Origin of the sequence: Enhygromyxa salina (assembly GCF_000737335.2) — a bacterium.
GTDB classification, from domain to species: domain Bacteria; phylum Myxococcota_A; class Polyangia; order Nannocystales; family Nannocystaceae; genus Plesiocystis; species Plesiocystis salina_C.
Genome location: NZ_JMCC02000055.1, coordinates 1 through 57,671, shown reverse-complemented (window position 1 = coordinate 57,671; position 57,671 = coordinate 1). Strand labels below are relative to the sequence as shown.

Annotated in this window: 15 protein-coding genes and 3 pseudogenes (1 of these 18 running past the window's edge); 10 read left to right on the top strand and 8 right to left on the bottom strand. The window is 68.5% G+C overall.

Annotation, left to right across the window (positions count from 1 at the left end; genetic code table 11):
• Nucleotides 1–29: the beginning of a hypothetical protein gene (locus DB30_RS21040; protein WP_052551763.1), read on the bottom strand. It extends 832 nt beyond the left edge of the window; 29 of the gene's 861 nt are visible here — the first part of the coding sequence; its start codon is at nucleotides 27–29; its stop codon lies off the left edge, out of view.
• Between the two features lie 126 nt (nucleotides 30–155).
• Between DB30_RS21040 and DB30_RS21035 the strand changes: the two genes are divergently transcribed.
• Nucleotides 156–1,361 (top strand): MFS transporter, encoded by a 1,206-nt coding sequence (locus tag DB30_RS21035; RefSeq protein WP_165703864.1) that lies wholly within the window; start codon nucleotides 156–158, stop codon nucleotides 1,359–1,361.
• 14 nt (nucleotides 1,362–1,375) lie between these two features.
• On the opposite strand, the gene DB30_RS21030 is transcribed toward DB30_RS21035, so the two are convergent.
• On the bottom strand, nucleotides 1,376–2,398 hold the full coding sequence (locus tag DB30_RS21030; RefSeq protein ID WP_052551765.1) for an AAA family ATPase: 1,023 nt from the start codon (nucleotides 2,396–2,398) through the stop codon (nucleotides 1,376–1,378).
• Nucleotides 2,399–2,786: 388 nt separating this feature from the next.
• On the opposite strand from DB30_RS21030, the gene DB30_RS21025 reads away from it, so the two are divergent.
• The 6 genes from DB30_RS21025 (at nucleotide 2,787) to DB30_RS21000 (ending at nucleotide 6,341) form a co-directional block, all read left to right on the top strand.
• Complete coding sequence (locus DB30_RS21025; protein ID WP_146659900.1) at nucleotides 2,787–3,377, top strand: OmpA family protein; 591 nt, start codon at nucleotides 2,787–2,789, stop codon at nucleotides 3,375–3,377.
• 11 nt (nucleotides 3,378–3,388) lie between these two features.
• The gene (locus tag DB30_RS21020; protein ID WP_146659898.1) at nucleotides 3,389–3,766 is read left to right on the top strand and encodes a hypothetical protein; all 378 of its coding nucleotides are present in this window, start codon (nucleotides 3,389–3,391) and stop codon (nucleotides 3,764–3,766) included.
• Between the two features lie 272 nt (nucleotides 3,767–4,038).
• Nucleotides 4,039–4,416 carry a response regulator gene (locus DB30_RS21015; protein ID WP_146659896.1) on the top strand — a complete coding sequence of 126 codons (378 nt, stop codon included), beginning with the start codon at nucleotides 4,039–4,041 and terminating at the stop codon, nucleotides 4,414–4,416.
• Nucleotides 4,413–4,643: a hypothetical protein gene (locus tag DB30_RS21010; RefSeq protein WP_052551753.1), complete on the top strand. Its 231-nt coding sequence runs from the start codon at nucleotides 4,413–4,415 to the stop codon at nucleotides 4,641–4,643. Before DB30_RS21015 ends, DB30_RS21010 begins: the two co-directional genes overlap by 4 nt.
• A 99-nt stretch (nucleotides 4,644–4,742) precedes the next feature.
• Nucleotides 4,743–5,645, top strand: coding sequence for a DUF6544 family protein (locus DB30_RS21005; protein ID WP_052551751.1), 903 nt, complete (start codon nucleotides 4,743–4,745; stop codon nucleotides 5,643–5,645).
• Between the two features lie 207 nt (nucleotides 5,646–5,852).
• Nucleotides 5,853–6,341 carry a hypothetical protein gene (locus DB30_RS21000; RefSeq protein WP_052551749.1) on the top strand — a complete coding sequence of 163 codons (489 nt, stop codon included), beginning with the start codon at nucleotides 5,853–5,855 and terminating at the stop codon, nucleotides 6,339–6,341.
• A gap of 398 nt (nucleotides 6,342–6,739) precedes the next feature.
• Here DB30_RS21000 and DB30_RS20995 read toward each other — a convergent pair whose 3' ends face one another.
• The 6 genes and pseudogenes from DB30_RS20995 to DB30_RS20975 form a co-directional block, all read right to left on the bottom strand.
• Nucleotides 6,740–13,027: a type I polyketide synthase gene (locus DB30_RS20995; RefSeq protein WP_146659894.1), complete on the bottom strand. Its 6,288-nt coding sequence runs from the start codon at nucleotides 13,025–13,027 to the stop codon at nucleotides 6,740–6,742.
• 2 nt (nucleotides 13,028–13,029) lie between these two features.
• Nucleotides 13,030–23,052 (bottom strand): annotated as a pseudogene (locus DB30_RS20990) (type I polyketide synthase); the annotation flags it as partial.
• 21 nt (nucleotides 23,053–23,073) lie between these two features.
• Nucleotides 23,074–23,154, bottom strand: a pseudogene (locus DB30_RS43135) (polyketide synthase docking domain-containing protein); the annotation flags it as partial.
• Nucleotides 23,155–23,163: 9 nt separating this feature from the next.
• Nucleotides 23,164–34,200: pseudogene (locus tag DB30_RS20985) on the bottom strand (type I polyketide synthase); the annotation flags it as partial.
• Between the two features lie 101 nt (nucleotides 34,201–34,301).
• Nucleotides 34,302–47,171, bottom strand: a complete 12,870-nt coding sequence (locus tag DB30_RS20980) for a type I polyketide synthase (protein ID WP_052551741.1) — start codon at nucleotides 47,169–47,171, stop codon at nucleotides 34,302–34,304.
• A 641-nt stretch (nucleotides 47,172–47,812) separates the two neighbouring features.
• On the bottom strand, nucleotides 47,813–49,372 hold the full coding sequence (locus tag DB30_RS20975; protein ID WP_052551739.1) for a metallophosphoesterase family protein: 1,560 nt from the start codon (nucleotides 49,370–49,372) through the stop codon (nucleotides 47,813–47,815).
• 149 nt (nucleotides 49,373–49,521) lie between these two features.
• Between DB30_RS20975 and DB30_RS20970 the strand changes: the two genes are divergently transcribed.
• The 3 genes from DB30_RS20970 (at nucleotide 49,522) to DB30_RS20960 (ending at nucleotide 57,638) form a co-directional block, all read left to right on the top strand.
• Entirely contained in the window at nucleotides 49,522–51,072 is a 1,551-nt protein-coding gene (locus DB30_RS20970) for a phage tail sheath family protein (RefSeq protein ID WP_052551737.1), read from the top strand.
• Nucleotides 51,073–51,186: 114 nt separating this feature from the next.
• Nucleotides 51,187–56,466: a type I polyketide synthase gene (locus DB30_RS20965; RefSeq protein ID WP_052551735.1), complete on the top strand. Its 5,280-nt coding sequence runs from the start codon at nucleotides 51,187–51,189 to the stop codon at nucleotides 56,464–56,466.
• A gap of 101 nt (nucleotides 56,467–56,567) precedes the next feature.
• On the top strand, nucleotides 56,568–57,638 hold the full coding sequence (locus DB30_RS20960) for a hypothetical protein (protein WP_052551733.1): 1,071 nt from the start codon (nucleotides 56,568–56,570) through the stop codon (nucleotides 57,636–57,638).
• Nucleotides 57,639–57,671 lie beyond the last annotated feature (33 nt).

Below are 57,671 nucleotides of genomic sequence, written 5' to 3'. Positions count from 1 at the left end.
GTGATCGAGATCAGGGCTGGAGTTCGCATGGCCGGCACCTACCATTAATTGAAAATGACTTTCAAATTATAATTTTAGTTGGGCATGAAACCATGATTTCAGTTCATTTTTTTACTTGATCTTGAAAACTGAAATCATGTATGGGTGCCAACCCGATGAAAGACCCGCGCGTCGAGCCCAGCGGTGTACGCCGGGCAGCGAGCGCTCAGCCTGATCAGGAGCCAGCGCTACCGCGTCGCGGCTTCGTGATCTTGTGGGTGAGCGTGTGCCTGAACATGGTCGGCTTCGGCCTGATCCTGCCGGTGTTGCCGTTTCACGCCGAGCGCTTTGGCGCGAGCCCGGCCGTGGTCACGATGCTCGCGGCCAGCTTCTCCGTGGCTCAATTGTTCGCGGCCCCAGTGCTGGGCCGACTCGGTGATCGCATCGGTCGACGCCCGATCCTGTTGATCTCGATCGCGGGCGCGTGCGCATCGATGACGATGCTCGCCCTCGCCGATGGCCTGGGTCTGCTGTTTGCGGCGCGCCTGCTCTCGGGCTCGAGCGCCGCGAACGCTCCGACCGCGCAGGCCTACGTCGCGGCGTGTGTCAGGCCAAGCGAGCGCGCGCGGGCGCTGGGGCGGATCGGCGCGGCGACGGGTGTGGGGTTTGTGCTCGGACCTGCGCTCGGCGGGCTGCTCTCGACACCCGCGTGGCCAAGTCTGCCCTTCGTCGTGGCCGCGATCTTGGCCGGGATCAACTTCATCGTCGCGTTCGTGTGGCTGCCCGAGGCTCCGCGAACCGCCGCGCCCGCGCGCCCGAGCCCCGCTGGCCCGCGCTCGGCCTCGTTGACCGGCTGGGTGCTCATGGTGTTTGGCATCGTCGCTGCGTTCGCGGCCATGGAGTCGACCTTCGCGCTGCTCGTCGAGCAGCGCCACGGCTGGGGTCCTGGCGAGACCGGCATGGTGTTTGCGCTGGTCGGGGTGGTGATCGTGCTGAGCCAAGCCGTGATCGTGGGTCGGGTCGCGGCCTGGCTGGGCGACCTCGCCGCGATGCGGCTTGTCCTCGGGCTGCTCGCGGCTGGGCTGGCGTGCATCGGCTTGGCGCCGGGCTGGTTGGGGGCCACGGTCGGCGCGTGCTTGGTCGCCCTCGGCAACGGCCTGAGCTCGCCCACGCTGCACGCGATGATCAGCCGCCGCTCGACACCCTCGCGTCGGGGCGCGGACTTTGGCCTGGTCAGCTCCGCGGGCAGCCTGGGCCGGATCTTGGGCCCGCTCGCGGCTGGGCTCGTGTTCGAGTCACTGGGCCCGGGGGCGCCGAGCCTGCTCGGCGCCGGGGTCGTGCTGGCGCTGGCGTCGGTGACCTTCGCGATGCGTGACAGCTGAAGCTACAGCTGCAGTTACAGGGGCACAGCTTCGAGCACCCGCGCGAGCAGCTCGTCGGGCCCGACGCCGCGGCTGTGGGCCGCGAAGCTGGGGACCAGTCGGTGGCGCAGCACCGCGGGCGTCAGCGCCCGGACATCCGCGATCGTCACGGCCTCGCGCCCTTGCAGCGCGGCGCGAGCCTTGGCGGCGAGCACCAGCTGTTGCCCCGCCCGCGGACCCGCGCCCCACCGCAGCAGCTCGCGCAGCGCAGGCGGACAGCGAGCTTCTCCCGGACGCGTGGTTCGCAGCAGCGCGACCACATGCTCGATCACCGAAGCCGGGACCGGCACCCGCCGGACCAAGGCCTGCAGCTCCAGCAGCTGCGCAGGGGTCAGCACCGGGTCGAGCTTGGGCCGCTCGTCCAGGCTCATCGCGACGATCTGTCGCTCGGCCTCTTCACCCGGATAGTCGACCAGGATCTCGACCATGAAGCGATCGAGCTGGGCCTCTGGGAGCGGGTAGGTGCCCTCTTGCTCGATCGGGTTTTGGGTCGCGAACACGTGAAAGGGCGGCGGCAGCGGGTGGGTCTTGCCGCCCGCGCTGACCTTGGCTTCTTGCATTGCTTGCAGCAGCGCGGCCTGGGTCTTGGGCGGCGTCCGGTTGATCTCGTCGGCCAGCAACAAGTTGCAGAACACCGGCCCCGGCACGAACCGGAAGCTGCGGCGGCCGCTTGGATCCTGCTCGAGCACCTCGGATCCGGTGATGTCGCTCGGCATCAGATCCGGCGTGAATTGGATGCGCGAGAACTCGAGGTCCATGGCCTCGGCCAGGCTCGACACCAGCAGGGTCTTGGCCAGACCGGGCACCCCCACGAACAGCGCGTGGCCACCCGCGAACAGCGAGACCAACAGCAGCTCGACGACCTCTCGCTGGCCGATGACCCGGCGCTCGATCTGCTCGAGCAGACGGTTGTGGGTGCGCGCGAGCGCTTCGAGGGCTTCGGTGTCCGAGCGGCCCGGCGATCCAGCCTCGGGTTTGGTGGTCGGTACGTCGGGCATGATGGACGCGCTGGCACCCACGGGCGCGCACGGGGCGGGCAGGATATACCCGCCGCGCTTTGTCGTTGCCAGCTTGGACATCGCGACCGCGGGGGTCCGTCGTTCAGCCCAAGTCGCGCGCGCCCTCGATCCAAGCAAACCCACGCGCTGGGACGTCAGCGCCCCATGGAGGGGCACCCACGCGCGGGGGATGGGGTGCGCGAACGATGGGGGACGACGCCCCCGTGAGCTGTCCTACATGGACGAGGATGGTTGGCGGCGAGAGGCGCACGAACACCCAAATTGTTCGCCGGACGCATCGCTGGCCGCCCTGAGCGCCATTTCCACGGGTGCATGACCTAGCAAGCGCGCGGTTGCCAACTCACCGCATGAAGCGCAATTACCGGCCATGCCAGTGAAGCACTGTTCCGCGTCCATAGTGGCGGCGGCCCTGGGGCTCGGCTTGTTGGCGACCGGTTGTGGACCCATCGCGTTCAATGACACGGTCAACTACAAGCTCGCCGCGCCCGAGCCCGAGCCCGAACCCGAGCCGCCGGCTGCGCGCGCGCAGCTCTCGGGCGATCACATCGTGATCGACGGCATGATTCAGTTCGAGTACGACTCGGCCGAGATCAAGTCGGTCTCCAACGAGCTGCTAGACGCCGTCGTGAAGGTGATGCAGGACAACCCTGGCATCGAGCAACTCGACGTCATCGGTCACACCAGCTCCGAAGGCTCGAAGAAGCACAACGACAAGCTGTCGACCGATCGCGCCGCCTCGGTGATGGCCTACTTGAAGTCGCACGGCATCGACGGCAAGCGCTTGGTGTCGCACGGCAAGGGTCCGTCCGAGCCGGTCGCCGACAACGACACCGAAGAGGGCAGGATCGCCAACCGGCGCGTCGAGTTCAAGGTCACCAAGATGGCCGCGGGTGCGCCCGAGGCCGGCGCCGCCGACAGCAAGGGTGGCGCGCGAGGCAAGCCCGGCGCGGGTCACTGAGGAGCATGATGATGAACATCCAACGTGTGATCCAAACTCGTAGCTGGACCCGCCACGCCGCGCGCGCGACGTGCATCGCCCTCGCGCTCGCTTCGGTCGCCTGCATCGCCCGCGGCCCCGACGACTACCGCACCGTCACCCGCAGCCTCGTCGACACCAAGACCGGTGACATCGAGAGCTGTTTCGACGGTCAGAAGGGCAAGGTCGTCGTCAACTTCACCGTCGAGAAGAAGTCCGGACAGATCACCAACGCCGTGGTCGACGAGAAGAGCACCACCGCTCCCGGCGAGATCGGTACCTGCGTCGCGTCGAAGATCGAGGGCCTGACCCTGTCCGAGCCCGACATGCGCGACGGGGCCGCCAGCTTCACCTGGCAAGTCACGCAGTAGCGCGCGCTTGCGCGAAACCGTGGGGGACGACGCCAACCGGCGCTCGTCCTCCAGTTTTTGGTTGACGTCGGCCAAGCTTCAGCGTCGCGTTCGATGGCGTCCCACACTGCAGGCCGCGAGCGGCAAGAAGCCGTGTCGACTGGGCTGAAACGCCGTTGGCTGCCGCCGAGTCCTCTCGTCCGTCGAGCTGTTCGCCAGCGTGCGAGCGGCCGCGCCCGCGCTGACGGCAGTCAGGGATGGACAGTCTGGATATGTCGCGACACCATTGAACCGTGTCAGGTCCCAAGCAACGGGTGCTGGTCGTCGATGACGAGCCTGCAGTCCGCAAGATCGCCGAGCGCGTGCTGCAGCGCATCAGCATCGAGGTCGTCACCGCCAACGACGGCGAGCAAGCGTTGGCGCAGCTGGCCGAGCACCCGGACATTGGGCTGATCTTGCTCGACGCGACCTTGCCCGACATGCACGCCGACCGCCTGCTCGACCTGATGCGGGCCCGGGGCTTCACCACACCCGTGCTGCTCAGCAGCGGGTTTGGCGAGGACTGCCTGCCGGGCTCGGAGGAGTTCCCCAACGTGCGGGGGTTCCTGCCCAAGCCGTACTCGGTGGCCACGCTGAGCGAGCGTGTCCAGAAACTGCTCGAGCCAACGTGAACGCGGACCCGGCCGACCACACCCACCACACCTTCTGCCGGATCTGCGAGGCGCTGTGCGGCCTCGAGGTCACCACCGAAGGGCAGGGCGCGGCGCGGCGGATCACCAAGATCCGGCCCGCCGCGGACGGGGCCGCGCAGCTCGAGCAGGTCTCGGGCATGGCTCACCTGACCGGGTTTGTGGTTGACGTGACGCCGGCGGCGGGGACGTTCGATCCCTCGAGCTGACCCCGCGCGAGCGCCGGCAGCGATGGTCATCGCCCGGTTGGCGTCGCCAGCTTCGTCCGCTGGCAGAGCGCGCACTTGCGGTGTTACTCATGCCCGGCGATGCCGCTGCTGGCCCTGCTCACCTTCACCTTTGCTGCGCTGCTGGCTGGTCTCACCGTTGGCGTGCTGCTCAACCGCACGGCGCTCGAGCGCCGCGTCGACGCCCAGGTCATCGACCTGTTCTCGGAGATCGAGACCCTTCCGACCTACTACAAAGAGGCGGACGTGGCCGCGCTTCCCGAGCCCGCGCGGCGCTTCTTCCAGCGCAACTTGCACGAGGGCATGCCGCACCAGTCGTGCGTGCGCGTGCGCGAGGCCGGCACGACGCGGCAAAAACCCGGGCAGCCGTGGACGGAGTTCGTGGCCGAGGAGTACATGGTCGCGAACCCGCCGGGGATGCTGTGGTACGCGCGCCTGCGGCCGTTTCCGCTGGTGTGGATTGACGTGCTCAGCACCTACCTGCGCGGTCGTGCGCGGGTCCAGACCAAGCTCATGAGCTCAATCAGCTCGATCGACCAGAGCGACGAGTCGACCCGCCGCGCCAGCCTGCTGCGGCACGTGGCCGGGCTCGCGTTGTTTCCCGGGGCGCTGCTGCCTGCGGATGATCGGGAGTGGGGGGAGCACGGGGAGGACTCCGCGAGCTTCACCCTACGCGACGGGGTGATGGAAGTCACGGGTGTGTTCTTCTTCGACGAGCTTGGGAACGTGGTTCGGTTTGAGACGGACGAGCGGCCGTATGACGGCTTGGTCGATCACGCCCCTGGTTCGGCGCGCTGGGTGGTTCGGTATGCCGAGCACCGCGCGTTTGGGTCGAGCGGGGACCTGCAGTTGCCCACGAAGATCGACATCGAGTGGCACGTCGACGGGCAGGTGTTTCACTACGTGGAGAAGACCGTGCAGTCGTTCGAGCTGGACATCCCGCGGCGGTGGGACGGGGCCCCCGAGCGCTCCGGACGGCAATGAGCAAGCTCTTGCGTCGGCTAGTCCAAAGAACGTATGCTCGCTCTGAGCACATTTGTTCTGACATGGGAGACAGTCAAATCGCATGCTGGGAAGTCAGCATCACCGCACACGTGCTCAGCCCAGGACCCCGACGCCCGCCTGCTCTAGGTGAGCGAGTTTTGCGCATCGAGTCCGGGCTCGACCCCACACTTCTGGAATCGGTCGACGATGAGTGACACCGAAGACATCAAAATCTACCGTGACACGGGAGCCGCGCTGGTCGCGGACCTTCGTTACTTCCCCCTCATGATCGTTGCTTGGCACGGTGTCGCCACCATGAAGTTGGTGGACGAGTACTACAAGGTCCGTTGGGCGATGGACGCCCAGGCAAAACAGAAGAACACCAAGGTCATCATCGTGACCGACCTGTCGGAGTTTAAGCCTCCACCCGCCACCATCCGCAAAGAACTCGCGGAGCGAGCGATCGCAACGGATGCATCCGACGCCTTCTATCGATATGTGACCGTCGTGCCGAGTGCGTTGTTGCGAGGAGTGCTCACCGCAATCCAATGGATCGGTGGCGAGCAGCTGCGCGAGAACACCAATGTTCCGACCATTGATCGCGCGATTGCTCTGTCTCTTGCCGAGTATGAAAAGCTTGGGATCCCCCCTCTCAGGATTCAGGCCGATAGCTACAAGGTGCCGCTCCCCGAGTGAGCTTCGCGCCACAGGCGCAGCACAGCGTCCGCGCCAGTGACGGCCGACGAGCAGGCGCGTCGCCGCCGACGACATCCGCGAACGACTGCTCGGCATGAACGCAGCGACGCTCGACCGCGCCTCAGACGGGCGCGGTCTGAGCGAAAACTTGGCCAGACCAAGCGCGGGTCCTCGGCGGCGTCGATCGAGGCGAGCGTGCCCGTGCGGACCTTGGCGACTGTTCGACGCGCTCGCCTTGGCTCGCGCTGACGGGAGCTCCCCTCGTCCACTTGCGCAGTTCGCCAATACCGACGTGCTGATCCTCGACGACTGGGGTCTCCCCCCCGTCGGCGCCGGCGTACGTGGTGTGGGAGGGGACCGCCGGGGAAACCCGGCGCCCCTATCCCGATGATTGCCAGCTAGCCGCCTCCAAGCACCTCGTCGAGCCAGGTCAGCATGGTGTCTGCGCTCTGGGCCGCCTGCTCTGCGATCATCTCGAAGTGATCGTGGGGCACGCTGCGTATAGTCATATCCTTGATGAAGGGGGCCCAATTGAGCTCGGGTTGGGTCCGGGGAATCTCCTCATCCGCTAGCCCATCTTGGAGTGGGATGCCACCTTCGGCGTAAACGTACAGAGTTGGTGTTTCAATTGGTGCTGGCGACCAGACTTTGTATAGCTGAAAGGCACGATTCATCGATGTGATTTGATAGATGAGATCGTCCTCTGAATGCAGCGAGTTGCCACCCAGGAAGTGCTCGATTGTACGAAAGATGAACGGGAGCGGGCTCGGGGCGGTTGCTGGCCCCGGCGAGTCGAGCAAGATCAGCGCGGACGCGGGCCGGCCGAGATCCTCGAGATGACGGGCGAGGTTGGCCGCGACCCAGCCGCCAGCAGAGTAGCCCACGAGCGCGATGGGGAGCTCCCCGTCACAGCGCGCGAGGGTTGCGGTGTGGTGGTCCATGAACACGTCGCGGCTGTCCGCGATCTCTTGGTTGATGTCGTAGCCGGGGTTGCGGACCGACCACACGAGCGCGCGACGGCTCAGCTCGGGGGCGATGCGCATGTACTGAAGCGGCGTGGAGGGGACGGCGATCGACGGGATGCAATAGGTCTGCACAAACGGGGGGGCGCCGCGACCGGAGGTCAAGGAGACGGGACTGGTTGGGGTTGGCGGCGCAAAATCCGACTCGAAGCTTCGCAGCTTGGTGAGCGTCTCTAGCAGCGCGTCCGCCTCGGCGTAGGCCTCTGCCACGACCGCATCCCGGATCAGGCGGAGCAGGCTGTTGCGTGGTCCTCGATCGTGTTGACGGTCCTTCGCCTGCGCAGAGTGAAACGCCTGCAGCATTCGCGTCGCCGAATCTAGGTTCTCGTTGTTCTCGGTGTTCTCGGTGTTCTCGCTGTTCTCTTGCCCGAGCGCGGGGCCAAGCAGCGAGAGCAGGTGCTCCGTCAGAGCGTTTGGAGTCCCGTGCTCGAACAACACCGTCGACGGCAGCTTCAGCTGCGTCGCGTGGGTCAGGCGGTCGCGCAACTCGACGGCCATCAGCGAGTCGAGGCCGAGGCCCTGAAACGCTTGGTCCTCTTGAACAGAGGCGGGATCGTCGAGGCCGAGGATGCTCGCTGCCTCTCGCCGAACGAAGTCGAGCACCGCGCGTTGGCGCCCCGTGTCGTCGAGGCGAGCGAGGGTGTTGAGTAGCGAGCCCGTCGTGACAGCGCGTGTAGGGCGTTCAAACACCCGCACGAGTCCGCGCAAGACGTGGGGGAGCTCGTCAGCGCGCTGGCCGAGCGCACGCAGATCTGTGTCCAGCGCAAGCAACACCGGCTCGGGGCGCGTGAGCGCGAGGTCGAGCAGCTCGAGGGCGTCAACGACCGCGAGCGGTGGGAGCCCGCGACGACGCATTCGCGCGAGATCGGCGTCGGACATCTGCGCGGCCATGCCAACCTCAGCCCACGGGCCCCAAGCCAAGCTCACGCCCGCGAGCCCGAGCGCCCTGCGGTGGATGGCGATGGCGTCGAGGGTGGCGTTGGCTGCGGCGTAGTTGGCTTGGCCCAAGTTGCCAAGTACTCCGCTGACAGACGAGAACAAGACAAACGCGGCGAGCCCGAGGTCGCGCGTGAGTTCGTCGAGATGGATAGCGCCGTCGGCCTTGGGTCCGAACACGCGAGCGAGTCGGTTCGCGTCGAGCGTGGAGACAAGGCCGTCGTCTAGCACGCCCGCGGTGTGGAAGATTGCGGTGAGGGGACGCGTCGCGGGGATGGCCGCAAGCAGCGACACACACGCCTCACGATCAGAGACATCTGCTGCGACGATGTCGACCTCGGCCCCCGCCGCCTCGAGCTCGAGCCGGAGCGCCTTGGCACCCGGGCTGTCCGCACCGCGCCGGGAGCTCAGCAGTAGCCGGCGAACGCCGTGAGCTTGGACGAGGTGCCGAGCCACGCGCGAGCCAAGGCCCCCCGTTCCGCCGGTGATCAGCACCGTGCCTTCGGGGTTCAGTCCGACCGCTGTCGTCGAGGTGGCACGAGCGCGCTGCACACGGGGGACGGAGAGCCTCCCCGCCCGAATAGCGATCTGCGGATGTTCCAGCCCGTCGATGCTCGCCAGGGCGCGTATCGACGCCTCATCGTCGTCGAGATCAACCAGCGTGATGCGGCGATCGGGGTGCTCAGTCTGGACGCTGCGGACGAGGCCCCAGACCGCGGCTCCAGCAACGTCGATATTGCTGGTGTCGCTGGCGTCGACGGCGAACCGGGTGCCGATGACCAGGTGGTCCGCGCGATGCTCAGGCGCCGAGAGCCACGCTTGGACGAACTCGAGCGCCGCGTTGACGAGCGCCCCAGGAGTCTCCGCCATATCCATGAACAGCGCGAAGACCACCCGGGTGTTGTCGCTTGGCCCGATATGGGTGAGCTTGGGGTAGGCCTGCGACGTGGGCGAGAGCACCGCAGCGAGCGTGTTGGCTCCGGTGCCAACGAGGACCCACGGCTTGGGCTCGACAGAGGCTGGTGGGTCGACCGGCGACCATTCGAGCGTGAACAGCTTCAGCTCCACGTTGCTGGGCAGGAAGCGATCGGCCGGGGCCTTTCGGATCTCGAAGCCTTCGATGTGGGCGAGTGGGTCGCCGGCTTCGTCGAAGAAGGTAATGTCCGAGACCAACTCTGACGCGTGAGCCTGCTGGGAGATGAGCCGCGCGTGGCTCGGTGTCTGGTGGTGGCCGTACCAGACTACGCGCGCGCACGCGTAGGGGAGCCGCGGCGTTGTCTCGTCAGTCGAACTCGCGTAGACCGAGGTCCAGGACACGAGCGCGAACGAGTTGTCGATGAGGCCGGCAGCGACTGGGGCGTCGTCGGTAGGAACCTCATCGGGGACGACGAAGCGGCCGTAGATCGTCTTGCCGTCGTCCGTGTGAGTCTCGCGGACCCACCACCAGCGGGGTCCCCAGGCGATCTGGACTTGGGCGAGGCGTTGCTCGAGGGTGGCTTCTGCTTCTGCCCAGGCCACGCGCTCGGTGGGGACGCTGACAAGTTCGGGGAGCGCGGTGGCCGGGGTTGGCCCGACACTTCCGCGCGCATGTACGAGCCAGCCGCCGACGGCGTCGCGGGTCAGGAGTGACGCACACAGCCTCGAGTCGGTGTCCGGGTCCGGGCTCAGATGTATGGTCAGGGTCGTTCGGTCCGTCGGGCTGACAAAGGTCAGCGCGCGGACGAACTCGACATCGCGCAGCTCGATGGCCCCACCCGGCCACAGTGATTCACCCACAGCCAACAGCACCGCGAGGTAGAAGGCGCCAGGGACGACGATGTGGTCGTAGACGATGTGGTCGCCTAGATATCCCTGTAGCGCGGGACCGACCTCGACCTCGTGGATGGCGCTGCCGTCGGGGAGCTCGACGCGGTGGCCGGCGAGTTCGTAGTGGGCGTCACTTTGCAGCCGCCCGGAGCGGCCCTCAGACTTGGCGCTCAACCAGTATCGTTGACGTTGGAACGGGTAGGTCGGCAGCTCGAGGGCGGCCGCTGCGGCCTGGCCAAGAATCGGTTGCCAGTTCATATCGACGCCGCGGCAGTGTAGAGCCGCGAGGGCCGTGTGGAGCGTCTCGAGTTCATCGCGATCGCGGCGCAGCAGCGAACGCAGCAGCACCTGGCCCTGTGCGTCATCGGACAAGCAATCAGCGGCCATCGATGAGAGCACGCCGTGCGGACCTAGCTCGAGCGCGACCTGAACGGCTTGGGTCTCGAGCGTACGCACGCTCTCGACGAAGCGAACGGGCTCGCGCACGTGTTGGACCCAGTACGAAGGTGTCTGCAGTTCGCCGGCACGCGCGAGGCGACCGCTAACGTTCGAGATGATCGGTAGCTCGGGTGCGTGGTAGCGCAGTGTGGCAGCGACCGCGCTGAACTCCGCGAGCATCGGCTCCATGTGGTGCGAGTGAAATGCGTGGCTGACTTGGAGCCTCTGGACCTTGCGTCCGAGCGCTTTGAAGTGCTCTGCGATCTCCATGACGGGTCGCTCGTCGCCTGAGACGACCGTCGACATCGGACCGTTGAGCGCGGCCAGGCTTGCACCGGGGTGTGCGGCGAGCATGGCGGTGACCTCGGCCTCACTCGCCACGACCGAGACCATTGCACCTCCGCCTGGCAGCGCCTGCATGAGGCGTCCGCGTGCGGCGACGAGGGTGATTGCGTCGTCCAGATCGAGGACCCCGGCAACGTGGGCGGCGCTCAGCTCACCGATCGAGTGACCGACGAGGACGTCTGGCTGGATTCCCCAGCTCTCGATGAGCCGATAGAGCGCGACCTCGACGGCGAACAGCGCTGCTTGGGTGAACTCCGTCTGGTCGATGAGCGCTGCGGCGTCCGAGCTTGGCTCGGCGAACACGACCTCGGCGAGCGGGCGGGACAGCTTGGCAGAGAAGCCTGTACAGATCGCGTCAAAGGCAGTCGCGTAGGCGCTGAAACGCCGATATAGCTCACGGCCCATGCCCAACCGCTGGGCGCCCTGACCCGTGAACAAGATGGCCAGCTTGGGCTTGGACTTGGCGTAGCCGAGCGCGACTTTTCGACCTGGCTCCCCGCGCGCGAGCTCATCGAGGGCCGTGATCGCCGCTGTGGCCTGCGCTTCGACGATCGCTGCGCGATGCTCGAAGTGCGAGCACCGCAGCGCGAGCGCGCGGGCCAGGGGCTCGAGCGAAGGTTGCTGACCCATCTCGAGCAGCGACCGAAGCTGAGCCGCGCGAGCCGACAGCGCCGCCTCGCTGCGAGCGGAGAGCAGCAACGGCACGGCCAGCGAATTGGTTGCTGAGGCAGAACCCTGCGGGGCCTCCGAGGGGGAAGGCGGAGGCTCTTCGATGATGACGTGCGCGTTGGTGCCGGATAGGCCAAACGCCGACAGGCCCGCGCGGCGAGGCTCGTGTTCGGATGTCCAAGGCCGTGAGGCCGCGACGACCTCGACCGGGAGCGAGGCCCACTCGATGTGCGGGTTGGGGGGCTGGGTGTGGAGTGACGCTGGGAGCGTGTCGTTGTCGAACGCGACCAGGATCTTGGCGAGGCCGGCGAGGCCGGAGGCAGCTTCGAGGTGACCGATGTTGGTCTTGATCGCCCCGAGTAGTAGCGGCCGGGACGACGCGCGACCTTCGCCGTAGACCGTGGACAGGGCCTGAACTTCGATCGGGTCGCCGAGCGAAGTCCCGGTCCCGTGGCACTCGACATAGTCGATAGCAGCAGGTGCGAGGCGAGCGTCGGCCAAGGCGGCGCGCAAGACCTTCTGTTGGGAGGTGCCGTTCGGAGCTGTGATTCCGCTGCTCGCCCCGTCGTGGTTCACGGCGGTGCCGCGAACCACCGCGAGGATCTGTCGACCCTGGGCCTGAGCGTCGCTGAGGCGCTGCAACGCCAGCACGACCACACCCTCACCGCGGCCGTAGCCGTCGGCGTTGGCCGAGAAGGTCTTCGAGCGGCCATCGGGGGCGAGCGCACGCGTGCGCGACAGCTGGATGAAGGCGTCAGGTGCGGCCATGACCTGGACACCTCCGACGAGCGCGAGACTGCACTCGCGCGAGCGCAAGGACTGAGTAGCGAGGTGCAGCGCGACAAGCGATGACGAGCAGGCGGTATCCATCGAGATCGCGGGCCCCTGGAGGCCGAGGGTGAACGCGACGCGGCCCGCAGCGAACGAGGTATGGGTACCCATGATCGCGTAGGCGTCGGCGTCTCGCGATCGGATGTTGAGGCTGTAGTCGCTTGGGCCAATTCCGACGAACACACCCGTGCGTGAGTTCCGAAGGGTCACCGGTGGGACGCCGGCGCGCTCGAGGGCTTCCCAGGAGGCCTCGAGCAGCAGTCGGTGCTGCGGATCGATGCTCTTGGCTTCGCGCGGTGAGATGTTGAAGAACGCGGGGTCGAATTGATCGACTTGGTCCAGGAACGCCGCCGCGTTCACGTAGGACTTGCCGGCGGCCTCGGGATCGGGGTCATAGTCGCGCGAGGGGTCCCAGCGCTCGCTGGGAAATGGGCGAAGCGTGTCGGTCCCAGCTGCGAGCAAGCGCCATAGATCGGCGAGGTTGGTGATGCCGCCAGGCAGCCGCAGACCGACGCCGATGATGGCCACGGGCTCGTGCTCGCCGAGCTCGAGAGCGCTGATCTTGGCGCGCAGACGCTCGACCTCCTTGAGGGCGCGGATCAAGGTAGGACGAATCGATTCGCTTTGGGACTGCGACATGTTCAAAGGTCTTCGAGCAGGGCGTTGGCGGCGGCGAGGAGGTCATCGTCGCTCAGGTCGTCGAGGGCGTCGTCACCGAGCTCTGGTAGCGCGGCGGACTCTGCTGATCGGGCCTTGTCTGGATCGGTCTGGCGTGCCTCGAGCCCGGGCTCGAGCACCGCTGCGAGCTCTTGCGAGAGCAGCTCGACGACGTGGCGCGGCGTCGGGTAGTCGAAGGCCAAGGTCGCCGGTAGCGACAGCTGGGTCACGCGTTGAAGCCGTTGGCGAAGCTCGACGGCCATGAGCGAATCGAGGCCGAGATCTGCAAAGCCGGTGTCGGGATCGAGACGGCTCGCGTCGGGGAACCCGAGCGCGCCAGCGGTGTGCTCGAGGACCAGGGTCAGCAGTGCTCCAACTCGCGCTCGGGCCGGCAGCGCACGCAAGCTGTCGAGCAACGGCGCCTGTTCAGCTGCAGCGCGTGGGTTCGTGTCGACGCCGAGCGCGGCGCTGGCCTCGGGGATGCGCTGGAGCAGCGGTCGCCGACGTGCGGAGGCGTAGGCAGGCGCGAAACGATCCCAGTGGACGTCAGCGATGACAACGGTGGGCTTGGTGCTGTCGAGCGCCCTGTGCATGGCCTCAACAGCGAGCGTGGGATTGAGCTGTGCGAGCCCGTGGCGCTCGAGCATGGCCCGCGCCTCGCCATCGGCCATCCCCCGGCCGGCCCATGGACCCCAGGCGATCGAGACCGCCGGCTGTAGATGGCGGACACGGTGGGTCGCCAAGCCGTCGAGGTAGGCATTGGCCGCGCTGTAGGCCGCCTGTTGTCCGCTGCCCCACACGCCCGATATCGACGAGAAGCTCACGAAGCCTTGGAGGTTGCCACACAGCTCGTGTAGCAACCTGGCGCCCTCAACCTTCGTAGCGAGGTCGCGCGCGAGCGCGCTCGGTTCGAGGTCGGCGATCGGACTCAGCTGACCCGCGACTCCGGCGGCGTGAACGACCCACTCGACGCGAGCGCCCTTCGCCTCGCGGTCAGTGAGCACAGCGGCGAGCGCGTCGCGATCAGCGACGTCGCAGGCGACGAACTCGACCTCTGCGCCGAGCGCCTCGAGTTCGATCTTCAGCTGGGCGGCGGTCGGCGAGGCGGGTCCCCGACGACCGAGCAAGACCAGCTCGCGAACGCCGGTGCTAGCGAGCCAGCGCGCGGTGTGTGCCCCGAGCGCGCCAGTTCCACCCGTGATCAACACTGGACCGCGCGGTTGAGTCGATGGCTGTTGTGGCGTTCGGGGGACCCGGACGAGGCGGCGGACGTAGCGATGGGGCGCACCCCCACGGAGTCGCAGCGCGACTTGGTCTTCTCCGTCGGCACGCACACCTGCTCGCACGATTGAAGCCAGCAAGTCCGCGAGTCGTGGGTCGAAGCTGGGATCGAGATCAACGAGGCCGCCCCAGCGAGCCGGTGTCTCGAGCGAGATCACCCGTCCGAAGCCCCAGACCATTGACTGGATCGGGTGGTCGAGCGGATCTTGATCAGAGACCGAGACCGCGCCCGAGGTCAGCAGCCACATCGGGATGTCGAGCTCGAGGCGCGCCATGGCCTGAGCCAGCGCGAGGGTCGACGCCAGGCCCGCGCGCAGGCCGGGACCGTGGGCACTCGGGCGCTCGTCAAACCCGAAGCAGGAGATCACGAGCCCGGGCTGGTGGCGTTGCAGCGCCGCGATCAGGTCCACGTCGGCGCGGGCCGGATCGATGACCTCGACGTTTGCGCTGGGGAACGCCGCGGTGATCAGCGCGAGGGCGGGAAGCTCGTCGCTCATCGTCAACACCAGCGCGCTCTTGGCTGGCGGCAGGTCTTCGGCGGTCGATGGGGCGGGCTCCCACAGCTCTTGGTAGAGCCACGACGACATGGACTCGCGCTGGTCGAGGCTGCGCCTGAAGCCCCGCAGCGCCGGGAGCAGCGCCGTCAACGAGCTTCGCTCGGCGGCGCCGAGCGCCAGAGTCTCGCTCAGAGCTTCGAGGTCTCCGCTGTCGATCGCTGACCAGAATGCGGTGCTCGCCTTCGGCTCGTGCGGGCCAGGATCGTCGCGCTTGGGTGGGTCGAGCCACAAACGTTGGCGCTGGAACGGATAGGTGGGTAGCGAGGCCAGCGCGCCCTTCTGGGGGCCGAAGTAGGCTGACCAGTCGACGGCGATGCCGTGACAGTGCAGCCCACCGACGGCGAGCGCGAGCGTCTCTGTCTCGGGCCGATCGCGGCGCAGTGCTGGCAGCAACGTCGTTCGGGTTCGGTGCGCGTCCGACAGGCACGCGGCCGCCATGGCCGTGAGCACGCCGTGCGGGCCCAGCTCGACCAGCGCCGTGGTCTCGAGCGCCTCGAGGGTGCGCACGCCATCGAAAAAGCGGACGGGCTGGCGCACCTGCTCGACCCAGTAGTCAGGCGTCATGAGACGGTCGACATCTGCGAGGGTGCCGGTGATGTTGGAGATCAGCGCTACGGTTGGCGGCGCGTAGCTCAGTGATGCGGCGACCGACCGAAATTCCTCCAGCATCGGGTCCATGCGCTGCGAGTGGAACGCGTGGCTGACCCGCAGGCGCGTGACCTTGTGACCGTGGGCCTCGAGCTGCGCGCCGAGGCGCGTCGTTGGTTCGAGGTCGCCCGACACAACGGTCGCGCGCGGGCCGTTGAGACCGGCGAGCCCGACCCCAGGGTAGTTTGGCAGCAGCTGTAGAATCTCTTGCTCCGAGGCCGAGCTCGCCAGCATCGCGCCCCCGCTGGGCAGCGCCTGCATGAGGCGTCCGCGCGCCGCGACCAATTCACACGCGTCTTCGATCGACCACAAGCCCGCGACATGGGCAGCCGCGAGTTCACCGATCGAGTGACCGAGGACGACCGTGGGCCGTAGACCCCACGTAGCGAGCAGGCGATGGAGCGCGACCTGAACGGTGAACAGCGCGGGCTGAGCGAACTGTGTGTGGTCGAGCAACGCGGCGTCAGGCGAGTCCGGCGACGCGAAGACGACCTCTCGTAGTGGCCGCGGGAGCCAGCGGTCGAAGCACTCGCACAGCTCGTCGAACGCGTCTCGGAAGCCTGGATAGGTCGCATGAAGCTGGCGACCCATGCCGACCCTCTGGGCGCCCTGGCCCGTGAACAGCCAGGCGAGCTTGGGCTCGCGTTCGATGGCGCTGACCGGGATCTCGCCAGTGTTGACGCGCTCGAATTGGGCGGTCGCGCTGCCGGGGTCGGACGCTGTGATGACCGCACGATGCTCGAAGTGCGTGCGCGCGAGCGCGAGCGTTCGGGCCACCTGCTCGAGGTCGGTGTCGAGGTGGGCGAGGCGTCGGGCCTGGGCTCGGACCGCGGCGGCTGTCTTGCCCGACAAGAGCAAGGGCAAGACCGGCGCATGCTCGAGCACGGGGGGCGAGGGCGGGACATCCGCGCTCGTGTCGACGTGCTCCTCGAGGATCACGTGGGCGTTGGTGCCCGAGATCCCAAACGAGGACACGGCCGCGCGACGGGGACGATCGTTGACGCTGGGCCAGTCTCGCGCGTCACCGAGGAGCTGCAACACCTCGTCGGACCAGTCCACGCGCTCGGAGGGGCGGTCAGCGTAGAGCGAGCGGGGCAGGTGCTTGCGCTGCAACGCGAGGACGATCTTCATGACTCCGGCGACGCCGGCGGCCGCCTGGGCGTGACCGATGTTCGACTTGATTGAGCCGAGCCAGAGCGGCCGCTCCGGTTCGCGCTCGAGTCCATAGGTTGCAAGCAGCGCCTGCACTTCGATTGGATCTCCGAGCGGGGTCCCGGTTCCGTGACCCTCGACGGCGTCGATGTCCGCGCCTCCGAGCCCCGCCGCGGCCCAGGCCGCCCGAATGACCCGCTGCTGCGCGGGGCCGTTGGGCGCGGTCAGACCCTGGCTTCGGCCGTCTTGATTGACAGCTGAGCCGCGGACGATCGCCAGCACCGGGTGGTTGTTCGCGCGCGCATCGGACAGCCGCTCGAGCAGCAACATCCCGACGCCCTCGGACCAGCCAGCTCCGTCGGCCGACGCCGAGAACGATTTGCAGCGCCCGTCTGGCGCCATTGCTCGCTGGCGGCTGAAGTCCACGAATAGCGCTGGCGTGGCCATGACAGCGACGCCGCCGGCCAGCGCGAGAGAGCACTCGTGCCGGCGCAGCGACTCGCACGCGAGGTGCAGGGCGACGAGCGAGGAGCTGCAGGCTGTGTCCACGGAGATCGCGGGGCCCTGGAAACCGAAGGTGTACGAGATACGACCGGATGCGACGCTGGCCGAGCTACCGATCCCGATGTGGCCGTCGAGGCTATCGAGATCGGCGAACATCCGGCCGCCGTAATCTCCGTACATGACGCCAACGAATACCCCGGTCGCGCTGTCTCGAAGCGCGTTGGGGATGATGTTGGCGCGCTCGAGCACCTCCCAGGAGACCTCGAGCAGCAGGCGTTGCTGGGGGTCGACAGCGACCGCCTCGCGCGGGCTGATGCCAAACAGCTCAGGGTCGAAGTCCGCGGCGTCGTAGAGGAATCCGCCCTCGCGCGCGACCGAGCGACCGGGCACGTCTGGGTCTGGATCATAGAGATCCTCGGCCCAGCCGCGGTCGACTGGGAATTCACCGATCGCGTCAATTCCGTGTTCGAGCACGCGCCACAGCTGCTCTGGCGTCGTCGCGCCGCCAGGGTACCGGCACGCCATGGACACGATCACGATCGGGTCGTCGTCGAACTTGGCTGGGCTCGGCGTGGTCTGTGAGGGTCCAGGCGCCCGGGCGAGGCCAATCTCGTCGACGAGCATCTCGACGAGAGCCGAGGGGGTCGGGTAGTCGAACAGCAGCGTCGAGGGGAGTCGCAGGCCCGTGAGCGCCTGCAGGTGGTTGCGGAGCTCGACCGCCATGAGCGAGTCGAGCCCAAGTTCGCTCAGCGGTCGATTGGGATCGAGGCTCCGCACGCGGAGGACCGCGCCGACCTCCGTGCTCACGAGCCTCGACAGCTCCGCGCGTTGACCGTCGCGGTCGAGCCCAGCGAGGCGCGCCGCGAGGTCGTCGGACCTGCCTTCGGCCGCGAGGTCCGCCCGTCGAAGCCCGCGAGGTACCAGCGCACGAAGCAGCGGCGCGACGCCGGTGGCGCGACGCAGCACCCCTCGGTCGAGCTTGACTGGGACCAACAGGGGCGACCCTCGCCTGATTGCCACGTCGAGAAGTTGCATGCCCTCGGCGACATCGAGCGGTCGCACGCCAAGCCGTCGGAGCCGGGCGATGTCACCGTCGTCGAGGTGGGCGATCATCGAGCCGCGCGCCCACAGCCCCCAGGCGAGGCTCATGCCCGCCAACCCTTCAGCTCGGCGCGCAGCGGCGAGGGCGTCGAGGTAGGTGCTGGCGGCCGCGTAGTTGGCCTGGCCCGCGCTACCCATGACCCCCGAGGTCGAGGAGAACAACACGAAGGCCCTGAGCGCGAGCGAACGGGTCTGAACGTGGAGGTTCCAGGCGCCATCGATCTTGGGCCGGAGCACACGGTCGAGCTGCGCGGGCTCGAGGTCGTGGATGAGCCCATCATCTAGGACTCCAGCCACGTGAAACACGGCCTCGAGCGGGTGCTCGGCCGGGATCGAAGCGAGCAGATCGGAGAGCGCGTCGGCATCCGCGACGTCGCAAGCGCGGACCTCGACGGTCTCGGCCCCGAGCGCAAGTAGCTCATCACGCAACGCAGCGACGCCGGGTGCTGTGGGTCCGCGACGCGAGGTCGAGACCAGGTGGCGGACATTGTGGACCACGACCAGATGCCGGGCGAGGTCAGCGCCCAGTCCAGCCGTGCCACCGCTGATCAAGACCGTGCCATTTCCGGTCGAGACGCGGGGGTCGGTCGTTGGGGGGCGGTCGTCAGTGTCGACGGCGGCAGCTGTCGCGGGCTCGGGTCGCAGGCGTGGAACCAGCCAGCCCGACGCTCGCAACGCGAACTCGAACTCGTCGACGCTCGCCAAGACCGCGCGAATGTCCCCGAGGGCGACGTGATCGTCGTCAATGTCGATACTCCACAGCGCGCGATCGGGGTGCTCACGACGAAGGGTCCGGGCGAGGCCGATCAGCGGCGCGAGGCCGAGTGAGATGCGGTCGTCGGCAGCGACCGCGTTCGCGTGGCGCGTGACGAGCACCAGTCGCGAGCCGGCCAGTCGTGGATCGACCAGCCACTCGCGTAGCTCACTGACGACCGTGTGGATGAGCCCACGGATAGCGCTGGGGTCCGCGGGGTCCGGTGCGTGCAGGAACCGGATCAGCGTTGCAGGCTGTGGTCCTTGGTCTGTGGAGTCGAGCGCATCGCCAAGCTGTGCCCAAGTCGGACAGATTCGCGGTGCAACGGCTTGATCGGTGAGCTCGGCGGCGAGGCGGTCGCTGAGTGGACCGCCTCCGATCAGCGCCCACGGACTGGGGTCGGTGACGCTGGTGTCGCGCGCGAGCGTGGCGGGCTCCCAGCTCACTCGATACAGATGGCGGACCTGCTGGGACGCGACGAGCTGAGCGGCCGTCGCTGGCCGAGCTTCGAGCGCGGCGAGGCTGGCGACGAGCTGGCCGGTCCGATCCCAAGCGTTGAACTGGACCTCGAAGGATCCGGCGCGTTCGCGGACCTCGACGCACACGCGCAGCGTCGTCGCTGCAGCCACGCGTAGCTGCAGCTCACGAAACTCGAATGGGAGAGCGACGCGCGGCGGCTCGCCGGAGACCGCTACGCTCAGCGCAGCATGCAAGATCGCGTCGAGCAGCGCGGGGTGAATGGCGAAGCGGTCGGCCGCAGTCGCGGCCTCGGGCAGCTCGAGGTCGGCGTAGACAGCCCCGTGATCGCCCCGCCATGCGCGAGACAGGCCGCGGAACGCTGGACCGTAGTCGAGGCCATGGGCCGCGAGTTGTTGGTAGAGCGCGTCGAGATCGATCGCCGTGACTCGACCGGGCGGCCAGCTCGATGGCGCTGGCGCGGCTCGTTGAGGATCTCGAACGACGCCAACTCGGCCATGGGCGTTGTCTGTCCACGGCGCATCGATGGCGCCGGCCGGGCGCGTGCGGATCAGCAGCGACCGGGTGTCGGGGTCGGGATCGGGCGCGAGCACGAGCTGCACGTGGACCGCCTCGTCGAGCAGCAGCGGAAGCTCGATCGTCAGGTCGCGGAGCTCACAGACCGGCGCGTCGGGCCAGACCACGGCCGCGGCCGTGAGTCCGAACTCGACAAAGCCTGCGCCCGGAAACACGGGCCGCGAGAACACCTGGTGATCCCCGAGCCATGCGAGTGACTCGGGGGCGACCGCGCCCATGAGCAGCTCGGTGTCGTCGGGGAGCGAGGTGCGCGAGCACAGGATCGGGTGTTCGAGGGCGATGAGTCCGGCGGCGCCCAGGTCGCTGGACCCCCGCTCGCTCGCTGCGGGCCAGTGCCGCCGGCGGTCGAATGGGTAGGTCGGAAGTGAGAGAGTGTGTGGTCGGCACGCGGCATAGCGCGCGACCCAGTCGAGCGAGAAGCCGCGCGTGTGCAGGTGAGCCAGGCACAGTGACACTCGCCCGAGGTCGCCCTCGTCACGCCGCAGAGTTGGGATCACCGCGGCGTTGATCTTGTTGGCCTCGATCAACGCGCTGATCGCGACGGGCATCACCGGGTGCGGGCTGACTTCGATGAAAAACCGGTGTCCGCTTGCGAACAAGTTCGCCATCGCGTCGGCGAAGCGAACCTCCTGGCGGAGGTTGCGGTACCAGTAGGTGCCCCCGAGGCTGGTGCCATCAACCGGCTCGGCTGTGACGGTTGATATCATTGGCACGCTGGTCTGACGCGGGCGGACGTCAGCTAGCGCAGCGAGCAGGGTCGCCTCGATTGGTTCGACCTCGGCGCAGTGCGACGCATAGTCAACCTGAACTCGGCGTGCAAAGATGCCTTCCGCGCTCAACGCAGCAACGAACTCGTCGACGGCTGCGGGCTGGCCGGACACGACGGTCGATCCTGGGCCGTTGTCGACCGCCAGAGCGAGGTGCTCTCCATAGGGCTCGAGCCGCGTACGCAGCTCGTCGGCCGCGAGTGAGACCGCCGCCATCGCGCCGGTTCCAGACAGGCTTCGGATGACTTGACTGCGCAGCGCGACGATCTTGGCGGCGTCTTCGAGGCTCAGCGCTCCGGCGACGCAGGCCGCTGCGATCTCGCCTTGGGAGTGTCCAACCACCGCGTCTGGTGTGACCCCGAGTGACTGCCACAGCCGCGCGAGCGCGACCATCATCGCCCACAGCACCGGTTGCACGACGTCGACCCGTTCGAGCGAGGGCGCACCGGGCTCGCGGCCGAGGACCGCGAGCAAGGACCAGTCGGTGTAGGGGGCGAGCGCTCGCTCGCAGGCCTGGAGCTCGGCCCGAAACAGCTCCGATTCGGCGAGCAGCATCGTGGCCATGTCCAGCCACTGCGAGCCTTGGCCAGGAAACACGAACACGACCCGGCCTTCAACGTCGGCGAGGCCAGTGACGATGTCGGGGTCGGGGCGATCGCCGGCGAGGTTGTCTAGCGCCTCACATGCGCGCTCGCGCGACCGCGCAAGAACTCCTGCGCGGACCTTGAACTGGGTCCGCGTGGTTGCCAGGCTGTTGGCCACCGCGAGCATCGAGTGTGAGGGGTTGTCTCGGATGTAGTCGCGCAGCCGCGCGGCTTGAGCCCTCAGCGTGGCCTGGCTCTTGCCCGAGACCAGCAACAATGGGGCGTCTGCGTGATCGAGCTCCGTGGGCTCGGGCGCGGGCTGGGGGGGCTCCTCGACGATGACGTGGGCGTTGGTCCCCGATACACCGAACGCCGAGATGCCCGCACGGCGTGGCTGTTGCCCGCGGGGCCATGGTTGGGCGCGATCGAGGGTGCGGACCGTGCCGGCGGACCAATCGATGTGGCTCGATGGGACCTCGGCGTGCAAGGTTCGAGGCAGTCGCTCGTGGTTGAGCGCAAAGATCATCTTGAGGAGCCCTGCGATGCCGGCTCCCGCTTGAGTGTGACCGATGTTGGACTTGATCGTGCCGAGCCACAGGGGGCGCTCGGGGGAGTGTTCGCGGCCGTAGGTTGCCTGCAGCGCCTGAGCCTCGATCGGGTCCCCGAGCGGGGTCCCGGTCCCGTGGGCCTCCACGACGTCGACGTCGGCGGCTGTCAGCCGGGCGGACGCGAGCGCAGCCCGAATCACGCGCTGTTGTGACGGCCCGTTGGGCGCGGTGAGACCCTGCGAACGACCATCTTGGTTGATAGCCGATCCGCGTACGACAGCGAGGATTGTGCGGCCGTTGGACACGGCGTCGCTGAGGCGCTCGAGCAGGACCATGCCGCCGCCCTCCGCCCAACCAGCGCCGTTGGCCTGATCTGAGAACGCGCGGCAGCGGCCGTCGGGGGACACTGCCCGCAGGCGACTAAACACGAGGATCGGCTCGAGCGTTGCGTACAATGTGGCGCCGCCAGCCAGCGCGAGGTCACACTCGCGGTTGCGCAGCGCTTGGCAGGCAAGGTGAACGGCGACGAGCGAGGTGCTGCACGCCGTATCGAGCGTCATCGCGGGCCCTTGCAGGCCGAGGGTGTAGGACAGACGCCCGGAGACGACGCTCTGCGCAGTCCCGAGCGCCGCATAGCCATCCTCGGCGCGGAAGCCATCTGGGACCACCCGATCAAAGTCGTGGTAGCAGGTGCCAACGAACACACCGGTCGCGCTGCCGCGAAGCGAGGCCGGGATGATCCGCCCGCGCTCGAGGGTCTCCCACGCCAACTCGAGCAGCAGACGTTGTTGGGGATCGATAGTGTCAGCCTCGCGCGGGCTGATGCCGAAGAACTCCGCGTCGAAGCCGTCAATCTGGGCGAGGAAGCCACCGCCGCGAGTGTAGGTCGTTCCGGCTTGCTTCGGGTCTGGATCAAAATGTTCGCCGATGTTCCAGCCGCGGTCGCTTGGGAGATCGGAGATTGCGTCGCGTTCGTCCTCGACCAGGCGCCAGAGCGCGGCAGGTTCGTCGACACCGCCAGGATAGCGACACGCCGCGGACACGATGGCGATGGGCTCACTCGCATCGGCTTGCAGCTGGCGATTTTGCTTACGCAAGCGTTCGACCTCTTTTACAGAGGCGCGTAGGGCGTTGAGGAGTTTGTCAGATGCGGTGTCCACGAGGGCGCTTCACGAAGTGGGGTCAGTGAGAGCGAGGCTAATGAGGTCGTCCACCGACAACTGGTCGATGTCGGCCTCGTCGCTCGCGGGGCTTGGCGCCATCGAGTGGGTCTCTCGCTCATCCGCGAGCGCGAGCAGCTGCGAGAGCAGACCTGCGCGGCGGAGCTGCTCGACGGGGATCGATGCAATCCGCCGCTGAAGCTCGGGTTCGTCGGGTTCGGAGCCGGCAGGGACATCGCCGACCTCGTCGAGGTCGAAGGCCTCGATGAGGTAGGCGACCAGGACCCTGGGGGTTGGGCAGTCGAACAGCAAGGTCGCCGGCAAGCGCAGCTGTGTCGCGCTCTGCAGCCGATTGCGTAGCTCAACGGCCATGAGTGAGTCGAGGCCCAAGTCCTGAATGGGCTGCTCGGCGTCAATGCGCTCGGGGTTGCTCAGGCCAAGGACCGTAGCGATCTCCGAGCGGATCAGGGTGAGCAGGGTGAAGTCGCGCTCCGCCGACGCGCGCGGCCGCAGCTGCTCGCGCAGCGAAGTCGCCGACTCCGTCGTCGCAGCGCGCCGCATCGCCGGGCGGATCAGCGGGCGAAGCAGCGGGGAGATGTTGTCACGCTCGGCCAGGGCCTCGATGTCGAAGCGAACCGGGACGACGAGCGGAAGCGGCTGCGCCAGGGCTGCGTCGAACATCTCTAGCGCGTCTTGTGTTTGCAGCATTGGGATCCCGCTGCGTTTCATGCGGGCCTTGTCGGAGGCTGACATCCGCGCGGCCATTCCCCCGTCCGCCCACGGGCCCCAAGCGAGGCTCGTGGCGGGCAGCCCCAGCGCCCGGCGGTGGGCACACAGCGCGTCGAGAAACACGTTCGCGGCTGCGTAATTGGCCTGGCCGGCGTTGCCCAGCACCCCAGCCAAGGAGGAGAACACCACGAAGGCCGCGAGCGGGTGCCCAGCGCTGAGCTCGTGGAGGTTGATCATCGCGTCGACCTTGGGCGCAAACACCGAGGCCAGCTGCGCGCGATCCAAGGAGGTCAAGAGCGCATCCTCGGTGAGCCCCGCTGCGTGGACGATCGCGGTGAGTGGGTGGGCGGCCGGGACCTCGGCGAGGGCGCGAGCAAGCGCATCGCGGTCGGCGACGTCACACGCCAACAGCTGAACCTTGGCGCCGGCACGCTCGAGCCGTGCGACCAGCTCGGCGGCTCCTGGGGTCTCGATGCCGCGACGCGACAGCAACAGCAAGTGGCGGACGTCGTGGGCTTCAACGAGGTGAGTAGCGAGCACACGGCCGAGAGCTCCGGTCGCTCCGGTCAGCAGCACGGTGCCTGCCTCAGCGAGCTGGGGCGGCGCCGTCAACACGACTTTCCCGATGTGCTTGGCCTGACCGACAAAGCGAAACGCGCGAGGCGCCTCGCGGACGTCCCAGCTGGTGATCGGCAGCGGCTCGAGCACGCCTTGCTCGAACAGCGAGACGAGCTCGATGAGCATGGCTTGGATGCGGTCGGGGCCGGCGTCCATCAGATCGAAGTCGCGGTAGACCACACCGGGATGGTTGCTGCGTACGCCCTCGGAGTCGCGGACGTCGGTCTTGCCCATTTCGAGGAAGCGTCCGCCGCGTGGAAGGAGTCGCAGGGACGCGTCGACAAAGTCGTGGGCGAGGGCGTTGAGCACCACGTCGACACCTTCACCTCCGGTCGCCTCGAGGAAGCCTTGCTCGAATTCCAAGGTCCTCGAGTTGGCGATGTGCGCATCGTCGAAGCCGAGCGCGCGCAACGTCGACCACTTGGGAGGCGACGCGGTCCCGAATACATCCGCCCCGAGGTGTCGGGCCAGCTGGGTCGCGGCCATTCCCACGCCTCCGGTCGCCGCGTGGATCAGTACGCGCTCCCCAGCAGCGAGCTCAGATAGATCGACGAAGGCGTAGTAGGCAGTCAGGAACACCAACGGCACCGAGGCCGCTTTGACGAATGACCACCCTTGGGGCACCCGTGCGACGAGGCGATGATCGATCACGACCTCCGTCGAGAATCCCGCTCGCAGCAGGCCAAAGACCGCGTCTCCGACCGCGAGAGACTCGACGGCGTCGCCAACCTCGATCACCACGCCAGCGCCCTCGTATCCGAGCGGGCCCGGATCTCCCGGGTACATCCCCAAGGCGTTGAGTACGTCGCGGAAATTGAGGCCTGTCGCGCGGACCTCGATGCGGACCTGCTCGGGCCCGAGCGCGGACAGGTGGCCCGATGCGTCGCGGAGGGTGAGGTTCTCGAGCGTTCCACGTGGGTGTGTGTCGAGGAACCAGGGGAGCTCACCACGGGGCGGCTCGAGCACGTCTTTCGAGCGCGTCTGAGTCAGGCGGGGGACCTGCATGTTGCCCGCGCGCACCACTAGCTGGGGTTCACCGGACGCCAGCGCTTGCGGCAGCGACTCCAACGACGTCGGCGTGTCATCGATGTCGATCAGTCGCACACTGCGAGCGGGGTGTTCAGTCTGCGCGGTGCGGACGAGGCCCCAAGCCGGAGCATGGGTGAGATCGAAGCGGACGTCTTCGCCACCGTCGACAGCGTGACGAGTCACGACGACCAGGTCCATGCCTGCGAGGCCGGGGTCGTCCAAGCACTGCTTGAGGCGCCCGAGCAGCGAGACGGAGGCGTCGAGCACGAGCCCGGCGTCGAGTCCAGACGTGAGGTCACCGAGCGCGGGCAACACGAGCACCGACGCCGCCCGATCAACCGCGCTGAGCTCGTTGACGACGCTGCAAGAGAGCGCCGCGCCAAGCTCAACGTCGCCGAGCACGACGACTGAGCCTGCGACCTCCTCCGCTGTGCTCGACGTGCGCGGCTGCCAGTCGATCCGGTAGAGCGAGGCGCCACTTTGCCGCGACAGGGCGCCGCGGATATCAGCGGGTGACACGCGCCTCGTCGTGAGTGCGTGGACAGTCGCGATGGGCTGGCCCTTGCCGTCCGCGACATCGAGCCGGTAGGAGCTCGCGCTGGCGTTGGGCCGCAGTCGCACGCGCAACGTCGTCGCGCCGATCGCGTTGACCTCGACGCCCGACCACGAGAACGGCAGCTCAATCACGTCGTTCACCTCGAAGGCGAGCACGTGGAGCGCCGCGTCGAGCAACGCGGGGTGCAGTGTGTGGCCAGATACAATGAGTTGCTCGGGCGCCTCCACTTGCGCGTAGAGATCGTCGCCCTGCCGCCAAGCCCTGCGGAGCCCACGAAAGCTCGGGCCATAGTCGAGTCCGAGCTCGGCGAGCTTGGCGTGCACGCCGCTCGTGTCGAGCTCGTCGACGCCCGGCGGCGGCCACGAGTCGAAGACGGCTGGATCGGACACGGGCACGGTCACGGCTACGGCCCCGGTCGCGTGCAGCGTCCAGCTTTGCTCGTCGAGCGCCTCGCTTGGGCGCGTGTGTATCTCGACGACGCGGCGCCCGTGTTCGTCCCGAGCGCCGAGCTTGATCTGGGCAGTGCAGTCGTGACCAGCATGGAGAACCAGCGGCGCCTCGAGCGTGAGCTCGTCGACTTGGGGCGCGCCTACGGAGGCGCCCGCGCTCATGGCGAGGTCGAGCAGCGCGGTTCCGGGCAGGATCACGTGACCAAAAACGACGTGGTCTGCGATCCACGTGGCCTCACTGGGCCCCAGTCGAGCCGTGAACAGCCACTCGTCGGTACCCGCGAGCTGCACCCGCGCACCAAGCAGCGCGTGGTCGATGAGATTGAGGCCCGCGTCGCGGAGGTCTCCGGCGTTGCGCTTGATGCTATCGAACCAAAACCGCTCGCGTTGAAACCGGTAGGTAGGCGTACGCGAGAAGCGAGGCTGCAGCGGCGCGTAGTAGCGCTCCCAGTCGAGCGCCACGCCGAGGCAATGTAGCTGAGCGAGCGCCCGCATGATCGTGTCGAGCTCCGGCCGATCACGATGGGCGGTAGCGACGATGTTGGTGTCCTCTCGCTGTGTGCAGCCCGCAGCCATGGCCGAGAGCACGGCGTGTGGCCCGATCTCGAGCAGGACCGATGCACCGCGGGTCTCGAGCGCCTGGACCCCGTCCAGAAACCGGACCGCTGAGCGCAGTTGCTCGACCCAATACTGTGGTGTGGTCAGCTCTTCGGCTCGGGCCAGAGCCCCGGTCACATTCGAGATGATTGGGATCGTGGGTGGGCTGAAGCGAACGGACTTGGCGACCTGCTCGAACGCGTCGAGGATCGGCGCCATGAGCTGCGAGTGAAACGCGTGGCTGACCTCCAGCCGGCTGACCTTGCGGCCTTCGGCTTCGAACCGAGTCGCGACCGCGAGGACTGCAGCTTCGTCGCCCGAGATGACCGTCGACATCGGGCCGTTGAGCGCAGCGATGGCCACGGACGGAGAGTCCGTGAGAGCGACCTCGACCTCTGCCTCGCTGGCTTGCAGCGAGACCATCGCCCCGCCCGGTGGCAGCGATTGCATCAAGCGGCCGCGGGCAGCCACGAGACGACAGGCGTCGTCGAGATCGAACACCCCAGCGACGTGCGCCGCGACCAGCTCGCCGATCGAGTGACCAAGCAACACGCTCGGCCGCAAACCCCAGTCCTCGTATTGCCGATAGAGCGCGAGCTCGAACGCAAACAACGCGGGCTGTGTGTACTCGGTGCGAGCCAGGCGAGCGGTGTCGGCGTCTAGCGAGCCCGAGCCGAACACGAGTTCGCGTAGGGGCACTTCGAGGTAGGCGTCGAAGCGCGCGCAGATCGAATCGAACAGCTCTCGAAAGCTTGGGAGCGCAAGCCAAGCCGCGTGACCCATGCCGACGCGCTGGGATCCTTGGCCCGTGAACAGGACCCCGACACGAGGGCGGTTGCTGGCCGTGTGCTCGACGCAGTTCGGTGAGGGACGCCCGTTGACGAAGGCGTCGAGCTCGTCGCACAGCTGGGTGACGCTAGCTGCGACGAAGCTCGCTCGGTGCTCGCTAAATTGTGTGCGGGCGAGCGCCAAGGTGTAGCCGAGGTCGCGCAGCTCGAGCTCTGGGTGGTGCACGAGGTGGGTGGCGAGAGCGCGCACATTGTCGGTCAGCGCCTCGCGTGTACGGGCCGACAACGAGACCACCAGTGGTGCCGAAGCACGAGCCGCGTCACCTGTGTTGTCGGTGGTGGACCGCACGGTCTGCGGGCGCGCGGTTGCCTGCTCGAGGATCACGTGGGCATTGGTGCCCGAGAGCCCAAACGCAGAGACACCAGCCCGCCACGGCCGCTCCCCAAGGCTGGGGAGCTCGAGCGGCGTGTCGACGATCTCGACGTCGAGCTCTGACCACTCGATGTGTGCGTTGCGCGGTGTCGTGTGGATCGACGGCGAGATCACGCCATGACGCATTGCAGCGAGGACCTTGGCGATGCCAGCGATGCCCGCGGCGGACTCGAGGTGCCCGATGTTGGTCTTGACCGCGCCAAGCAGCAACGGGCGATTGGCGGGACGATTCTGCCCGTAGACAGCCGCGAGCGCCTGGATCTCGATGGGGTCTCCGAGCGGTGTTCCCGTGCCATGACACTCGACGAAGTCGATGTCGTTGGGCTCGAGGTCAGCTTCGGCCAACGCGGCGCGCAGGACCTTTTGCTGGGAGATGCCGTTTGGCGCGGTGATTCCGCTGCTGGCCCCGTCGTGGTTCACAGCGGTCCCACGAATGACTCCGTGGATCAGCCGGCCTTTGGCCTCGGCCACCGACAGCGGCTCGAGCACGAGCACGACAACGCCCTCGCCGCGGCCGTAGCCGTCAGCAAGATCCGAGAAGGTCTTTGAACGACCGTCGGCTGCGAGCGCTCGCGTCCGTGAGAGTTGGATGAAGTTGTTGGGCGAAGTCAGGACCTGAACGCCGGCGGCGAGGGCGAGGTCGCAGTCGCCGTGGCGCAGCGACTTGCACGCGAGGTCGAGGGCCACCAGCGAGGACGAGCAGGCGCTGTCGATCGAGATTGCTGGGCCCTGAAGCCCCAGCGTGAACGCGACCCGGCCGGCCGAGAACGAGGTGTGGGTGCCGAGGATCGTGTAGGCGTCCGGCTTCGCGTGGGCCTGGATCTGTTCGTTGTAGTCGCTTGGCCCGATGCCGACGAAGACCCCGGTCTTCGAGTCGACCAGCGACGCGGGCACGATGCCCGCGTCCTCGAGCGCCACCCAAGCACGCTCGACCAGCAGGCGGTGCTGCGGATCGATGCTCTTGGCCTCGCGGGGACTGATCCCAAAGAAGCCGGGATCGAAGAGATCCACCCGATCGAGCAGCGCGGCGTTGCGGACGTAGGTTGTGCCCTCAGTCTGCTGGTCGGGGTCGTAGATGCGCTCGACATCGAAGCGGTCGCGGGAGATCGGACCCACCGCGTCGCGACCTTCGAGCAGGGCCAAGTGCAGGCCATCGAGGTCTTCGATCGTCGTCGGTAGTCGCAGGCCAATACCGACGATCGCAATGGGCTCGTTGGTGTGAGCAGAGCGCTCGACGGCCGGCGCGCGCTCGGGCTGGGTGAATTCGACGGAGGCCAGCAGGTGCAGCGCGAGCCGCTCTGGCGTGGGGTAGTCGAACGCCAGCGTCGCAGGTAGCTTGAGGCCGGTCTCGGCTTGCAGGCGCCGCCGCAGCTCAACCGACATCAGCGAGTCGAGGCCGAGATCTCCAAACCCGGTGGTCGGCTTGATGGCTTCGACGTTGGAGAAGCCAAGGATCGAGGCAGTCTGCTGCATCACGAGCCCGATCAGCTCGCGGGTGCGTTCGTCTTCGCCGAGTCGTTCGAGGCGCTTGGTGAGCGTGAGCGCTTGCTGTGGCTCGGCTTGTTCACCTGTGAGCGCGTCCGCGGCCTCGGGGATCGTCGCCAACAGCGGACGAGGACGCGCAGCCGCGTAGGTCTCTGCGAACACGGACCACTTGATGTCGACGACCACGGTCGCGGTCGTGGAGCCGGAGATGGCCTCGGTCAGGGCCTCGACCGCCAGCTCCGGCTCCATGGCCGCGAGCCCGAACTGGGCGAGGCGGGCTTGGGTGCGTGCGTCGGCCATGCCGCCGCCACCCCACGGGCCCCACGCGATCGAAGTTGCGGGCAAGCCGAGCGCCGCGCGTTCGCAACACAGCGCGTCCAAGAACGCATTGGAGGCCGCATAGGCGGCTTGCAGACCCGCGCCCCAGATTCCAGCGATCGAGGCGTAGCCGACGAACGCGTCGAGCTCGAGGGGGCGGGTGAGTTCATCGAGATGGCGGGCCCCAGCGATCTTGCCGGCCACGACGTCCTCGAACGCGTCGAGCGTGAGCTCGCGCAGCGGCTTCATGTCGCCAAGGATGCCTGCGGCGTGGAACACCGAGCGCAGCTGCGGCCCGTCGCGCGCGATGTCGTTGAACATGGCCGCGACCGCCGCCCGATCGGCGATGTCGCAAGCAACAATCGTGACCCGGGCGCCGAGGGCTTCTAGGTCCTTCGTGAGCTCCGCGGCCCCGGGAGAGTCGGTCCCACGCCGGCTCGTCAGCACGAGGTGTTCGACACCCTGACGCGCCAGCCATCGCGCGGTGTGGGAGCCGAGCGCGCCTAGCCCTCCGGTCACGAGCGCCGTCTGACGCGGCACGAATGGCTCTGGCGCTGGCGCTTCACTGACCACCCTGATCAAGCGGCGTGCGAGCACCCTAGATCCGCGCAGCGCGAGCTGGTCTTCGTCATCGCCGCGGTCGACGGCGTCGAGCAACGCGGACGCAGCGTTTGGCATGGTCGCGCCGACATCGATGAGGCCGCCCCAGCGTTCGGGGTGCTCGAGGGAGGCGACAAATCCCAGCCCCCAGCACAGCGCCTGCGTGGAACTGACTCGATCGTCGGGAGTGGCAGCGACCGCCCCGCGCGTGACGAGCCACAGCGAGCTGGTGAGGCTGAGATCGTCGAGCGCCTGGAGAAGCGTGACGTTGCCAGCCAGGCCGCAGGACATGTGGGGATGCTGCGGGTGCGCGCGCTCGTCGAGCGCGAGCAACGAGATGACGACGTCGACGGTCAGACCTGCGAGCGCGGCTTCTAGTTGCTCGCGCACAGATGTGCGGCCTCCCGCGGGGTCGATCGCTACTGCCGTGAACTTGCTGTTTGCGCGGGCGCCGACCTGCGACTCGAGCTCTGCGAGCAGCGGCTCGCCAGCGTTGCTGTGCACCACCAACCAGCTGTGGTTTGAACCACCTGCGCGCCCACCGACGGGCTGCCAGTCGATCTTGTAGCGCCAGCTCGACAAACGTGAGCGTGACCGCGTGCGCTCGTGCCAGCCACGCAAGGCCGGCGCGACCCGCTCGAGCGCGGCGCGGCCATCTGGGTCGAGCGCAAGGGTCTCGCTGAGGCGCTCGACGTCGGTCTCGATCTGCGACCAAAAAGCATCGTCCGCGGGCAAGCCCTTGGGTGCGGCTTGTGCCGCGGCGGGTGTGGAGATCCAATAGTGGTTGCGCGCGAATGGATAGGTTGGGAGGTCGACGAGTGCTGGGTTCTCGAGGCCATGATCCGCAAACCACTGGGTCCAGTCGACGTCGAGACCGGTGCAGTACAGCGCTGCGGCTGTCGCTGTCAGAGCTTCGACGTCGTCGCGGTCACTGCGGAGGCTTGGGATCAGCGTGATCGACTCGTGCTCCGAGTCGGACAGACACGCTGCCGCCATGGCCACGAGGACTCCCCGTGGCCCGAGTTCCAAGGCGACGTCGATCTTGGCCTCCTCTAGCGCCTTGACGCCATCGAGAAACCGGACGGGGCTCCGAACGTGGCGAACCCAATAGTCAGGTGAGCTCAGTTCGGTCTGGGTGACGAGGCGACCGCTGAGGTTCGATATCAGCGAGATATTGGCGGTGTTGTAGGTCAGCGAGGCAGCGACCGCCGCAAACTCGGCGAGCATGGGCTCCATGCGCGGTGAGTGAAACGCGTGGCTGACGTCGAGCTCGCGGACCTTGCGACCGCGCCGCTCGAATTCGACGGCGACGGCGTGGGCGCGCTCGCGCGTCCCGGAGATGACCGTCGCGGAAGGACCGTTGATACCAGCGATGTCGACTTCGCTGCGGTCACCCGCGAGCACCTCGATGACCTCTTGCTCGCTCGCGGCGATTGAGAACATCGCACCACCATCTGGGAGCGCCTGCATCAGGCGCCCGCGCGCGCACACGATCTTGCAGGCGTCTGCGAGACTCCATAGCCCCGCCGCGCAAGCTGCCGTGAGCTCGCCAATCGAGTGGCCCATCACGATCTCGGGCGTGAGGCCCCAGCGGACGAGGACGCGAAAGAGCGCCAGCTCAATGGCGAACAGGCTTGGCTGAGTATACGCCGTTTGAGCGAGGCGCGCGGCGTCCTCGGAGCCCTCGGCCGCGAACACGACGGCCGCCAGCGGGCGCTCGAGGTGTGTGTCGAGCTGCTCGCATATCTCGTCGAAGGCGGCGCGAAACGCCGGGATCTGCTCGTAGAGTCCGCGCCCCATCCCAAGCCGCTGGCTGCCCTGTCCGGTGAACATGACAGCGACGCGAGGATGCTGGCTGCGCTGCCGGGCTTCGAACCCGGGGGCTGTTCCTCCGGGCGGGGCTGAGTCGGTGAACTGGGCGAGTTGTGCGAGCGCCTGGGCGCGCGAGCAGGCGACGATCGCCTTCCGGCTGGGGAATTGCTCGCGCGTGGTCAGCAGTGACCAGGACACATCGGCGAGCCGAAGATCGGGGTGGCGCTCGAGGTGGGTCCGCAGCAGCTCACCCTGACGCTGGGTCGCGGCGTCGTCCTTGCCACTGAAGATCAGCGGAACCGCAAGCTTGTCTCGCTGTGGCGTCACTGCTGGCGCCGAGTGTTCGGCCGGCGCCTCTTCGACGATCAAGTGGGCGTTGGTGCCCGAGATCCCAAACGACGACACGGCCCCGCGGCGTGGCACATCGCCTTTTGGCCACGCTCGCGCCGACGCCAAGAGCTCGATACCGGGCACGTCCCAGTTGACCTGTGAGCTCGGCGCCTCGGCGTAGAGCGAGCGCGGCATCGTCTCGTGCTCGAGCGCGAGGATCAGCTTGATGATCCCACCGACCCCAGCGGCGGCTTGGGTGTGGCCGATGTTGGACTTGAGTGAGCCTAGCCACGCCGGGCTACCGGGTGGTCGAGACCTGCCGTAGACCGCCTGGAGGGCGTTGGCCTCGATCGGATCCCCGAGCCGCGTGCCAGTACCGTGGGCCTCGAGCAGGTCGACGTCGCTCGCTTCGAGCTTGGCGTTGGCCAGCGCGGCCTTGATTACGCGTTGTTGCGCCGGGCCATTGGGCGCGGTCAGGCCTTGGCTGCGTCCGTCTTGATTGATCGCGCTGCCGCGGATCAACCCCAGGATAGGGTGGCCGTTTTTCTGGGCGTCGGACAGACGCTCGAGCACGACCATGCCAGCTCCCTCTCCCCAGCCAACGCCGTTGGCTTGCTCGGAGAAGGCCTTGCAGCGACCGTCTGGCGCGAGCCCGCGCTGGCGCGAGAACTCGATGAAGATTGTGGGGGTGGCCATGACCGTCGCCCCCCCAGCGAGCGCGAGCTGACACTCGCCGCGGCGTAGCGACTGGCAGGCCAGGTGAACGGCAACGAGCGAAGAGCTGCACGCTGTATCCAAGGTCACGGCCGGACCTTGGAAACCGAAATTATATGAGATCCGGCCGGAGCTGACGCTCCCGGCGCTGCCGATCCAAGTGTAGCCGGCGAGGGCCTGTGCATCGGCCATCAGGCGCGCGCCGTAGTCGTAGTACATGACTCCGACGAACACGCCTGTGTCGCTTCCATGCAGCGAGGTCGGGCGCAGGTGTGCCCGCTCGAGGGCCTCCCAAGAGGTTGTGAGCAGCAGACGCTGCTGCGGGCTCATCGTCTCGGCTTCGCGTGGGCTGATCTCGAACAAGCGTTCGTCGAACAACGCCGCGTCGTGCAAAAACCCGCCTTCGCGAGAAATCGTGGTGCCGGGGTGATCAGGGTCGGGGTGATAGAGGGCGTCGGCGTCCCAGCCACGGTCGCTTGGAAACCCGGAGATGGCATCGGTGGCCTGAGACAGCAGCTCCCACAGCTGCTCCGGGCTCTCGACACCGCCAGGGTAGCGACACGCGGTCGAGACGATGGCGATCGGCTCATGCTGCTCGGACTGCAGGTCTTGCAGCCGCTGCTTCGTGTGCCGAAGCGCTGTGGTCGCCCGTTCGAGATAGGCGCGAAGCTTTTTGTCGTCGGAGTTAGTCACGATCCCATCCCATCAATCTCGGTGTCGATCATGGCAAACAGTGCTTCGTCGCTGAGTTCATCAAAGGTCTCTGGAGCGTCCGCTACCTCTGGGTTCCTGAGGCTGACTTTCCCCACAAACGACTCGAGCAGTCCTTGTAGGCGGTCCGCGATTGCGCCGCGTTGAGTCGACTCCGTCGCCATCGCCCGGAGGATGGTCTCGAGCCGGTCGAGCTCGGTGCTGACCGCCGGGTTGATCGTGGCCCCGACGTCCGCGAGCGAGAGCTCGCCGCGGATCATCGTTGCGAGCGCCCCGGGGGTTGGATAGTCGAACAGCAGCGTCGACGGCAGCCGCAGGCCAGTGACCGTCTGCAGCCGATTGCGCAGCTCGACCGCGACCAGCGAGTCGAGCCCGAGATCCTTGAGCGGACGATCGGGGCCAAGGCTCTCTGGACGACCGAGATCCAGCACCGAGGCGATCTCCGAGCGGACCAGATCGAGCAGCGCCCGGTCGCGCTCCGGCTCGGTCATGATCGCAAGGCGCTGTTGCAGGCTCGTCGACGACGATGTTGCAGCCACCGACGCGGTCGCGCGTGGACGCGGCGCCGCGCGGACCATCCCGCGCAACATCGTGGGCGGCGCCTCGCCGTGGGTGCTGACCGAGCTGGTGTCGAGGTGAACGGGAACCAGCAAGGCGTCGGGTCGGGCGAGGCCAGTGTCGAGCAGCGCGAGGCCGTCGAGCGGCGCGAGCGGGACCATGCCGCGCCGACGCATGCGAGCCCGGTCGGCGTCCGAGAGCCGCGCGGCCATACCCTCACCACCCCACGGGCCCCAAGCCAGGCTGGTGGCGGGCAGGTCCGCGGCGTGGCGGCGTGCCGAGAGCGCGTCGAGGAACGTGTTGGCGGCCGCGTAGCTGGCTTGCCCTGCGTTGCCCATGATCCCAACGATTGACGAGAACAGCACGAACGCGGCCAGCTCCAGGCCAAGCTCGACCGTCAGCTCGTGCAGCGCGAGCGCGGCCGAGACCTTGGGGTGGAACACGCGATCGATCCGATCGGCGGTCAGCGAGGTGAGCACGCCGTCATCGAGGACGCCTGCGACATGGAACACCGCAGTGAGGGGGTGCTTCGGCGAAATGCCGACCAGCAGCTCGCGCAGCGCGTCGCGGTCGGCGACGTCGCAGGCGGCGAGCGTGACGGTGGCGCCGAGCAGCTCGAGCTCGACGGCGAGGTGCTTGGCGTCGGGTGAGTCGCCGCCGCGCCGCGAGACCAGCAGCAGGTGGCGCGCACCGTGGCGCGCGATCACGTGCCTGGCGACCAGCGAGCCGAGCGCCCCGGTGCCGCCCGTGATCAGCACGGTCCCGTCGGGATCAAACCCACGCGGCATCTCGAGCACGTACTTCCCGACGTGCGCGCCGTTGCTGAGCGAGCGGAACGCCTCGCCCGCGTTGCGCAGGTCCCAGGCCGAGGTCGTGAGCGGGAACAGGGCGCCGACCTCGAACAGCGCGAGGAGCTTCGTCAACATCGCTTGGATCAGCGCTGGATCGAGCCGCGTGATGTCGACCGCGTGGTAGCTGACGCCGCGGTACTCGGAGGCCACGCGCGCGGGATCCCGGGTCTCGCGGACGCCGAGCTCGGCGAACAGACCACCCTCTGGCAGCAGCCGCAGCGAGGCGTCGACGAACTCGGCGTCGAGGTTGTCGAGCACGACGTGGACGCCACGGCCGCCCGTGGCTGACAGGAACTTCTGCTCGAAGCCCAGCGTCTCGGAGCTGGCGATGTGTTCTTCGTTGAGGCCAAGCTGGCGCAGCGCGGCGAGCTTGCGCTCGGGCGCGGTGGCGAACACGTCCGCGCCAAGGTGCTGGGCGAGGGCGACCGCGGCGAGGCCAATGTCACCCGTCGCCGCGTGGATCAGCACCCGCTGCCCCCGCTCGAGCTTGGCGAGCTCGACGAGCGCGTAGTAGGCGGTCAGAAACACCATGGGCACGGCCGCGGCCTGCTCGAAGCTCCACCGCTCGGGCACCTTGACCAGCATCCGGCCATCCGCGATCGCGACCGGCCCAAACGCGGCGGGCATCATGCCCATCACGCGATCGCCAACCGCGAGGTGCTCGACCCGCGAGCCGACCCCCGTGATCACGCCCGCGCCCTCGATCCCCAACTCCGAGCCCAACCCTGACGCCGACCCTGACGCCGACCCTGACGCCGACCCTGACGCCAACCCTGACGCCAGCTCGCCGGCCTCACCGGGGTACATGCCCAGCGCGTTGAGCACGTCGCGGAAGTTCAAGCCGGCAGCGCGCACGGCCACGCGGACCTCGTCCGGGGCGAGCGGCCCGGTCTCGAGCGGACGCTCGGCGAGGATCAAGTTGTCGAGCGCGCCCTTGGTCGAGACCGAGAGGTGCCAGTTCGCCGAGCCCGCTGGCGGCGTGAGCCGGTCCACGGCCGGCGGACGGGCGAGCCGCGGGGCCAACATCATTCCTTCGCGCAGGGCCAGCTGCGGTTCGTCGCAGGCGAGCGCGGCGGGCAGCGCCCACAGCGAGACCTCTTCGGTGTCGAGATCCACGATCGTGATCGCCCGGTCGGCGTTCTCGACCTGGGCGGTCCGCACCAGCCCCCACAGCGGCGCGGCGGCGAGATCCAGCGCGTCCTCGCGGGTCTCTGTCGAGATCGCGCGGCGGGTCAAGAAGATCAACCGGCTGTCTTGAAAGCGAGCGTCGCCAAGCCAGGTCTGCAGGTCCGCGAGCGCGCGGTGGGTGGCTTCGTGGGGGCTGGCGGCCTGGTCGCCGACGGCGTGGATCCAGGGGATCAGCACGACCTCGGGCGCTGGCCGGTCGTCGTCGAGCTCGGCTTGGATCGCGGCGAGGTTCGGGTGCTCGCGCACGCTGACGCTCGCCCGCGCGAGGGTGCTGGCGAGGTCGAGGCCGCCGTCGGAGCCGACGACGCTCCACTCGCCGCTGGAGTCCACGGCGCCGGTGTCCAGGGGGATCGTCCACTCGACCGCGTACAGCCCGTCGAAGCGCTGGGCGACCAACGCCTCGCGGACGTGCTCGGCGGTCGCCGGGCGGGTGACCAGGGTCTCGATGAACGCGACCGGTTCACCGTTGGCGTCGGCGACCGCGACGCTGACCGAACCCTCGCTGAGCTTGGGCGTGAACCGGACCCGCAGCGCGGTGGTGCTGGTCGCGTAGAGCTCGACGCCCTCCCAGGTGACCGGCAGCTGGATCGTCACGCTGTCTTGTCCAAGGAACTGCAAGACCAGCGGATGCAAGGCCGCGTCGAGCAGCGCCGGGTGCAGGCCAAAGCGATCCGCGTTGCGGGCCGGCCCCTCTGGCAGGCTGACCTCGGCCAGCAATTCACTCCCGTGGGTCCACGCGCGCACCAGCCCACGAAACGCCGGCCCATACGCGAGCCCGGCCTCTTCGAGGGCGGCGTAGCCGTCGCGCAGCCCCGGTCCAAAGTTGATCTCTTCGGCCCCAGGCGGCGGCCACGAGTGCAGATCAAAGTCTGCGATCCGCGGACCTTGACCGATGAAGCCGGCGGCGTGGCGACGCCACGGGGTGTCGCCCTCGGCGTCGGGCCGGGCGAAGAACACCAGCGACCGACGCCCGGTCTCATCGGGCACGCCAACCGAGAGCTGCAGCAGCACGCCGCCCTTGCTTGGCAGCGCGAGCGGGCGCTCGATCGTGAGCTCGTCGACCCGATCGAGGCCGACCCGCAGCGCGGCGACCTGGGCCAGCTCCAAGAACGCGGTGGCCGGCAGCAAGGTCGCGTCAAACACGACGTGATCGGCGAGCCAGGCGTGCTCGGACAGCGACAGCCGACTGCTGAACAACATCGCGTCGGAGTCCGCCAGCCGGATCGCCGCGCCCAGCAAGGGGTGCTCGGCGTCGGTCAGACCGACCGAGGTCACGTTGGACGAGCGGCCCTCGCTGCGATCGATCCAGAACCGCTGGCGCTGGAACGCGTAGGTCGGCAGCTCGACGCGCTTGGGCCCGTAGGGGGCATAGAACGCCTGCCAGTCGAAGTTGTAGCCGTGCACGTGAAGCCCAGCGACGACCATGTTGAGGGTCTCGACCTCGGGCTTGCGCTTGTGCAGGGTGGGCAGCACGACCGCGCGGCGCAAGACCTTGTCGGACAGACACGGCGGGGTCATGCCCGAGAGCACGGCGTGCGGGCCAAGCTCGATGAAGGTGGTCACGCCCTCGGCCTCGAGGGTGTGCACGCCGTCGAGGTAACGGACCGCTTGGCGGATGTGACGGACCCAGTAGTCGGGCGAGGTCAGCTCCTCTGCGGTGGCCCGCTCGCCGGTCACGTTGGACACGATCGGGATCTTGGGCGGCTTGAAGTCGAGCCGGCTCGCGATGCGCCGGAACTCGTCCATCATGGGCTCCATGCGCGGCGAGTGAAACGCGTGGCTGACCGCGAGTCGCAGCACGTTGCGGCCCATCGCCTCGAAGTGGGCGGCGATGTCACCGGCGGCCTGCTCGTCACCCGAGATCACGATTGACATCGGACCATTGATGCCGGCGATGCCGATCCGTGCGTCGAGCAGCGGGCGGACCTCGTCCTCGGCGGCCTGCAGCGAGACCATGGCGCCGCCGCGCGGCAGCGCCTGCATCAAGCGACCGCGCGCGGTGACCAAGGTCGCGGCGTCTTCGATCGACAACACCCCAGCGACGTGGGCCGCCGCGAGCTCGCCGATCGAGTGGCCGATCAGAATGTCCGGGGTCACGCCCCAGGCGCTCCACAGCCGATACAGCGCGACCTCGAGCGCGAACAGGGCCGGCTGGGTGTAGCCGGTCTCGTCGAGCAGCGCGGCCTCGGGCGTGTCGGGCTCCGAGAACATCAGCTCGAACAGCGGGCGATCGAGGTGGAAGTCCAGGTGCGCGCACACGGTGTCGAGCGCGTCGCGGAACGTGGGGTAGCGGTTGTACAGGTCGCGGCCCATGCCCGGGCGCTGGGCGCCCTGACCGGTGAACATGAACGCGAGCTTGCCCTTGCGGTGCTCGCGAGGGGTCATCGCGCCGTTGCGCGGCTCGGCGCCGATCTTGGCGAAGCCGTCGAGCATGTCGAGCAACAGATCGGCCGGGGCGTCGCTGTCGATCGTGAGCGCGAGCCGGATCGGGAAGTGCGAGCGCGTGGTCGCCAGCGAGAAGCCAAGGTCGAGCACCGAGATCGCCCAGTCGTTGTCGGGCCCAAGCTCGCGCACGTGGGCCGCGAGGGCCTTGGCCTGGGCGACCAGATCGACGCTGGTCCGACCCGAGAGCACCAGCGGCAGCTCCGGGGGCACGGCCATCTCGGGGGCGACGACGTGGGTGTCTTCGAGCGGGGCCTCTTCGAGGATCGCGTGGGCGTTGGTGCCCGACATTCCGAACGAGGACACGCCCGCGCGGCGCGGCGAGCCACCCTCGCGGCGCGGCCAACTTCGGTAGGTGTCGGTGACCTCGACCGCGAGGCTCTGCCAGTCGATGTGGGTGTTGCGAGGCTTGGTGTGGAGCGACGCGGGGATCGCCTCGCGCTGCAGACACGCGACCAGCTTGGCGACGCCCGCGAGCCCAGCCGCGGCCTCGAGGTGGCCGATGTTGGTCTTGACGGCGCCGAGCTGCAGCGGGTTGTCGGGGGTCCGATCCTCACAGTAGACAGCCGCGATCGCCTGGACCTCGATCGGATCGCCAAGCGAGGTGCCGGTGCCGTGGCACTCGACGAAGTCGATGTCGGTCGGGGACAGCTTGGCGTCTTCGAGCGCCTGGCGGAGCAGCTTTTGCTGCGAGGTCCCGTTGGGCGCCGTGATCCCGCTGCTGGCCCCGTCGTGGTTGACCGCGGTGCCGCGGACCAGCGCGAGTATTTCGTGGCCGTTCTTGCGCGCGTCTGACAGGCGCTCGAGCGTGAACACGATCACCCCCTCGCCGCGGCCGTAGCCGTTGGCGTTGGCCGAGAAGGTCTTGCAGCGGCCGTCGGGGGCGAGCGCGCGGGTCCGTGACAGCTGCACGAACACGTCGGGCGCGGCCATGATCTGGACGCCGCCGGCCAGCGCGAGCTCGCACTCGCGGTTGCGCAGCGCGTTGCAAGCCAGGTGAAACGCGACCAGCGAAGACGAGCACGCCGTGTCGACCGCCAGCGCCGGACCTTGCAAGCCAAGCGTGAACGCCAAGCGCCCGGCGGCGAACGAGGTCTGGGTGCCCGTGAAGGTGTAGGCCTCGCCAAGCCCCTGGCGCAGCTGGTCGTAGTCGCTGGGCCCAAGCCCAACGAACACGCCGGTCTTCGAGTCGCGCAGCGAGCTGGGCACCACGCCCGCGCTCTCGAGCGCCTGCCACGACGCCTCGAGCAAGCTGCGATGCTGAGGATCGATGTTCTTGGCTTCGCGCGGGCTGATGCCGAAGAACGCGGGATCGAACTGGTCGATGTCGGTGAGGAACGAGCCGTCCCGCACGTAGCTGTGGCCCTTGCTCTCGGGATCGGGATCGTAGAACTCGTCGACGTTCCAGCGAGTTGGCGGCAGCGGGCCAACGGCCTCGTGACCGGCGGCCAGAAACTTCCACAGCGAGCGAAGATCCACGATCTGGCCGGGCATCCGCAGGCCGACGCCGATGATCGCAACGGGCTCGTGGGTTGGCGGAGCCTCGGCGCGATCGCGTTGATCCTCGTCGAGCTCGGCGGCCATGCCCAGGGCCGCGGCCAGACCTTCGAGCAGGAAGTTGGCGACGTGCTGCGGCGAAGGGTGATCGAAGGCCAGCGTCGCCGGCAAATTCAGCCCGGTCTCGCGCTGCAGCCGACGGCGGACCTCGACGGCCATCAGCGAGTCGAGGCCGAGATCCACGAAGCCGGTGTTGGGGTCGAGGCGCGAGGCGTCGTGGTAGCCAAGCACGGCCGCGGTCTCGCCAAGCACCAAGTTGACAAGCGCGCGCAGGCGCTCGGTCTCGGACAGGCCACGCAGGCGGGCGAGCAGCCGGGCTTCGTCGGGCTCGGACGACGAGCTCGAGGTGTCGAGGGCGGCCCGGGCCTCGCTGATGTCGTCGAGCAGCGGTCGCGGGCGCGCGGCGGCGAAGCTCGGGGTGAACCGGGCCCAGTCGACGTCGGCGATCGTCAGGTTCACGTCGCCGTGCTCGAGGCCCTGCTGCAGGGCCTGGAACGCCAGCTGCGGATCCAAGGGCTCGAGCCCGCGTCGGCGCAGCTCGTGCTGCGAGGCGTCGTCGGCGTTGCCGGTTGCCCACGCGCTCCAGGCGACGGACATCGCGGGCAGACTCAGGCTCGCGCGCTGCTCGACGAACGCGTCGAGGTAGGCGTTGGCGGCCGCGTAGCCCGACTGCCGGGCGCTGCCCCACACGCCGACGATCGACGAGAAGGTGATGAACGCGTCGAGCTCGTGCTCTTTGAGCAGCTCGTGAAGGTAGCGCGCGCCCGCGACCTTGGCCCCGGCCACGCGCGCGAGCTCGTCAACGGTGGTGTCGTTGATCGAGCTGTTCTGGCTGGCCCCGTCGGCGTGGATGACCGCGCTGAGCTGCTCGCCGTCGGCGTCGAGCTGATCGAGCAAGGTTGCGATCGCGTCGCGGTCGGTGGTGTCGCAGGCGACCAACGAGACCCGCGTGCCAAGCTCCATCAGCTCGGCGTCGGGGCCCTGGCCGCTGGTCAGCACCAAGTGCTCGGCCCCGGCGGCGGCCAGCCAGCGGGTGACCCTTGCACCCAGCGCCCCGGTCCCGCCCGTGACCAGGATCGTCCCGCGTGGTTTCCACGGCTTGCCCTCGGCCAGCTCGGTCAGCGGCGCGCGCTCGAGCCGACGCACGAACACGCCGGTGTTGCGGATCGCCAGCTGATCTTCGCGCTCTTCTTGGCTCAGGATCGCCAGCAGCCTGCGCGTGGCCTTGGGGTCGAGGGTCAGCGGCAGATCGATCAGGCCGCCCCAGCGATCAGGGTGCTCGAGCGCGATCACCCGACCCAGGCCCCAGGCCATGGCTTGCAGCGGGTTGGACAGCGCGTCGGCCCGACCGATCGAGACCGCGCCGCGGGTCAGCAACCACAGCGGCGCCTCGATCGAGGCGTCACCCAACGACTGCGTGAGCACCAGGTTGAGCGGGAGCCCGGCCGGCAAGGTTGGCTGCTCGGGGAGCGGATCCTCGACCAGGCCGAGCAGCGAGATCACCCCGCGCGGCGGCGAGTGCTCGAGGCCGGCGCGCAGCAGCCGGTTGGTCATGTCTTCGCGGTCGGGCTCGTCCTCGTCAACCGGCACGCGAATCACGGTCCCGCCGGCGCCGGTGATCCCCACGCTGACGAGGTTGACGAGCTCGGGGTCCTCGGGCTCGGACGCGGTGACCAGCAGCCACACGCCGGTCAGGCTGCCCAGCGCCGGCGCCGTCTGCATGGGCTTCCAGCCGACGCGGTAGCGCCACGCGTTGAGCGTGGTCCGCTCTTGATGGTTGCGCCGCCACGAGGTCAGGGCCGGCAGCAGCGACGCGAGCGAATTGCGGTGCAGCTCGTCGTCGACGTTCAGGGCGTTCGCGAGCGTGTCGAGGTCACCGGTCTCGACCGCGTTCCAAAACCCAACGTCGGCCGCCGGCAGCTCGACCGTGGTCGCGTCGGCGGTTGGCCGGCGCTGCTGCTTGGCGTCGACCCAAAACCGGTTGCGCTGGAACGCGTAGGTGGGCAGCGTGATCCGGCGCCCGGCCGAGATCTTGGTCCAGTCGATCTCGAGCCCGCGGGTGTGGAGCTCACCGAGCGAGCGCATCAGCCGAGCCGGGCCGCCCTCACCGCGCATCAAAGAGCCAACCGCGACGCCGGTGACCTCGGCCTTGAGGAAGCAGGCGTCGAGCGCCTCGCGCAGCATCGTGTCGGGGCTGACCTCGATGAAGAAGCGGTAGCCGTCGGCCAGCATCTTGGCGATCGTGTCGGCGAACCGGGTCTGCATCCGCACGTTGCGGTACCAGTACTCGGCGTCGAGCTCGCGACCCACGAGCTTCTCGGCGCGAACGGTCGAGTACAGCGGCGTGACCACGGCGCGCGGCTTGATGCCCTCGAGCGCGGTCAGGATCTCGTCGCGCACGCCCTCGATCTGGGTTGTGGCGAGGGCATAGTTGATCGGCAGGCGCGTGGCGGACTCGAGCTCGCCAAGCAGCGACTCGATGACCTCTGTGTCGCCAGCGATCAGCGTGGCGTTGGGCCCGTCGTAGGCCGCGATCGCGACCCGCTCGGCGTGGGGCTTGAGGTGGAGCTCGAGCTCGGCGGCCGACAGCGGGACCGATGCCACGGCGCCGCGGCCGGTCAGCCGCGCCAGCGCGCGGCTGCGCAGCGCGACGATCTTGGCGGCGTCTTCGAGGCTCAGGGCGCCGGCCACGAACGCGGCCGTGACCTCGCCGATGCTGTGGCCAACGATGCCGTCGGGATCGACACCGACCCGAAGCCGCCACAGGGTGGTCAACGCCGCGCTCACGGCGAACAGGACCGGGTGCACGACGTCCGTGCGATCCAGGCTGGGCGCGCCCTCGACCGCGTTGAGCACGTCGAGCACCGACCAGTCGAGGTGCTCGGACAGCGCCCGATCGCAGGCCTCGAGCTGCTCGCGGAACCGATCCGAGATCTGCGCGAGCGCGCGGGTCATGTTGGGCCACTCCGAGCCCTGGCCCGAGTACACGTACGCGACCTTGCCGCTGACGCGGGCCTCACCCTCGACCGTGCGCGCGTCCGAGGCCCCGCGCGCGAGCATGTCGAGGGCGTCGAGCGCGTCGGCGATGTCGGTCACGGTCACCGACGCGCGGCGCTCGAAGTGGGCGCGCGTGGTCGCCAACGAGTGCGAGAGATCCGCGAGCGTGACGTCTGGGTGCGCGAGCAAGAACGCGTGGAGCCGCTCGGCCTGGGCTCGCAGCGCGAGCTCACCCTTGGCCGAGATCAACAGCGGCACGCGGTAGCGGCTCTCGACCTCCCAGATCTCGACCTCGTGATCGCCGACCGCATCGTGCATGCGCTCTTCGATCTCGGGCCGCAGCATCTTGAGCTGCGGCGCGTGGCTCCAGACCGCGGGCCACTCGGGCTCGAACCCGAGCGCGAACAGCTCGGACAGGCTCTTGAGCATGCTCCCGCGCTCGTCTTCGTTGCGCCAGCACGAGGGCAGCGCCCAGTATTGGGTGGGGCTGCCGTCGTAGACCTGCTCGATCGACTTGAGCAGGGTCGGGTGCGAGCTGAGCTCGACGAACACGGTTGGGCCGGCGTCGGCGAGCTGCTCGACGACCTGGCGAAACCGGACCGGGCTGCGCAAATTTCGGCCCCAGTACGAGGGCGTGCACTCGGGCCCGGACAGCGTCTGGGCCAGGACCGTGGACACCATCGGGATCCGGGCTGGGCGCGGGCTGATCCCGTCGAGCGCGGTCTCGAGCGGACCGACGAGCGGCAGCATCTCTGGGCTGTGCGAGGCGAAGTCGATCTCGACCCGGTGGATCCGAACGCCGCGCTGGGCGAGCAGCGACTCTGCGTCTTCGATCGCCTGGCGCGGGCCCGAGAGCACCGTTGACCGCGGGCTGTTGAACGCGCCGATCACCAGATCCTTGGCGGTGTCGCCAAGCCGCTCGAGCAGCATGGACTCTGGCAGCGCGACGGCCAGCATCGCACCGCGTCCGGCGGCGAGGTGCGCGACGACGCGACCGCGCTCGACCACGACCCGCGTGGCGTCCGGCAGCGACAAGATCCCAGCGAGGTGCGCGGCCGCGACCTCGCCCACGCTGTGCCCGACGATCGCGTCGGGCTCGACGCCCCACGACTTCCACAGCGCACCAAGCGAGACCTGCACGGCGAACAGCACGACCTGCACGACCGCGGCCTCGTCGAGACGCGAGCGGATGCTGTCGGCGAGCAGCTCGTCGATCACCGACCACCCGGAGATGGCCTCGACCTCGCGATCGACGGCCTCGAGCGCGCCACGAAAGACGGGCTCGCCAAGCAACAGCGTGCGCGACATCCCCAACCACTGCGAGCCGTGGCCGGAGCACACGAACACCAAGCGGGGCTTGTCCGGGGCGGCCTCGAGGTTGCGCAGGCCGCCGGCCAGCAGCGCCGAGAGCCCGTCGACGAGCTGCTCGGGCGCGTTGAGCATCAAGCTGACGCGATGCTGGCCCGGGCCGGTTCGCTCCGAGAGCGCGCGACACAGCGCCGCCGTCTCGTTCCAGGTCGTGAGCTCGAACGCAAAGTCGAGGGCGGCGAGCACCTGCCGACGCAGACCGGCAGCGGTGACCGAGCCAAGCGGCAGCAGCAGCGCCTCGGACTTGGGCGCCGCCTCGAGCACCGTGTGGCAGTTTGATCCGCCGTAGCCAAACGAGCTGACGCCAGCGCGCGGGACTTCATTGCCCGACGGCCAGCCCTCGAGCTCGGTCTGGACCGCGAGGTGCAATTGCTCGAAGGGGATGTGCGGGTTGGGCTGCTCGAAGTGCAGGTTGGGCACGAGCATCCGATGGAACAGCGAGAGCGCCGTCTTCATCAGGCCCGCGATCCCGGCCGCCGCCTCGAGGTGACCGAGGTTGGTCTTGACCGAGCCCAGCCGCAGCGGGCTCTCGGCCGGGTGGGCCGAGCCGATCACGGCCCCGAGCGCGCTGGCCTCGAGTGGATCGCCGAGGATCGTGCCAGGCCCGTGGGTCTCTACGTAGTGAACGCTGGCCGGGTTGACCCGCGCGTTGGCCAACGCCGCGCGCAGCACCGACTCTTGGGCCTTGGGGTTGGGCGCGGTCAGGCCGTTGGAGAAGCCGTCGTTGTTGGCCGCGCTGCCGCGGATCAAGCAGTAAATTCGGTCACCGTCGGCGATCGCCCGACTCAGGGGCTTGAGGATCACCAGGCCGCCACCCTCGGCGCGGACGTAGCCGTTGGCGGCCGCGTCGAACGCCCGACACTGGCCGGCAGGGTTCTGGGTCCCGAGCTTGGTCATCACCACCGTGCCGTGCGGCGTGAGGATCAAGTTGATGCCGCCCGCGATCGCCATGGTCGTCTCGCCGGCGCGCAGGCTCTGGCACGCGAGGTGGACGGCGACCAGCGAGCTCGAGCTGGCGGTGTTGACCGTGAGGCTGTTGCCCTCGAGGCCAAGCGTGTACGAGATGCGACCGGAGATGATCGAGGTGTCGGCGCCGGTGCCCGTGTGCTGATCGATGTCCGTGATCTCGTCGGCGGTGAGCCGGGCGTAGTCACACCACATCGCCCCCACGAACACGCCGACGTTGCCGCCGCGCAGCGAGAGCGGATCGACGCCAGCGTCCTCGAGCGCCTCCCACGACAGCTCGAGGCCCATGCGCTGCTGCGGGTCCATCAGCTGGGCCTCGCGCGGCGAGATCCCAAAGAAGGTCGCGTCGAATTGATCGACCTGATCCAAGAACCCACCCCAGCGGGTGGTCATCTTGCCGGGCGCCGCTCGATCGACGTCGAGGTACTCCTTGACGTCGAAGCGATCGCTGGGGACTTGCTTGACGCCCGTGCCCTTGGTGCACAGCAGCTCCCACAGCTGCTCGGGGTTGTAGACGCCGCCCGGCAGCCGACAACCAATTCCGACGATCGCGATTGGCTCGGTGCTCATCGACGCGCCGAGGCCACCGGCGAGCGCGCTCGTGCGCCCGCCAACGATTGCGCCGGGCGAGGGCGAGACCGAGGTTTGGATCGCGACGGCGTGCCGAGCCAGCGCGAGCGGGGTTGGGTGCTCCCACGGCGCGACCGGTGACAGCGGGTGGCCGATGTGACTGGCGAGCCGGGCGACGAGCCCGGTGATCTGTTCGGAGTCGAGGCCGAACTCGCGGAATCGTGTGTTGGGATCGACGCGGGAAGGCTCGATCCCAAGGGTTCGACTCATGGCCTCCAAGAGCCAGTTCAACACCGGCTCGTGGTCTTCGTCGGAACCCTTGGATCGGGGATCTCGTGGACCTTGAATCATCGCGGTCTCTCAGGAGCGAATTGTCTGCGTGTGATCCCGTCGTGCCCGACCACTCGGGAGAGCTCGGACAAACCGGAGGTCTCGGAGCACGGAGGCGGAGATCGAAGAATGGGGAGTGTCGTGGAGGCCGGGCATGCCACCTTGGATCGGTGAGAATAGCGAAGGGACCGAGCGACCAGCGGTCGAGCCGCACGAGCGGCTGAGGGGGTACACCATACCGCCGCCAGGCCTGGCGTTGCACCACGATTTGGGCGCTGCCGATCTCATTTACGGGCGCGGGTCGGCATCGAAAAATTCACGCGTTGGCCAACCGCCCCCCACCCGCGCGCCGGGTGACGTGCGCGGTGTCGAGTCGGATGTGCCGGATCGCGCCTGCTTGGAGAACGCGGACAAAAGATCACGATTCATCGCGAACACCCGTGAACACGTTCTTACCGAGTCTTCAATCTCGATCGCGGATCACGCGAATGCACGTCGTCGCCGACCCGGTCGCGCGGAAACAAAACAGATGCGCAGCATCGAGCCTGGCTCGCGCGGGTGACCATCGCGGCCTCTGTTCGACTTGACACCCAGACAAATACCCCGATCGAGTTCCAAGCGCGGCGCTGCAACCGTGCGGTGCAGCGGTCATGAGCGACGCGTCAGTCGCTTGTTGGCTCCGGGCACATACAGGCGCCGAACTCGGTCGTGGTCATGGTCCCGGTCGCGCACCAGTAGGTGCGCCAGTTGTCGGCGTTGATCTGGTTGGCGTCTGGGTTGTCGACCGGGTTGAACGCGATGTACTTGGCTCGGACCGCCGGGTCGGTGGAGATGCGCGCGCGCGTGCGAGCCAGCGCGACGAGGTCGTAGTCGCTGTCCGTGTCCGCTGCAGTCGCGTAGGCGGCGTTGAACGAGTACGCGGCTTGCCAGCTCGGAGCCGCCGCCCCAAGCGGGAGCGCGTAGGTGGTGAAGTCGCGCAGCGCCCCGCTGCTGGGATCGTAGTCGAACACCTGAAAGCCCGGGTTGTTGCCAAACAGCGGGCTGATCGCAGGGGTGACGTGGATGAAGCCGGTGGGCGTGTCTGGCTTGGCGGCCGGGTAGGTCAGGCGAAAGTCGTCGGTGTGGATGTGCCCGGCGAACGAGGCGAGGATGATTGCGTGATACTGATCGACGAGGGCCAGGAACGCCGTCGAGGGCTCGTCGCGCCAAAACAGCTCGGATGTCTGGGGGCAGCCTGGGGTCTTCGCATGCACCGCGGAGTAGACGTTGACGCCCGGCGGGATGTGGTAGATGAGCGAGACTTTGTGGCCGGCCGCCTCGGCCGCCGCGAGGCGCTGGGCGAGCCACTCGAGCTGGACTGTAGTGGGATCGGTCGTGGGATCGGGGGCGTTTGGAGTTGGGCTCGCGGCGCAGGAGTTCGCGTACTTGGTCGAGAAGAACACGGTGTTGAGCACGATCAGGCGGTGATCTTCCAGCTTGGGGTGCGGGACCTCGTACCAGCCACCGGCCGTGAAGGTCTGGCTGAACTCCGGGCCGCCGCGGGCCAGGGGCGCCCACAGCCACGCCAACATTTGCAAGAACGTGCCGCCGGGTTCGAGCAGATAGTCACCACAATACGAGTCATTGTTTCCAAGCGCGGGGATGATCGGAATTCCCGGAAAGCTGGTGTTGATCTCCACAGTCAGAAATTGCAGGGTCTTGTCGACAAACCCACGATACCCCGCGTCGCTGTCGTCGCCGGTCAATTCCTGATAGCGGGACCGAAACGAGTGGGCCAAGAAGTCGCCCGAGATGATGACATAGTCGGGCGGCCACCCGCTCGCGTGCTGGGGCGCGGCGAGGGCGGATCGCAACAAGGGGTAGGGGGTGTCGCCGCCGTAGCTGCCGAGCTGCGTGGCCGGGCCAGCGGTGCCGCTGGCGGCACCGGGTGACGGATATCGCGCCTCGAACAGCGGACCCCACTCGATCGCCTCGGCGGCCGCGAGCTTGGGGACCAGCGCTGGATCGAGGAAGGGATCGAAGTGAAGATCGGACAGGCTCACGAACCGCGCGGTCGCGGGGCCCGTCGCGAGCTCGACCGGCGGGGCAGGCGGCGGAGCAAGGGTTGGCTGGGGCGCGGGCTCGGTCTGTTGGGCCGCCTTGGTTGCAGCCGGCGCTTCGCCCGAGCGGCAACCGAGCGAGAGCGTGAGCAGGCACAGCGAGACGGCGACGCGCGAGGTCATCGGTGGCGATGGTATGTCGGTGCCACAAGCCGCGCAATTCGAGCGCATGCGCGTCCGCTGGTTTTGCGTCATTTGGGGTATTGGCGTAGCGCCGAACAGACTTTGTGTAGACTGCAATTATGCGCTGACGAAGCGCAGGGAGAGACCACATGCCGGTCGTGATCACCTTTCCAAGCGTCCGCCTCGAGATGCCGCCATGCGACGCGCGGGCGATCACTGGCGTGCCCACGTCGATCACCGCGTTCGTCGGCCGCACCGAGCGGGGCGACGTGTTCGCGCCCATTCGCTGCTTTAGCTACGCGGACTTCGAGCACCGCTGCGGCGGCGTCTGGGCGCAGAGCGAGCTTGGCTACGCCGTCTGGCAGTTCTTCCAAAACGGGGGGTCGCACGCGTTGATCTCGCGCGTGACGACGGGCGCGAGCAGCTCGACCGTCGAATTGGCCGCGGAACCGGCTGGGGATTCGGCTGGGGACTCGGCCGGGGATTCTGACACGCAGTCGGCGGTGGCATTGCAGCTCGAGGCCGCCAACCCCGGCGCCTGGGGGGACACCCTGCGCGCGAGCGTGTCCTACGACCCGCCCGGAGCCACGAATGCTGTCACTTCGGGCGGCTTTCACCTGATGATCGAGGCGCTCGATCCAAGCGCGAGCGGCCCGTTGGACCCGGTGATCGCAACAGAGATCTTCGAAGATCTATCGCTTGTCCCCGAGCACCCCCGCTATGTCGAAGAAGTCCTGGCGCGCGGCTCCGAGCTCGTGCGCGTGGCTCAGATCAGCGATCAGAGGCCGGTGTCGGTCACGCGGGCCAGGTTCACGGGGGGCGACGACGGACGCAACGGCGACGTGCGCGACTACGAGGGCGCGATCAGCCGGCTCGAGCAGGTCGACATGATCAACCTGCTGGTGATCCCGCCCAAGAGCCGCACGCTGGACACCGACCCCCGCGTGCTGGCGACCGCCGCTAGCTATTGCAGGAACCATCGCGCGATGTTGCTGGTCGATCCGCCGCTCGCATGGTCGAGAGTTGACGACGCGGTCAACCTGACCGGGCTGACGTTCCTGCGCACGCCCAACACAGCATTCTACTACCCCCGCGTGATCTGTCCTGATCCGATCCACGGCCCGCGCTCGTTTGCACCGAGCGGCACCGTCGCCGGGGTGATCGCGCGGACCGACGCCGAGCGGGGGGTCTGGGCCTCACCTGCGGGGCTCGAGGCCACGATGTTTGGAGTCAGCGGGCTCGACGTGACCCTTGCCCCGGACCAGCTCGATACCCTGGAAGCCGCGGGCGTCAACGCGTTGGTGGTGCGCGCGGCGGCGGGTCCGGTGATCTGGGGCGCGCGGACGGGTCGTGGCGCCGACGTGTTGGTCTCGCAGTGGAAGCTGCTGGGCGTCCGCCGACTGTCGCTGTTCATCCAAGAGAGCCTGTATTGGGGCACACGCTGGGCGGTGTTCGAGCACAACGACGAGGCCCTGTGGGCGCTGCTGCGCGAGCGAATCGAGGCCTTCCTCGGCCGCCTGTTTCGCCAGGGCGCGCTGCAAGGCGCGTCGAACGAAGAGGCGTTCTTCGTCAGGTGTGACGCGCAGACAACCTCGCCAACGGAGATCGAGTATGGTGTGGTCAACGTCGTCGTTGGGTTTGCGCCGATCGAACCCGCGCAGTTCGTGATCCTGCACTTTCAACAATTGGCTGGGCTCTGAGGCTAGGGCGAGGGCTTCTCGCCCGTTTGCGGACACCTTCGTGGACTGGTTCTCCGGGGCCAGCGAACACCTTGTGCTGGCGGGCCGCGCTCGGTTACCGTGGCGCAGCGGCGGATGAGTGACGATCCCTTCACCGACGGCCTCGTTGCGGTCATTGGCCTCGCTTGTCGGTTCCCCGGCGCCCCCAACTCGCGCGCGCTGTGGCAATTGTTGGTCGCGGGGCAGGACGCCATGTCCAAGGTTCCGCGCGAGCGCTGGCGCGCCGCGGATTACGTCGATCCAGATCGGCGCGCGCCGGGCAAGATGGTCACGGCCGTCGGCGGGTTCTTGCCGGCCGTCGACGGCTTCGATCCCGAGTTCTTTGGGATCAGCCCGCGCGAGGCCGTGCAGATCGATCCTCAGCAGCGGCTCGCGCTCGAGCTGTGCTGGGAGGCGCTCGAGCACGCGGGCGTCGCCCCCCATGGCCTGCGCGACTCGGACGCGGGCGTGTTCATGGGCGCGATGTGGAACGACTACGAGAAGCTGCACGGGATCGAGGACATCGAGCAGCACTCGGGCACGGGCTGGCATCTGGGGGTCGTGCCGGGGCGGGTGTCTCACGCGCTGCACCTGCGCGGCCCGAGCATGGCCATCGACACCGCGTGCTCGTCGTCGCTGGTCGCCGTTCACCTCGCGTGCAAGGCCCTGCTCGATCGCGAGACCTCGCTGGCGCTCGCGGGCGGGGTGAGCCTGATGTTGACCCCGCACGTGGGCGTGGCGATGTCGAAATTTGGCGGGACCTCGGTCAGCGGGCGCTGCTTTGCGTACGACGCTCGGGCCAACGGCTACGTGCGCGGTGAAGGGGGCGGCGTGGTCGCGCTGCGGCGCTACCAAGACGCGGTGGCCAACGGGGATCCGATCCTCGCGGTGATCCGCGCGAGCGCCGTCAACAATGACGGATACAGCGAAGGGCTGACGGTGCCAAGCGAGACGGCCCAGCGCAGCTTGCTGCGTGATGTCTACGCCCGCGCTGGGGTCGACCCGCGCACTGTTTCATTTGTCGAGGGCCACGGGACCGGCACGGCTATTGGTGATCCAATCGAGGCGCGGGCGATCGGCCTCGAGCTTGGCCGCGGCCGCCGTGACCCGCTGTGGCTTGGCTCGATCAAGCCAAACATTGGTCACACCGAGGCCGCGTCGGGGGTGGCTTCGCTGATCAAGGTGGTGCTGTCGCTGCAAGCGGGGGTGATCCCGCCGAACTTGAATTTCGAGCAGCCCAACCCCGCGATCGATTTTGACGGGCTGCAGCTGCGGGTGCCGACCCGGCCGCAGCCATGGCCTGGGGTCCCGGTCGCGGGGGTCAACTCGTTTGGGTTTGGCGGCACGAACTGTCACTTGGTGGTCGCTGGGGTCGAGTCTGGCGGCCACCCCCAGCACCCGGCGAGCTCGCTGCCCGGGCTGAACCAGCCTACGAAGGTGTCTGCAAGCGGGCGAGAAGCCCTCGCCCGAGCTGCGAGTCCCGGTCGGCATCACCTGATCGCGGTCTCGGCTCGATCGGCCGCGGCGCTCGACGCCCGGCTCGAGCAGCTGCGTGATTGCGTGCAAGCCGGGGGCGTCGCCCTCGAGGATCTTGCCCACACGCTGTGGCATCGGCGGACCCACCTCGAGCATCGGGCGGTGGTGGTCGCGGGCACGCTCGCCCAGCTCGCCGAGCGGTTGCAAGCGCCGCAGCGCGCCCCGCTCGGCGCCGCGCAGGCGCGACCCCAATTGGCGTTTGTGTTCTCTGGGCAGGGCTCGCAGTGGGTCGGCATGGGGCGCGAGCTGGTCCGCTTGCAGCCGGTGTTTCGCGCGGCGCTGGCCGAGTGCTCGGCGCTCATGCAGCCGCTGCTTGGGTGGTCGCTGATCGACCTCGTCGAGCGCGAGGGCGATCCAGATCCCCTGGAGGTCCACCTGCGTCACGTAGATGGCATCCAGCCGGCGATCTACGCGATGCAGGTCGCGCTCGCGCAGACCTGGCGGGCGCTCGGGGTCATCCCCAACGCGGTCGCGGGTCACAGCATGGGGGAGGTCGCCGCGGCCGTCGCCGCGGGGGCGATCAGCGTCCACGACGGCGCGCGGATCACTTGCTCGCGCGCGGCCTTGCTGCGGCGAATCTCGGGGCAGGGGGGCATGGTCTCGGTTGCCCTCGATGTCGCCGCGACCGAGCGGGCGCTGGCCACCTCGCCAGATCGCTACGCCGGCTTGGGCGTGGCCGTGGATGCTGGCGCCGGGTCAACGGTCGTCTCGGGTGGGCTCGACGCGCTCGCGCGGCTGCAAGCGGACCTCGAGGCGCAGGGGATCGAGTGTCGCTCGGTCGCCGTCGACGTCGCCGCCCACAGCCCGCAGATCGACGCGCTCGCCGACGAGCTGCTCGCCGCGATCCAAGACATTCGCCCGCGGGCAAGCTCGGTGCGAATGATCTCTTCGGTGACCGGCGCCGAGGTGGACTACCGCGAATTGCAGCCGGCCTATTGGGTCCGCAACCTTCGCGACCCCGTGCGCTTCGCCGATGCCGCGCAGCAGCTGTTCGCGACGGGCCACTCGGTGTTTGTCGAGGTCAGCCCGCACCCGCTGCTGACCTGGCCGCTGCGCCAGATCGCCAAGGCGCGGGGTCAGCAAGCGTGCACGGCCGTCGGCAGCATGCGCCGCGCTCGACCGGATCACGAGGTGCTGCTCGAGGCCGTGGGGGTCCTGCACAATCATGGGTTTGCGGTCGCGCTCGAGCAGCCCGGGGTGCTGGCCGAGCTCCCGGCCTACCCGTGGCAGCGGCGGCGGTTTTGGCCGCGGGCGCGACCGCTGCAGCGGCAGCCAAGTCCACGCGACGCCGAGCCGGACCTCGTCGCTAGCTTCGAGCCGGCCCGGGTCGACGTCCTGGGCGCTCACGCCGTGGGTGGCCGGCCGATCGTCGCGGCGGGCGTGGTCCTGGAGTTGGTGCTGCGCGCGTGGGCGATGCTCGAGGCCGGCGCGGGTGCGGCGGTGAAGATCGAGCAGCTCGAGTTCGCCGCCCCGGTGCCCGGCGACCAGCGGGTGCGGCTCGAGCTGCGTGGCCCGGGCTTCTCGCTGGGCCCGAGCGACGCCGCCGCGAGCGTGTTCGGTCGCGTCGCAGGGTGCTCACCGGATCTCAGCCAGGACACGCCACCCGCACCCGCACCGTACACCAAGCACGACGCCGAGCAGCACTACCGCGCGCTGGCCGAGCGTGGGGTCGCGTACCTGCCCAGCTTGCGCGCGGTCGCGTCCGCGCAGGTCGGGCCTTTGTCGGCGCGGGTTCGGGTGGCGCCTGGGCAAGCTCGGGCCGCGCTGCTCGACGCGGCGTTTCAGGCCGTGCTCGCGGCGGTTGGCGAAGACGGAAGCTTCGTGACGGCGGCGCTCGCCGTCGCGCAGCTAGACCCCACAAAGCTGGCCACCACCGCTGAGATCCACGCCGAGGTCAGCCAAGTCGGTCGTGGGGCAGGGGAGCTCGAGGGTCGCGCGTGGCTGCTCGATCCCCACGGTGCCGTCGTGGCGGCGCTCAGCGGGATCCGGCTCGCGCGTGTGCGCCGTGACGAGAGCAGCGTGCTCCGCCGTCGTCGCTGGCGTCCGCTCGGGCCGGTTGCTGTTGCGCCGCGTGGGGTTGCGCCGCGTGAGGGCGCGGGGCCGACCTGGTTGGTGGTTTGTCCTGATCAGCGCCCGCGCGCGGCGGTGCTCGAGGCGCTCGCCACTCACGGTGTCCCGGCTCGCGGCGCTGCAGCGCACACGCTCGACAGCATCGGTCGGGTCGCCCACGGCGCTGAAGCGGAGCCGCCCGAAGATGTACGTGGGATCCTCGTGGTGTTCGGGGCCGACGGCGCCCAGCCTGATGGCCCTCACGCGGCAACGGTCACCGCGTGTGAGAAGGTGATCGCGGCGGCGCGAGCCTGCGTCGAGCTCCAGCGCACGCGCGGCGACGCGGTCCAGCTGGTCATCGTCACCGAGCGCGCGCACGCGACCGCGGACACCGAGGGCGTGACGATCGGTGGATCCGCGCTGTTGGGTCTGGCCCGCGTGGCGGTGACCGAGCACCCCGGCCTTCGCCTGCGGACGATCGACCTCGGGGACCTCGATGACCCGGTCCAGCGTGCCGGGCTCGCCGCCGAGCTTCACAACCAACCCGAGGCGTCGCCGGCCTCGGTGTCGCTGCGCGCGGGCCCGGATGGTCTGGCCCGACTGGTGCCCACGCTCGAGCCAGAGCCGGTGACGCACCTCGACTGGGAGCCGCGCGCGGGCACGGTCATCGTCACGGGGGGGCTCGGCGGCATCGGTCGCGCGGTGGTGGCCTGGCTGGTCGAGCGCGGCGTCGATCGAGTCGTGATCCTGGGTCGGCGATCACTCGACCCCGCGGCCGCGGCGTTCGTGGACGGGCTCGCGGCAAGCGGTCGCTCGCAGCTGCACTACCTGGCCGTCGACATCGCCGATCATGCCGCGCTGCGCGACGCGCTGGCCCCCGAGCTCGTCCACGTGATCGGTGTGATCCACAGCGCCGCCGTGCTCACCGATGCGCCGCTGCTCGAGCACACCGCCGCGCAGCTGCAAGCCGCGCTGCGACCCAAGCTGCTCGGCGCCTGGAACCTGCACGAGCTCACCCGTGGGCGCGAGCTCGAGTTCTTCGTGTTGTTTGGCTCGCTCGGCGGCTGGATCGGGCTACCTGGGCAGGCGAGCTACGCAGCCGCAAACGCGGCGCTCGACGGCCTGGCCGAGCATCGTTGGGCGCGCGGGCTGCCGGCCGTGAGCGTTGGGTGGTGCGGCTGGGAGGGCCTCGGGTTCGCACGCAGCGCTGGCGGGGCGGCTTCACTGGATCGCTTGGCCGCCGATGGCATCGGCTCGCTCGCGCCCGCGCAGGCGCTGGAGTTGTTGGGGCACCTGCTCACGGGTGAGGGCGCGCCGGTGATCGCCGTGATGCCACCAGCGGCGCGGGCCGAGGTCGCGTCAATCGACTCTGCCGCGCAGCTGGCCGAGCTGGCCAAGCTGGTGCCAGCGCGGCGGCGGGTCGTCGTTGGCGAGCGCGTGCTCACCGAGGTCGCCGCCGTGCTGCGCGAGGAGCCCGCTCGCGTCGATCTGGCCCGGCCGCTCAAAGATCTGGGGCTCGACTCGCTGATGTCCGTCGAGCTCGCCGAGCGGCTCGCGCGGGCCCTGGGGATTCAGACCGAGCCCACGCTGATCTGGCGGCACCCCAGCGTCGACGCGTTGGTCGCGTTCTTCATGGGGCAGCTGGTGCCGGATCAGGCGGATGTCGTCGAGGTGAGTGGAACCGACGATGCGCTCGACGCTCTGGTCGCCCAGCTCGACGAGCTCAGCGATGAAGACGCGCAGGCGATGGCGCAGGCGATCGCCCGAACGCCCACGGGGACTGACGCGTGATGTCATGTCGCGGATCGCTGGCCAGGATAACGGGCGGAGAGCCTCCAAAGTGCAGATTCTTGGTCCGGCCAGCGGCCGGCTGAGCTCGCGGTGACCACAGCATGGACGGCGCACTCGAGCTCGAATTCCTCGATCCCGGCAGCGAGGCGTGGGCCGTCCATGCCGATGTGTTGTTGGGCCGCGGCGATCCCCGGGGCGAGCTGATCGCAATCGAACAGCGAATTGAAGCGATAGCGAACGGACCCGAACGGACCGAGCTCGAGGCCGCGCGCGACCGCCTCTACGACCGACATGGCCGAGCATGGGCCGGCGAGCTGGCTTCGGCGGGGGTCCGCAGGGCCGTGACCGTCGAGTGGCGCTACGGCTATTGTCGCTCGGTCGTGCTCGAGATCGCCGAGCAACTTCGGCCCCACGACCTGTTGCGGAAGGTGCTCAATTGCGAGGCGACGAGCTTCCTGCCGACGCTGCACCTGCGTTCCCACGCGTTGCAGGGGGCGTCGATCGCCGAGGTCGTGTCCGAGTCATTGTGGCCCGTTCGCACGCTGACCCTCGAGCTGCAGCCCAGCGCCGTCGACTTCCCCACGATCGTGGAATCAGATGCCTGCCGGGCAATGATGGATGCGCTGCCGTACTTGCGAGAGCTGGACATCCGCGGACGCAGGCTGCTGGCGGACTGCAGCCACGCAGACCTCGAGGTGATTCGCGTCAGCGGCTACGACGCGATCGTCGGCCTTGGTGACTCGAGCGAGCTGCCGAGTCTCCGGTGCTTGGATCTCGCCTTGCTAGCGGGCGCGCGAGATGACCGGCCGCAGGAGGACGCTCCTGCACACGGGTGGTTGGCAGCCCTGGTGAGCGGTGAGGGCATGCCATCGCTGCGGGTGCTCGACCTCTCGCGCAACGGCGTTGGCGACGGGCAACAGCCCCGGCGTCGTGGCGGCCGGGTGCCACATTGGTTGTGGGCGCCGCTCGGCGAGTCACGGGTCCTGCTTCAACTCGATGAACTGCGTCTTCCCCCACTCGATGCAACCGGCATCAACGCCGTGTTAGCGGTGGCCGCCGCGCTGCGTCGCGTCCCCAGGATCGTGATGCCGTATGCGGTCGCGCGAGAGCAAGGGATCGACGGTGAGCGGTTGCAGGCAGCGATCCCCCAGCTAGAGCGACGACCAGTTTGAATTCGGTGAGCTACGCCGCAATTGCGACCTCCG

What these genes read in the sequence shown, in the direction of transcription:
- DB30_RS20995 (WP_146659894.1), bottom strand. Translation starts at nt 13,027, where the DNA reads ATGTCGCAGTCCCAAAGCGAATCGATTCGTCCTACCTTGATCCGCGCC.
- DB30_RS20975 (WP_052551739.1), bottom strand. Translation starts at nt 49,372, where the DNA reads ATGACCTCGCGCGTCGCCGTCTCGCTGTGCCTGCTCACGCTCTCGCTC.
- DB30_RS21005 (WP_052551751.1), top strand. Translation starts at nt 4,743, where the DNA reads ATGCCGCTGCTGGCCCTGCTCACCTTCACCTTTGCTGCGCTGCTGGCT.
- DB30_RS20970 (WP_052551737.1), top strand. Translation starts at nt 49,522, where the DNA reads ATGCCGGTCGTGATCACCTTTCCAAGCGTCCGCCTCGAGATGCCGCCA.
- DB30_RS20965 (WP_052551735.1), top strand. Translation starts at nt 51,187, where the DNA reads ATGAGTGACGATCCCTTCACCGACGGCCTCGTTGCGGTCATTGGCCTC.
- DB30_RS21035 (WP_165703864.1), top strand. Translation starts at nt 156, where the DNA reads ATGAAAGACCCGCGCGTCGAGCCCAGCGGTGTACGCCGGGCAGCGAGC.
- DB30_RS21020 (WP_146659898.1), top strand. Translation starts at nt 3,389, where the DNA reads ATGAACATCCAACGTGTGATCCAAACTCGTAGCTGGACCCGCCACGCC.
- DB30_RS21000 (WP_052551749.1), top strand. Translation starts at nt 5,853, where the DNA reads ATGAGTGACACCGAAGACATCAAAATCTACCGTGACACGGGAGCCGCG.
- DB30_RS21025 (WP_146659900.1), top strand. Translation starts at nt 2,787, where the DNA reads ATGCCAGTGAAGCACTGTTCCGCGTCCATAGTGGCGGCGGCCCTGGGG.
- DB30_RS21030 (WP_052551765.1), bottom strand. Translation starts at nt 2,398, where the DNA reads ATGCCCGACGTACCGACCACCAAACCCGAGGCTGGATCGCCGGGCCGC.
- DB30_RS20960 (WP_052551733.1), top strand. Translation starts at nt 56,568, where the DNA reads ATGGACGGCGCACTCGAGCTCGAATTCCTCGATCCCGGCAGCGAGGCG.
- DB30_RS20980 (WP_052551741.1), bottom strand. Translation starts at nt 47,171, where the DNA reads ATGATTCAAGGTCCACGAGATCCCCGATCCAAGGGTTCCGACGAAGAC.